This is a genomic window from Acinetobacter sp. ANC 3813 (assembly GCF_002135435.1).
In the GTDB taxonomy this organism is placed as follows: domain Bacteria; phylum Pseudomonadota; class Gammaproteobacteria; order Pseudomonadales; family Moraxellaceae; genus Acinetobacter.
In genome coordinates, this window is the sequence record NZ_NEGK01000001.1 from 1 (window position 1) to 57,671 (window position 57,671).

General features: G+C 38.0%; 47 protein-coding genes, 1 tRNA gene and 2 pseudogenes (1 of these 50 running past the window's edge). 15 read left to right on the forward strand and 35 right to left on the reverse strand.

Translation table 11 applies throughout. From position 1 onward, the window contains the following. Positions 1-423, forward strand: a pseudogene (locus B9T34_RS00005) (hypothetical protein); the annotation flags it as partial. A 785-nt stretch (positions 424-1,208) separates the two neighbouring features. After that, a complete protein-coding gene (locus tag B9T34_RS00015) occupies positions 1,209-1,988 on the forward strand; it encodes a TorF family putative porin (RefSeq protein WP_086211129.1) in 780 nt (259 codons plus the stop codon). A 271-nt stretch (positions 1,989-2,259) separates the two neighbouring features. Here B9T34_RS00015 and B9T34_RS00025 read toward each other — a convergent pair whose 3' ends face one another. The 7 genes from B9T34_RS00025 to B9T34_RS18775 all read right to left on the reverse strand — a co-directional run bounded on the left by B9T34_RS00025 (position 2,260) and on the right by B9T34_RS18775 (position 11,976). Further along, positions 2,260-3,666, reverse strand: coding sequence for a glutamine synthetase family protein (locus B9T34_RS00025; RefSeq protein ID WP_086211130.1), 1,407 nt, complete (start codon positions 3,664-3,666; stop codon positions 2,260-2,262). A gap of 187 nt (positions 3,667-3,853) precedes the next feature. Continuing rightward, positions 3,854-4,567 (reverse strand): response regulator, encoded by a 714-nt coding sequence (locus B9T34_RS00030; protein ID WP_086211131.1) that lies wholly within the window; start codon positions 4,565-4,567, stop codon positions 3,854-3,856. A 27-nt stretch (positions 4,568-4,594) separates the two neighbouring features. Further along, complete coding sequence (locus B9T34_RS00035; RefSeq protein ID WP_086211132.1) at positions 4,595-7,243, reverse strand: sensor histidine kinase; 2,649 nt, start codon at positions 7,241-7,243, stop codon at positions 4,595-4,597. Positions 7,244-7,444: 201 nt separating this feature from the next. Then, positions 7,445-8,047 (reverse strand): potassium-transporting ATPase subunit KdpC, encoded by a 603-nt coding sequence (gene kdpC / locus B9T34_RS00040; RefSeq protein WP_086211133.1) that lies wholly within the window; start codon positions 8,045-8,047, stop codon positions 7,445-7,447. Positions 8,048-8,066: 19 nt separating this feature from the next. After that, positions 8,067-10,109, reverse strand: coding sequence for a potassium-transporting ATPase subunit KdpB (gene kdpB, locus B9T34_RS00045; protein ID WP_086211134.1), 2,043 nt, complete (start codon positions 10,107-10,109; stop codon positions 8,067-8,069). Between the two features lie 11 nt (positions 10,110-10,120). Continuing rightward, positions 10,121-11,845, reverse strand: a complete 1,725-nt coding sequence (gene kdpA, locus B9T34_RS00050; protein ID WP_086211135.1) for a potassium-transporting ATPase subunit KdpA — start codon at positions 11,843-11,845, stop codon at positions 10,121-10,123. Continuing rightward, positions 11,839-11,976, reverse strand: coding sequence for a hypothetical protein (locus B9T34_RS18775; RefSeq protein ID WP_171265084.1), 138 nt, complete (start codon positions 11,974-11,976; stop codon positions 11,839-11,841). Before B9T34_RS18775 ends, kdpA begins: the two co-directional genes overlap by 7 nt. A gap of 182 nt (positions 11,977-12,158) precedes the next feature. Here B9T34_RS18775 and B9T34_RS00055 point away from each other — a divergent pair, with 182 nt between their 5' ends. Then, a complete protein-coding gene (locus B9T34_RS00055; protein WP_086211136.1) occupies positions 12,159-12,956 on the forward strand; it encodes an undecaprenyl-diphosphate phosphatase in 798 nt (265 codons plus the stop codon). 63 nt (positions 12,957-13,019) lie between these two features. On the opposite strand, the pseudogene B9T34_RS00060 reads toward B9T34_RS00055, so the two are convergent. After that, positions 13,020-13,940, reverse strand: a pseudogene (locus tag B9T34_RS00060) (IS5 family transposase). Between the two features lie 241 nt (positions 13,941-14,181). Here B9T34_RS00060 and ribA point away from each other — a divergent pair. Further along, positions 14,182-14,784, forward strand: coding sequence for a GTP cyclohydrolase II (gene ribA, locus B9T34_RS00065; protein ID WP_086211137.1), 603 nt, complete (start codon positions 14,182-14,184; stop codon positions 14,782-14,784). A gap of 125 nt (positions 14,785-14,909) precedes the next feature. On the opposite strand, the gene trpA is transcribed toward ribA, so the two are convergent. Continuing rightward, positions 14,910-15,698 carry a tryptophan synthase subunit alpha gene (trpA, locus tag B9T34_RS00070; RefSeq protein ID WP_086211138.1) on the reverse strand — a complete coding sequence of 263 codons (789 nt, stop codon included), beginning with the start codon at positions 15,696-15,698 and terminating at the stop codon, positions 14,910-14,912. Then, positions 15,695-16,906 (reverse strand): tryptophan synthase subunit beta, encoded by a 1,212-nt coding sequence (gene trpB / locus B9T34_RS00075; RefSeq protein WP_086211139.1) that lies wholly within the window; start codon positions 16,904-16,906, stop codon positions 15,695-15,697. Before trpB ends, trpA begins: the two co-directional genes overlap by 4 nt. A 102-nt stretch (positions 16,907-17,008) precedes the next feature. Between trpB and B9T34_RS00080 the strand changes: the two genes are divergently transcribed. The 4 genes from B9T34_RS00080 (at position 17,009) to B9T34_RS00095 (ending at position 19,761) form a co-directional block, all read left to right on the forward strand. Then, positions 17,009-17,905 carry a LysR substrate-binding domain-containing protein gene (locus B9T34_RS00080; RefSeq protein ID WP_086211140.1) on the forward strand — a complete coding sequence of 299 codons (897 nt, stop codon included), beginning with the start codon at positions 17,009-17,011 and terminating at the stop codon, positions 17,903-17,905. A gap of 103 nt (positions 17,906-18,008) precedes the next feature. Then, entirely contained in the window at positions 18,009-18,587 is a 579-nt protein-coding gene (locus B9T34_RS00085; RefSeq protein WP_171265097.1) for a nuclear transport factor 2 family protein, read from the forward strand. Further along, the gene (locus B9T34_RS00090) at positions 18,557-19,057 is read left to right on the forward strand and encodes a chalcone isomerase family protein (RefSeq protein WP_086211142.1); all 501 of its coding nucleotides are present in this window, start codon (positions 18,557-18,559) and stop codon (positions 19,055-19,057) included. Before B9T34_RS00085 ends, B9T34_RS00090 begins: the two co-directional genes overlap by 31 nt. A gap of 17 nt (positions 19,058-19,074) precedes the next feature. Next, a complete protein-coding gene (locus B9T34_RS00095; protein WP_086211143.1) occupies positions 19,075-19,761 on the forward strand; it encodes a response regulator transcription factor in 687 nt (228 codons plus the stop codon). Positions 19,762-19,766: 5 nt separating this feature from the next. On the opposite strand, the gene B9T34_RS00100 is transcribed toward B9T34_RS00095, so the two are convergent. From B9T34_RS00100 to B9T34_RS00195, 19 genes are all read right to left on the reverse strand, one after another. Then, a complete protein-coding gene (locus B9T34_RS00100) occupies positions 19,767-21,089 on the reverse strand; it encodes a sensor histidine kinase (RefSeq protein ID WP_086211144.1) in 1,323 nt (440 codons plus the stop codon). Positions 21,090-21,134: 45 nt separating this feature from the next. After that, positions 21,135-22,184, reverse strand: coding sequence for an SAM-dependent methyltransferase (locus B9T34_RS00105; protein WP_086211145.1), 1,050 nt, complete (start codon positions 22,182-22,184; stop codon positions 21,135-21,137). A gap of 8 nt (positions 22,185-22,192) precedes the next feature. Continuing rightward, positions 22,193-22,972, reverse strand: a complete 780-nt coding sequence (locus tag B9T34_RS00110) for a DUF1295 domain-containing protein (RefSeq protein ID WP_086211146.1) — start codon at positions 22,970-22,972, stop codon at positions 22,193-22,195. Between the two features lie 26 nt (positions 22,973-22,998). Continuing rightward, entirely contained in the window at positions 22,999-24,195 is a 1,197-nt protein-coding gene (locus tag B9T34_RS00115) for an SAM-dependent methyltransferase (protein ID WP_086211147.1), read from the reverse strand. Next, positions 24,192-24,986 carry a DUF1365 domain-containing protein gene (locus tag B9T34_RS00120; RefSeq protein ID WP_086211148.1) on the reverse strand — a complete coding sequence of 265 codons (795 nt, stop codon included), beginning with the start codon at positions 24,984-24,986 and terminating at the stop codon, positions 24,192-24,194. Before B9T34_RS00120 ends, B9T34_RS00115 begins: the two co-directional genes overlap by 4 nt. A 9-nt stretch (positions 24,987-24,995) precedes the next feature. After that, positions 24,996-26,282 carry an NAD(P)/FAD-dependent oxidoreductase gene (locus tag B9T34_RS00125; RefSeq protein ID WP_086211149.1) on the reverse strand — a complete coding sequence of 429 codons (1,287 nt, stop codon included), beginning with the start codon at positions 26,280-26,282 and terminating at the stop codon, positions 24,996-24,998. Next, complete coding sequence (locus tag B9T34_RS00130) at positions 26,282-27,265, reverse strand: acyl-CoA desaturase (protein ID WP_086211150.1); 984 nt, start codon at positions 27,263-27,265, stop codon at positions 26,282-26,284. The genes B9T34_RS00125 and B9T34_RS00130 overlap by 1 nt, the downstream gene beginning before the upstream one ends. Positions 27,266-27,402: 137 nt before the next feature. Beyond that, on the reverse strand, positions 27,403-27,954 hold the full coding sequence (locus B9T34_RS00135) for a lipocalin family protein (protein WP_086211151.1): 552 nt from the start codon (positions 27,952-27,954) through the stop codon (positions 27,403-27,405). A 444-nt stretch (positions 27,955-28,398) separates the two neighbouring features. Then, positions 28,399-28,638 carry a TIGR03643 family protein gene (locus B9T34_RS00140; RefSeq protein WP_086211626.1) on the reverse strand — a complete coding sequence of 80 codons (240 nt, stop codon included), beginning with the start codon at positions 28,636-28,638 and terminating at the stop codon, positions 28,399-28,401. A 290-nt stretch (positions 28,639-28,928) separates the two neighbouring features. Continuing rightward, positions 28,929-29,642 carry an ABC transporter ATP-binding protein gene (locus B9T34_RS00145; RefSeq protein ID WP_086211152.1) on the reverse strand — a complete coding sequence of 238 codons (714 nt, stop codon included), beginning with the start codon at positions 29,640-29,642 and terminating at the stop codon, positions 28,929-28,931. Continuing rightward, complete coding sequence (locus tag B9T34_RS00150) at positions 29,635-30,858, reverse strand: ABC transporter permease (protein ID WP_086211153.1); 1,224 nt, start codon at positions 30,856-30,858, stop codon at positions 29,635-29,637. Before B9T34_RS00150 ends, B9T34_RS00145 begins: the two co-directional genes overlap by 8 nt. Continuing rightward, the gene (locus B9T34_RS00155) at positions 30,855-32,081 is read right to left on the reverse strand and encodes an efflux RND transporter periplasmic adaptor subunit (protein ID WP_086211627.1); all 1,227 of its coding nucleotides are present in this window, start codon (positions 32,079-32,081) and stop codon (positions 30,855-30,857) included. Before B9T34_RS00155 ends, B9T34_RS00150 begins: the two co-directional genes overlap by 4 nt. Positions 32,082-32,933: 852 nt before the next feature. Beyond that, a complete protein-coding gene (locus tag B9T34_RS00160) occupies positions 32,934-35,030 on the reverse strand; it encodes a DUF3987 domain-containing protein (protein WP_228147377.1) in 2,097 nt (698 codons plus the stop codon). Then, positions 35,027-35,233 carry a helix-turn-helix transcriptional regulator gene (locus B9T34_RS00165; RefSeq protein ID WP_086211154.1) on the reverse strand — a complete coding sequence of 69 codons (207 nt, stop codon included), beginning with the start codon at positions 35,231-35,233 and terminating at the stop codon, positions 35,027-35,029. The genes B9T34_RS00160 and B9T34_RS00165 overlap by 4 nt, the downstream gene beginning before the upstream one ends. Before the next feature lie 212 nt (positions 35,234-35,445). Further along, positions 35,446-36,360, reverse strand: coding sequence for a hypothetical protein (locus B9T34_RS00170; protein WP_086211155.1), 915 nt, complete (start codon positions 36,358-36,360; stop codon positions 35,446-35,448). Between the two features lie 754 nt (positions 36,361-37,114). Next, positions 37,115-37,672, reverse strand: a complete 558-nt coding sequence (locus tag B9T34_RS00180; protein WP_086211157.1) for a hypothetical protein — start codon at positions 37,670-37,672, stop codon at positions 37,115-37,117. A gap of 65 nt (positions 37,673-37,737) precedes the next feature. Then, the gene (locus B9T34_RS00185; RefSeq protein ID WP_086211158.1) at positions 37,738-38,235 is read right to left on the reverse strand and encodes a hypothetical protein; all 498 of its coding nucleotides are present in this window, start codon (positions 38,233-38,235) and stop codon (positions 37,738-37,740) included. An 11-nt stretch (positions 38,236-38,246) separates the two neighbouring features. Continuing rightward, positions 38,247-38,900 carry a hypothetical protein gene (locus B9T34_RS00190; RefSeq protein WP_086211159.1) on the reverse strand — a complete coding sequence of 218 codons (654 nt, stop codon included), beginning with the start codon at positions 38,898-38,900 and terminating at the stop codon, positions 38,247-38,249. Positions 38,901-39,018: 118 nt separating this feature from the next. After that, positions 39,019-39,741, reverse strand: coding sequence for a hypothetical protein (locus B9T34_RS00195; RefSeq protein WP_086211160.1), 723 nt, complete (start codon positions 39,739-39,741; stop codon positions 39,019-39,021). Positions 39,742-39,867: 126 nt separating this feature from the next. Between B9T34_RS00195 and B9T34_RS00200 the strand changes: the two genes are divergently transcribed. Next, complete coding sequence (locus B9T34_RS00200; RefSeq protein WP_086211161.1) at positions 39,868-40,194, forward strand: helix-turn-helix domain-containing protein; 327 nt, start codon at positions 39,868-39,870, stop codon at positions 40,192-40,194. Between the two features lie 45 nt (positions 40,195-40,239). On the opposite strand, the gene B9T34_RS00205 is transcribed toward B9T34_RS00200, so the two are convergent. The 4 genes from B9T34_RS00205 to B9T34_RS00220 form a co-directional block, all read right to left on the reverse strand. Further along, positions 40,240-41,238 carry a hypothetical protein gene (locus tag B9T34_RS00205; protein WP_086211162.1) on the reverse strand — a complete coding sequence of 333 codons (999 nt, stop codon included), beginning with the start codon at positions 41,236-41,238 and terminating at the stop codon, positions 40,240-40,242. Between the two features lie 1,969 nt (positions 41,239-43,207). After that, on the reverse strand, positions 43,208-46,954 hold the full coding sequence (locus B9T34_RS00210; RefSeq protein ID WP_086211163.1) for a hypothetical protein: 3,747 nt from the start codon (positions 46,952-46,954) through the stop codon (positions 43,208-43,210). 149 nt (positions 46,955-47,103) lie between these two features. Next, on the reverse strand, positions 47,104-48,321 hold the full coding sequence (locus tag B9T34_RS00215; protein WP_086211628.1) for a tyrosine-type recombinase/integrase: 1,218 nt from the start codon (positions 48,319-48,321) through the stop codon (positions 47,104-47,106). A 193-nt stretch (positions 48,322-48,514) separates the two neighbouring features. Further along, a tRNA-Ile gene (locus B9T34_RS00220) sits at positions 48,515-48,591 on the reverse strand. Between the two features lie 785 nt (positions 48,592-49,376). Here B9T34_RS00220 and B9T34_RS00225 point away from each other — a divergent pair. Further along, on the forward strand, positions 49,377-49,946 hold the full coding sequence (locus tag B9T34_RS00225) for a 1-acyl-sn-glycerol-3-phosphate acyltransferase (protein WP_086211164.1): 570 nt from the start codon (positions 49,377-49,379) through the stop codon (positions 49,944-49,946). 105 nt (positions 49,947-50,051) lie between these two features. After that, the gene (locus B9T34_RS00230) at positions 50,052-50,801 is read left to right on the forward strand and encodes a YebC/PmpR family DNA-binding transcriptional regulator (protein WP_086211165.1); all 750 of its coding nucleotides are present in this window, start codon (positions 50,052-50,054) and stop codon (positions 50,799-50,801) included. Between the two features lie 148 nt (positions 50,802-50,949). Here the strand turns inward: B9T34_RS00230 and B9T34_RS00235 are convergent, their stop codons facing one another. Beyond that, positions 50,950-51,420, reverse strand: coding sequence for an Lrp/AsnC family transcriptional regulator (locus tag B9T34_RS00235; protein WP_086211166.1), 471 nt, complete (start codon positions 51,418-51,420; stop codon positions 50,950-50,952). 535 nt (positions 51,421-51,955) lie between these two features. Here B9T34_RS00235 and B9T34_RS00240 point away from each other — a divergent pair. After that, on the forward strand, positions 51,956-53,278 hold the full coding sequence (locus B9T34_RS00240; RefSeq protein WP_086211167.1) for a hypothetical protein: 1,323 nt from the start codon (positions 51,956-51,958) through the stop codon (positions 53,276-53,278). Positions 53,279-53,336: 58 nt separating this feature from the next. Here B9T34_RS00240 and B9T34_RS00245 read toward each other — a convergent pair whose 3' ends face one another. Further along, a complete protein-coding gene (locus B9T34_RS00245; protein WP_086211168.1) occupies positions 53,337-54,101 on the reverse strand; it encodes a glutathione S-transferase family protein in 765 nt (254 codons plus the stop codon). Positions 54,102-54,465: 364 nt separating this feature from the next. Between B9T34_RS00245 and B9T34_RS00250 the strand changes: the two genes are divergently transcribed. The 3 genes in view from B9T34_RS00250 to B9T34_RS00260 are tightly spaced (at most 10 nt apart) and all read left to right on the forward strand, a layout consistent with a single transcriptional unit that may run on beyond the window. After that, entirely contained in the window at positions 54,466-55,668 is a 1,203-nt protein-coding gene (locus B9T34_RS00250) for an SfnB family sulfur acquisition oxidoreductase (protein ID WP_086211169.1), read from the forward strand. 10 nt (positions 55,669-55,678) lie between these two features. Next, positions 55,679-56,911 carry an SfnB family sulfur acquisition oxidoreductase gene (locus tag B9T34_RS00255; RefSeq protein ID WP_086211170.1) on the forward strand — a complete coding sequence of 411 codons (1,233 nt, stop codon included), beginning with the start codon at positions 55,679-55,681 and terminating at the stop codon, positions 56,909-56,911. Beyond that, positions 56,911-57,671: the 5' portion of an LLM class flavin-dependent oxidoreductase gene (locus B9T34_RS00260; RefSeq protein WP_086211171.1), read on the forward strand. Its footprint extends 658 nt past the window's final position; only the first 761 of its 1,419 coding nucleotides appear in the window; the start codon lies at positions 56,911-56,913; the stop codon falls past the right edge of the window. Before B9T34_RS00255 ends, B9T34_RS00260 begins: the two co-directional genes overlap by 1 nt.

A 57,671-nucleotide genomic window follows, 5' to 3' on the forward strand; every position in this document is an offset into this window, starting at 1 on the left:
GGCATATGTGAAATTGAACGTCAAAAATATCAGCCTACTGCTATCTCAAATGATGTCAGAATCTTCTTAGAGCAATCTTACGATAGTTACAAAAATGTATTAGCCCTTCTTGCTGTCGCTGAGGAAGAGGTGATTCTTTTCAGCCCACCATTACGTCAAGCAACTAAAGCTGCAGGAGTTGATGTTGAAGGCGGCGGTTACTATTTTGTTCATGGTGTATCCAGTGATGAAACAGCAGAGGCCGCAGATGATGATCATCAAGATGATCTTTGGTATGCTCTAGCCCAAGCAATTACGGTTGATGACTATGAAAAACTGAGCAGTTTATGTCTAAAATACTGTGACCTGTGGAATGCTTTTTGGGATACTCAAATTTCAGAGATTGAAATAATGCCCGAATTAAAGGCTGTATGTATTCCATAAAAGAGTTATTTTTCGTCTCATCGATATCTTTCAGAGAATGGAAGATATCGAGAACTAATTTTCTTCACTTAATTAAGCAGATTAATTGCAAACTATTTAGCATCATTTCTAACAATAAACTTTTATAAATTTTAATTACCTACTACAAGCTCTTTATGAATTGACCAGCTTTCAGCTTAGCATTATGATTCACTTGCTGGTCTACATTGCCAGTCGGTTTTAGCAGACCGTTTCCTAAGTGCACTAAAAGATTCCTTCTTTTGGTGTGTGCCCTCGTGCTCCCCTCTGCGGTAGGACGGGAGGGGGACACCTTCGGGTGTGCTGATTCTTAGGTTCAGTCTGCTAACCCCTTTTCGTTCTGCCACCATTATTTAGCAGTAATGCGGTAGGACTTCTTAAATACCTAAGGAGTCAATCATGACTATTTTTTCCAAGCTGCTTTCCAGCCAAGCTATCACGCCATTCAGACATTGAATAGCCACCGATTTTGTAGACACGCTTTAGTTTGATAAAGTGGCTAATTAAATTGCTTGATGAAGATTGACACCATCCCTTGATGGTTAAATCCAGTTGATACAGTAAAAAAATGACGGAATTCCAATACTTTTTTTGATGGCAATAATTTAAAGGCTAGCTGATCATTCAAAGGAATTTTCATTATTTAAAACAAAATATTCATCTTAATTTTTATGTTTTTTTTACGCAAAATTTACGATAATTTTATTATATATCAATAAATTAAAAATTAACATACACCACTTCACTGACTATTTATTCAGAATATTATGAAAAATCTGCACAATATAATTTTTTGCCTCATACCGCTCACTTCAAATTATGCTTTAGCTTCGGGTGATGAAAAACCATCCGATTTAAACTTTTTAGGCAATGTGTCACTGACAAGTGATTACCGCTGGCGCGGCCAAACGCAAACAAAGAATGATCCAGCGTTACAGGGAAATTTTATTTTAAGTCATGCTTCAGGCTTTTATGTTTCGGCATTTGCTTCAAATGTAGATTTTGGTGATGAAGCTCATTTGGAGATGGACCCTCAAATTGGTTATACAGCACCAATTACATTAGGCACAATACACCCTGCAGTCGATCTTGGTATGCTGCGCTACAACTACATTGGCGACAGCGATTTAAATTATAATGAATATTATTTCAAAATGATCTTTAATACTTTGCTGCACCAAAATGACAGTTTTACACCGAGCATAAGCTATACCAATAACTATGGAGGCAAAGCCACGAGTGACACCATGGGTAAAGATATTTCAAACTGGTATTTTAATGTCTTGTATGCAACCCCTATTGCTCAAACAGATTTTGGTGCAAATGCCAGTCTAGGCTATTCTAAAGCAAATCACGAAATTTATGGCTCTGAGCCAGAAGAGCATTTTTTTGATTGGAAAATAGGTGCAACTTATCGCTATACACCGATGGGAATAAATGCAGAACTAGCTGCAATTGGTAGCAATTTAAAGACCAAAGACTTTACAGAAGGAAATAAAAAAGGTGTAAAAACTACAGCTGTATTTACACTAACAAAATCTTTTTAATAATAAAATGCCAATAGTATCAGCAATCCTATTGGCATTTTTATTTTACTTTAATGAATTCAATAAAATCTCTATCTCATCTCGATTAAAACCTCTTTCTTTAAAAATAGAACAAATTATTTTTTTCGTTTTTTGTGTAGAATTCTGATATTTCATTATTAAAATTTCAGAATTAATTTCCTGTAAACTATATTTCAGATATAGTTCTTCATTGAGCTTCTGATTCTTAGCATCATCTGCAAGATTTATAGAGTTATGCATCATTATTCTACTAAATATCCCAATGCTGTTCTATCGGTGTAATTTGGCTATAAATATGCTGATACTCGGCATGTTTAACTGTAAACCATAATTCAATAAATTTTTTACCGATATATTTTTGCAAAACGGGATCACTGTGAAAACGCGCTAAAGCATCTGGCTGATTAGTACTTAATAAGAGCGGTTTAATTTTTATTTGACTAGCTTGTTGTGGAATTTCCAGATTCTGTGTTAAACCATGCAGCGCGCCTATCAATATTATGGCTGCAGTTAAATAGGGATTGCAATCCGCACCTGCAACACGATATTCCAAACGCCGATTTTCACTATCAGAACATGGTATGCGGATGGCTACATTACGGTTATTCACCCCCCAACTTGCTTCTAAAGGTACATGGTTTCCAGCTTTAAAACGGCGAAATGAATTTACATTAGGAGCAAGCACTGCCATTGATGGTGGCAGTAAGGCAATCAGCCCACTGATTGCCTTTAATAATTGCAATGACGGTAAAGAACTATTCTTTGCACTGAAAATATTTTGTTGATCTTGATTTAAAATACTCATGTGAAAGTGCATGCCGCTGCCTGCTTTATGCATATCCGGTTTGGCCAAAAAACTCGCATGCAATCCATATTTTACGGCCACTTGCTTAATGGTGCGTTTTAACATCATGATCTGATCGCATAGCTTAAGAATATCACCGCTATGCTGGATATTAATTTCATATTGCCCGGTAGATGATTCTGAGACTATGCCTGTAATCTGATTCCCTTGCAAAAGAGCAATTCGTTCAATTTCATCCAAAACTTCTTGATATTTATCTTGCGCATTTACATCGAAGCATTGAGTTAAATAAGTCTTATCACCGTTGACTTCTTCATTGCTATCAAATAAATAGAATTCCAATTCTGCTGACATGCAAGGATAAAAGTTTTTATCATGTAGCTCTCTTAAAAATTTTTTTAAAATATTGCGGGGTTCAAGTTGGCAATCCTGATGATGATCATCTTTCATAGTCAGAAATAACTGCGCATTGAACTCTGGATTTAAAACGCAGGGCTGCAGGCTTCCCAATATAGGCTTACATAAATAATCTGGCTCGCCAATTGACTTTCCTATACCAGTTTCTTCTATAACTTCTCCATCCAGACTCATTGCATAAATAGATAGCGGGAAATAAGTGCCTTGCACAACATTTTTTAAACATGCAACATCTATACGCTTGCCACGGACATGACCATTCAGATCGTGCAGGCAAATCTCAACATGACGGGTGTTGGGATAGCGCTGTAGATAATTTTCGATTTCTTCTAAAAACAGTATATCTTCAATATTGCAACATTGCAGAGCAGATGGCATCGCTTCTGGAACAATTACTTCAGCTATATCATGCCCAGCCATGAGTAAATTACTCATCATTTTGTCCTATTAAACTTTGACAAAGATCAAAATAAAACAAGTTTTTTCTAATGTAACGTAAATAAACCGTAAAGAATCTATATTATTTATAAATCATTAAGTTATAAATAAAGCATACTCAAAAAATTAAATCATAAAAATAAAAATAAAAATGATTAATATAAAATATATATTATATTTTATGTTAATAAATATTTAAAAATCTCAAACCAACGCCAGGTTCAGTAATAATATATTTTGGCTGAACAGCATTATCATTTAATTTCACTCTTAATTTAGCGACCAGTATCCTTAAATAATGGGTATCTTCTTGGTGCGTTGGCCCCCATAAATCTCTAAGTATCTGTGGCTGAGTAATCAATTGGCCTTTATTCTGAGCTAATAAATTCAGCAGTTGATATTCTTTTCGTGTCAGGGAAAGCAATTGCTGATTTAAAAATACCTGACGCTTAGAAAAGTCTATCTTTAATACACCATCATTATAAAGCGCTGTATCAACGGCACTGTGCTGATAATGTCTGAGCAGTACACGAATACGTGCCATGAGCTCCTGAATACTAAAAGGCTTGGTCACATAATCATTTGCGCCAGCATCCAAAAGCTTCACTTTTTCTTCTTCATTTGCCCGTACTGACAATACAATAACTGGAGTATGAGACCACATACGCAGCTCATTTAAAACCTCAAAACCGTCCAAATCAGGAAGTCCTAAATCTAAAATGACCAAGTCTGCGCCTTGTAAAGCCAAAAGTTCTAAACCCTTTTGACCATTTTCAGCCAAAAGTGTTTTATAACCTTGTGCTCTAAGTGCAATGTCTAAGAATTTTCGAATCTGGTTTTCATCATCAATAATCAATACATTGGTCATAGAACTGGCTGATTCGTTTTGTTCTAACATTCTCCCCCCTAGTATCCACTAGATGCATTAAGCAATTTGCTGAATAGGAAGCTGTATGCGAATACATGTTCCTTGATTATTCCTGCCCGATGATGCCATGATTTTCCCCATATGCGCACCAACAATCGCTTTAACAATCGTCAAGCCCAAACCTGTACCGTATTGCCCACGGTCACCCCGCTCCATGGTATAGAACATATCAAAAATGCGATCACGTTCGTCTTCTGGAATACCTTGACCTTGATCACTAATAGCTATTTCTATCTCATTTTCAGTAAGTTTAGCGACCTGAATCGAAACGGTTTTATCTTCAGGTGAAAATTTTGCTGCATTTTCCAGTACATTAAAAATAGCCTGTTCAATCAAGGCCCCATGCACAAACAAACTGAGCGTTTCATCTGGTAAATGCACATCAACCAATGACTTAGGCATATAGCGTTTTAAACGGCGGACAGCTGAACCAATCAACTCATCGACACCAACCCAATCTCGTTTCAGGCTAAGCCCTTCATGTCCCAAACGCGTCATATCCAATAGGTTTTGAATATAGCGGTCTAAACGCTCACCCTCTAAATGGATTGCTTCCAGCAGGCTGTCCTGATCATTTTCATCCATAGAGTGGCGGTAAGTACTCAGAGTGTCAGCTGCACCAATCATAGAAGCCAAAGGTGATCGCAAATCATGGGACACTGAAGATAAAAGCGCTGAACGCAATTTTTCCGTTTCAGAATTCACATTGGCTATTTCTAAGGCCTTGGTCAGTTGTGTACGCGAAATCGCTTGCGCAAGATACTCCACCATGATTTCAGCAAGCTGTTTTTGCTCCGTATTTATAATCGTTTGTGCATCTTTTAATTTCAATCCCACCACACCTAAGCAATGTTTGGAAGCCAATAACGGTAAAAACCACCACTCGTTTTCCGTCAGGGTCTGGGTGAAGCGGCCAGATGGCTGATGGTTTTTAAATGTCCAATCAGCTGAAATTTTTTCTTTCTCACTAATGATGTTAGATGACATCTGAGTTGCTGCAGTATCAGGGAAATACAGCCATACGTCAGCATTGAGATTTTTACTCAGACTAAGTTCAGCAATTTCCTGTATTTGCGCTAAATCTAATGCTGTAGACAGCTTCTGCCCCAAATCCTGCATAATACTGTTATAGCTATTCGCCGTTTTGAGAGCATTCACCTGTTCTTTCAAGCGTGATGCCAATCGGCTTGATATTAAAGCTGCGCCCAAAAATGCAACCACAGTGACAACACCCTGATGCGCAGAAATCTCAAATGTAAATTGCGGTGAAATAAAGAAAAAATTATAAGCTAAAAAGAACAATATGGCAGAAAAAGCCGCTGCCAGCATTCGCGTTTTGGATGCCACAAAAACTACAGCTGTGATAAAAATAACAGACAGATCTTCTATGCCAAGATACTTTTCACTCATGCTTGCTAAGCCAAGGCTGATGAACGTGGTTGCAAGTACATACTGCACTTCACTAAGCGACAAGAATGCCCTCTGATTGGACACTAACAGATGTTTTTTCTCTGCAATAATCGGCACTATACTAAGTTCAAAACTTGGCTGACATTGCAGTAATTGCTCTATCAAATTGGGATTTAACCTTAGCGAAATTTTTTGCTTAGCTGCTTGTGCTAAAACTAAGGTTGAAATGCCGCGGTCCATCACATAATTAAATAACGTTTTTGCGTGCTGCTTGCCATGAAGAACTTCGGTCATGCCGCCCATTTGACGTGTTAAGTTTAAAGCCCGCTCTATTTCACGGCTTTGCGAATTTTCTTGTTTATTCATGGTTTGAGTATCGTAAGAAAAGACGACGACCGTCCAACTCGCCATACGATGCTCTGCAATACGGCAGCCTGCTCTTACTAAGGATTCAGAATGCCCATTGCCATCAATCATAATTAAGACATGATTCTTTAATGGGATTTGGGCCAGCCCTTGAATCGCAAAGTTTTCACGGACATCATTATCAACATAATTGGCAACCGTCTGCATCGCCAATTCACGCAAGGCCGTTAAATTAGAGCTGTTGAAAAACCGCTGCAATGCCTGTTCTGCCTGTTCAGGCACATAAACTTTCCCCTGATTTAAACGCTCTAATAACTCATTCACAGGCAAATCAATTAAACGAATATCCCGAATCCTTTCAAACAACCGGTCTGGCACAGTTTCAGTAACACGAACCCCTGTAATTTGATATACAACATCATTCAAACTTTCTAAATGTTGAATGTTCATGGTTGTAAAAACGTCAATACCAGCATCTAATAATTCGTTGATATCTTGCCAGCGTTTTTCATGCCGGCTGCCTGGCATATTGGTATGAGCAAATTCATCAACCAAAACAATACTGGGCTTATGTTCCAAAACAGCATCCAGATTCATTTCCTCCAGATGCTGTCCTTGATATTCAATGTTCTTGCGCGGAATAATCTCTAAACCAGCAATTAAATTTTCAGTTTCTTTACGGCCATGTGTTTCTACATAGCCAATGACAATATTGATGCCCTGCAGCGCCAGTTCATGCGCTCGAACCAGCATGGCAAAGGTTTTCCCTACACCCGGAGCTGCGCCTAAAAAAATAGTTAGACGGCCAGATTGATAACGCTGGGTGTGCTGCAACAAAACATCGGCTTTGTTGGTTCGTAGATCAGTCATAAAAAATCTTCATTATCATTCCATCATCTTATTTAGGATGAGGAATGCTGTTCCTCAAGAGGGAGAGGCCTTTTACAGATTCCCCCTCATCTGAACCTTCTCCTCACGGAGAAGGCACTCTAATAAATATTCAGCATATTTTTATTTATTAAATACTTACATCTATTTCAACTATAAGTAAAATATAATATTTTTATCAAATCACCTCCCTGCAAGGTCCAATGCCAAATTTAATTCAAGCACATTGACACGAGCCTGTCCTAAAATACCAAAGGTTGGATGAACCGTATGTACCTGAACTAATTTTTCAACGGCTTGCTCAGAAATATGCCGTGCATGGGCAACTCGCTTCACTTGAATCATCGCAGATTGCACACTAATCTCAGGGTCTATCCCACTGCCGGAAGCTGTAACCAAATCCGCAGGAATTTTCGTTTTTTCAATCTGTTCCTGTTCTGATATTTTACTCAACCGCTCATCTATAACTTTATGTAGTTCAGGATTGGTTCTTGCCATATTGCTTCCTGCCATCGACATTGGGTCATACTTAGATGCTGATGGGCGCGGATGGAAATATTGAATGTGGGTAAATGGCTGTGCAACTAAGCGTGAACCGATAAGCTGATTTTTTTCAAAAATCAGACTTCCGCTGGCTTTCTCAGGAAATAGTATTTGCCCTAAGCTTGCTGCAGCAGCACTGTACACAAAACCGCATAAGCCTAAAGCAATGATTGTTAATCCTATAGAAGCGCGCAGATGCCCACCGAGGGATGAGTCCGCCAATTGATGATTTTGCATATTCATTTTGTAATCCTCAAAAAATTTATAGTGCTAAGATTGGACTGATCAACAGATCAATCGCTTTAATAGCAACAAACGGCAGCAGCACCCCGCCCACACCATAAATCAGCATATTGCGGCGCAATAATTGGGTTGATGTAGAGGGTTTGAATTTCACTCCGCGCAGTGCAATCGGAATCAGCAAAGGAATAATGATCGCATTAAAAATCAAGGCCGAGAGAATGGCGCTTTCAGAACTGCTTAATTGCATGACATTTAAAACATGCATTTGCGGAATTGCCGCAACAAACAATGCAGGCAAAATTGCGAAATACTTGGATACGTCATTCGCTAAAGAAAATGTGGTTAATGCGCCACGTGTAATCAGCTGCTGTTTGCCAATTTCAACCACAGACAAAAGCTTGGTTGGATCGGAGTCTAAATCCACCATATTGCCTGCTTCTTTCGCCGCTTGTGTTCCTGAGTTCATGGCCAAACCAATATCTGCTTGTGCCAAAGCAGGCGCATCATTGGTTCCGTCACCGACCATCGCCACCAAATGGCCTTTATTTTGTTCTGTTCGGATACAGTTGAGTTTATCTTCTGGCTTGGCTTCAGCAATATAGTCATCCACACCTGCTTCTGCAGCAATCGCCGCTGCTGTGAGCGGATTATCGCCGGTCACCATCACAGTTTTGATGCCCATTTCACGCAATCGTGCAAACTTTTCTTTAATGCCTTGTTTAATGACATCAGACAGTTCGATGACACCCAGCAGATGATGGTCTTTAGCCACCACCAGCGGCGTTGCCCCTTTTGACGCCACCTGCACGACCCGCGCTTTAAGTTCGGCATGATTTTCGATGTTTTGCGAAGTAAATTTAAGAATGGCATCCATAGCGCCTTTGCGCACTTGATGACCATCAGCCAAATTAATTCCTGAAATGCGCGTTGCTGCATTAAAAGCAATAAATTCAGCATGTTCAGGTTCAATAATTTTTTCGCTATGCTCTTTTGCCAAAGCCACGACCGATTTGCCTTCAGGCGTTGGATCTGCCAAAGACGTCAATACAGCAGCTTGACGCAACTCAGACTCAGTCACACCGGCCAAAGGATAAAAAGCTGTCGCTTGACGGTCACCATAGGTAATGGTTCCTGTTTTGTCCAGAAGCAACACGTCCACATCACCTGCCACTTCAACCGCCTTGCCTGATTTAGCAATGACATTGGCTTTCAAGGCTCTGTTCATCCCTGCAATCCCTATGGCAGGCAGCAAACCTCCAATGGTGGTTGGGATTAAACAGACCAATAATGCCACCAATAAAATAGGATTGATTTCAATATTCAGGAAATGTCCAATAAACGGCAGGCTGACCACGACGACAATAAAAGTCACGGTCATCACCGTAAGTAAAATACCTAAGGCAATTTCATTCGGTGTTTTTTGACGGTTTGAGCCTTCGACCAAAGCAATCATTCGGTCGAGAAAGCTATTTCCAGCCTCTGCGGTCACTTGCACGATGATACGGTCGGTTAAGACTTTAGTTCCGCCAATCACCCCAGATTTATCTGTACCCGCTTCACGCAGTACAGGCGCAGATTCACCTGTTACTGCAGCTTCATTGATCGTGGCAAAGCCCTGAATAATTTCACCATCTGCGGGAATCAATTCCCCTGCACGCACTTCAATTAAGTCATGCATCTTCAATTCAGCAGCAGAAATCTGCACACTGTTCAAATCATCTTTAAAGCTGATGCGGCGGGCAGTCAAATTCTGACGTGCTTGGCGCAGTGATGAAGCTTGTCCACGGCCTTTGGCTTCAGCCACCGCTTCTGCATAATTGGCGAATAAAACAGTGACGAATAAAATCAAAGTCACCAATAAGCCAAAAATCATACTGGCTTGACCTAGAATGGTACTGATGAGTGTAATCAGCGTCCCAAGCCAAACGATGGCCATCACCGGATTTTTTATCACATGCTGCGGCAGCAATTTAATAAAGGCATTTTTCCATGCTTCACCTTGGAATAAGGTTGAAGCCATAGTGTTTTGCTGTATTTGAACAGTTTTTTTTGAATGATTCATTGTACTCACCCTTAACCTTGTACCAATAACAGATGATCAGCAATCGGCCCTAAGACGAGGACTGGCATAAATTGCAGTAAAGTCAGCATCACCACAATGGCAATGAGTGTAAGCGCAAAGGTTGGCGTTTCAACTTTTAAACTGCCGCTGCTTTCAGGCGCTTGGCGTTTCGCAGCTAAACGTGTTGCAATCAGCAATGGAATAATCAGTGTCGGAAAACGCCCCAACAATAATGCCAAACCACAGCTTACATTCCACCACACTGTATTGTCTGCAAGCCCCTCAAAACCTGACCCATTATTAGCAAATGCAGACACATATTCGTACAAGACTTGCGAAATGCCGTGGTATTGCGGATTGCTATTACCTGTCAATTCAGGGAAAAATACGGTCATTGCTGTTAAGCCAAGAATGACAATGGGTTGAATCAAAATGACGATTGCTAGCAGTTTTATTTCACCTGCTTCAATTTTCCGACCAAACAATTCCGGGGTACGGCCCGTCATTAATCCTGCAATAAAGACAGCTAAAAACAGGTAGATAATAAATTGCTGCAAACCGCAGCCAATCCCGCCCCAAATGGCATTGATCAGCATATTCGACAATTGCACCATGCCTGTGAGCGGTGCAGATGAATCATGCATCATGTTGACAGAGCCATTATTGACTTGGGTTGTCACCACTGCCCATACTGCCGAGGATGCCTCTCCAAAACGAACTTCCTTGCCTTCCATAGCGGAAAGCATTGTCGAAGTAGATGAAAGGCTTTCTGACCAAATAGCGCTTGTCGCTGAAATGACGGACATCAACAACATTGAACCAAAAACAAAGCACGCAAATTTTGCACGCTTTGTGAAAAAACCCAACATGAAAATCACAGAAACTGGAATCAGTAGAATCGCTAACATTTCTAAAAAATTAGATAATGGCGTTGGATTTTCCAAAGGCACACTGCTATTCGGACCATACCAGCCGCCACCATTACTGCCGAGCTGTTTAATTGCCACCATTGGTGCAACAGGGCCTAGTGGGATTTTTTGTGTTTGTAATTCGCTGGTTTGATCTAAAACTTGCACCTCAGGGCCACCCTGAAATGTAGACGGTACACCTTGGCTAGTGAGCAATAGCGACCACACCATACACAGCGGAATTAAAAACCGAAAGGTTGGACGAATCACATCTGCCCAATAATTTCCGACATTAATTTTCTGAATTTTTTCACTAAAACGGTTATTTTGATCTGCTTCTGATACATCATTTGAATGCTGATAAAACAATGCACGAACGGTTGCCACTACCATAGCCAAACCCATCATGGGGGTAATAATTTGCATGCCCACAATACCCACCATTTGAGACAAATAAGACAGTTGCGCCTGTCCAGAATAATGCTGCTGATTGGTATTGGTTAAAAATGAGATCATGGTATGCAAAGCCAAATCCCACGACATATTCGGCGCATTATTGGGATTCAACGGCAGGCTGGCTTGGGTCATAAATAAGACCCAAGTCACCACACCGAGTAATAAACAACTCAGCACAAAACTTAATGAGTAGGCTTTGACGTTCATGCCGCGTTTAGGATTTGTCCCCAACACTGCATAGATTGGCTTTTCAATCCAATTGAATACAGGATCGATTTTCATTTCACGGTTTTGCATAATCGCTGCAAGATATTTACCCAAGGGATATGCCAAAATAGTGACAATTGTCATCAGTAAAAAAAACTCTAACATGGCATTTCACTCCCCTTCGCCAGAGCTGAAAGTACTTGAGTAATATTGAGATATTGATCATTTTGATTATCTTGTACAGCGCATTTTTGCGGATGCTGTGCTTTTTGAGGCGCTATGAATGTAGCACTCATTTTTTCCATCCTAAACTTTGGGATATTCCACGGCTTAGTATCTAAAAAAAATGCGTAAACTCTCTATATACAACTCAGGACATGGCGTAAAAAAAGCGTAAAAATTTAGCTTCACTCATTTATAAACAATGAAAAATGCCTTAAAAAGAGGACAATTTCTAACTCTTTTACAGCTTTTATTTATGGATAACATTGCACTGCTTAAAGCCTTATTTTTAGGTTTAATTGAAGGCTTAACGGAATTTTTACCCATATCCAGTACTGGTCATTTAATTTTATTTGGCCATTTAATTGATTTTCAATCTGACTCAGGACGTGTTTTTGAAGTAGTCATTCAACTGGGCGCAATCTTGGCAGTTTGCTGGCTTTACCGGCAAAAAATCATTGATCTGATGAGGGGCTTTTTCACAGGAGATGTCCATGCTAAACGTTTTGCTATAAACGTTCTGGTTGCCTTTATCCCTGCTGTGATTATAGGTGTGCTCGCTGTTGACTTTATTAAGCAGGTCTTATTTAGTCCCCTAGTTGTCGCAAGTGCGCTAATCATTGGCGGGCTGATTATTTTTATGGTAGAGGCAAAAGAATTAAAACCTAAAACCATTGAAGCTACTGACGTTAGCTTAAAGCAAGCCATTCTTATTGGATTTGTTCAATGTCTTGCCATGATTCCTGGAACTTCACGCTCAGGTGCAACCATTATTGGCGGAATACTTTCAGGTTTATCTCGCAAAGCTGCAACTGAATTTTCTTTTTTCCTTGCAATGCCTACCATGTTGGGAGCAGCAACTTACGATTTAATTCGTAATGCAGATATCCTCACTTCTGATAATTTTATAAATATTACTGTCGGTTTTGTCGCTGCTTTTATTGCAGCACTTTTGGTGGTTAAAGCCTTAGTTAAATTTGTAGAAAAACATACTTTAAGAGTTTTTGCATGGTATCGATTGGTATTAGGCGTAATCATTTTATTAGTTTTCTAACATGTGAACGGCTTTTTTGCACAAAGATTAAAAAAAATTTAACCTAGCCTATTCTGCTCAAACTTAAGTGAGAAGTTGGATGTGAGGTAGGCCCAATTCGGTAAATTTATTTAAGACCGCTATAAGTGCATGAATCTCATCCACTTGGCTTTGAAAGTTTCTCGCACTGAGTGTATCCCCCAATAATTTGATGCAATGCATCTTGGTTTCAACTAAACTACATCGATGATAACCAGACCACTTTTTCCAAAACACTCTTCCTAAACGTTTGACCGTTTTCAATACTTCATTTCTCTCCTGAGAATGCACTTTTGTATCTTTCCAATATCTCGCATTTTTTCTGGGTGGAATCACGGCATCTGCTTGCCGATCTGCAATGACCTGAAAGCATCGTTTTGTATCATAATATCCATCTGTATAAACTGAATTAATTTTTTCATCCAACGGGATTAGATCAAGTAAATCCCCAAGGACTTGTGAATCACTAACATTATTCGTTGTCAGCTGTACAGCTCGTATTTTTAGGGTTTTAGCATCTATACCTATATGAAGTTTACGCCATTGGCGACGATATTCAGGCTAATGTTTCTTACGTTTCCATTTGCCGTAACCTAAACACTTCAGACCAGTTGAGTCTACGAGTAGATGCAGTCCATCACGATTTTTTTGATAGCTAAACGCAATATTAATATGCTTCTGTCTTCTACAAAGCATTGAATAGCATGGAGCTGTCCAACTTAAACCACAGAGTTGAATAAAGCTTTGACCATCCGTAAATAAAGTCTAAACAGAGATTTGATCATCAAACAGCATTAAATCGCTGTGTCGGAATAGGTTTGATTTCGTCCATGCATACCTTATGGCTGAGCATACAATTGAGTCGTTGCATCAAACCAAATGGATATGTTTCTTATATTTATTAATGCTCGGTTATACGAGGATCAATTGGGTGTGCAATAAATTTTATGGTATAGGCTTTTTTATTCGGAAATTATATTGCTGAAGAAGCCCCTGAAGAATAGGTATGTGCAACAAAGCCGTTATAATATTAGAACGTCAATAAAAAAATTATTCTAAAAATATTTCACATAAAATTCACTATCAAATAAATACACTTTAATTAGAAGTAAGAGGCTGAACTCTATAACTTCAAAAAAAACCATCGATGCTTTTAAGATAGATCAAGTAAATTGTATCCAATATAAATATATAGGTGTATTCTTCAATGGCTATAGAATTTGTTTCCAAATCAAAGTTACCTACTACGTTTGGCGATTTTGAAATTATAGCGTTTCAAGACCAAAGTACTGGTGAAGAACATATCGCTCTTGCCAGAGGCATGGATACTATTTCTAATCAACCTGTACTCGTCAGAATTCATTCAGAATGCTTGACAGGAGATGCTTTTGCTTCACTCAAATGTGATTGTGGTCCTCAATTACACTCAACCATGAAAATAATTAACGATGCAGGTCAAGGTGTCATTTTATACTTACGCCAAGAAGGCCGTGGCATAGGACTAACCAATAAAATTCGAGCCTACGCACTTCAAGACCAAGGACATGATACCCTTGATGCTAATTTATTATTAAACCTGCCAGCGGATGCTCGCAAGTATGATATGTGTACCATTATGCTCGATTATTTAAAAATAAAGAATGTAAAACTCATTACAAACAATCCATTTAAAATCAAATCTTTGACCGATTTAGGAATTAATGTTGTTGAACGTATTCCTTTAAAAGTTGGCTTAAATAGCTTTAACAGAGCTTATCTAGAGACAAAGCACAAACGTATGTCACATCTGTATGATAATAGTGATTTTTAAAAAGCGATCACTTTTAGTAAAAAATCCACATAAAACCCCCCATCTCCCTTACGGGAGAATACCAAGATAAAATATTGTTTTATATTAAATTATGGTTTTAAAGAAGATTTATGTAAGGTGTCTGACTATTCTTTATTTTGTCTAAGTATCTGTGCGAAAACCTTCACTTTTTCTAAAGTCGCATTCATTCCCTTATTAAAAAAAGTATCGACAAGCGCTGAGCCAATGATAATAAGATCTACTTTATTGGCTAGTGATTTAACGTGGCTTTCATTTTTGATCCCAAAGCCAATTGCAACAGGAATATTAAAAATAGGCTTAATTTCAGCAATCTTTTTCTCAAGATTAGGCAGATTGAAGTCTCCCCCTGTTAAACCATTTTCTGCAACATGATATAAAAAACCTGTCGCACGCGTTGAAATTTGCTCTAATCTTTCAACTGGGGTAGTCGGCGCTGTCATTGCAATTAAATGCATATTTTTTTCATTTAATTGCACTTCGAAGTTTTCGCGATATCCATATGGACCATCTAAAATCAATATTCCGTCTATAAGATTTTCTATTTCGGCGACAAGTTTTTCGAAACCATATTGCATAATTGGATTTAAATAAGTCATGAAAATTATCGGTGTCTGGTCATCATGCAACCTTATTGCTTTTACCAACTCAATGGTCTGTTTTACTGTTTGACCTGCACTTAATGCCCTAAGATGTGCTGCCTGAATGATCTCACCATCTGCTACTGGATCTGAAAAAGGAATGCCAACTTCAATAATGTCAGCTCCAGCTTGACCCAATTGGCTTAACAGATGGCAACTTTCTTCAAAATTAGGATCTCCAGCAGTAAAATAACAGACCAGACCGCTTCGATTTTCCAGTTTCAATTGCTCTAATTTTTGATCTAGACGGTTCATGCTGTAGCTCCTGCAAGATATTTTTTTATAGTGTTTAAGTCTTTGTCACCTCTGCCACTTAAATTAACAATAATGATCTGTTCTGACTGCATTTCTTGAGCAAGTTGAATCGCATATGCAATCGCATGGGAACTCTCAAGAGCAGGAATAATGCCTTCCTGTTGGCTTAAAAGCTGAAACGCATTTACAGCTTCTTGGTCGGTTATAGCCGTATATGTTACACGCCCAGTTTCAAACAGAAGGCCATGCTCAGGACCAACACCAGGATAATCTAAGCCAGCTGATATAGAATGCCCTTCTAAAATCTGCCCGTCTAAATCTTGTAGCAAATAGGTTAAAGTGCCATGCAGCACACCGACTTGACCTTTGCAAATAGAGGCGGCATGTTCACCAGTATGTGTTTCTTTTCCCCCAGCCTCAACGGCAAACATTTTGACATTCAGATCTTCTAGAAAAGGATGCATCAACCCTAATGCATTTGATCCACCACCAACGCAAGCAACTAGAGCATCGGGCAGTTTATTTTCTTTGAGAAGTATTTGGTTTCTGGCTTCTAGACCAATAATTTTTTGAAATTCTCTGACCATAGTCGGATATGGATGAGGCCCTGCACCCGTACCCAACAGATAATAGGTTGTATCAACATGACTAATCCAATCACGTAATGCTTCGTTCATCGCATCTTTTAAAGTCCCACGACCTTTTTTAACACTTCTGACTTCAGCACCAAGTAATTTCATACGTTCAACATTCATTTGTTGGCGCTGAATATCTGTTTCTCCCATAAAAATGGTACATTTCATCTTAAACAGTGCGCAAACCGTTGCTGTTGCAACTCCATGTTGTCCAGCACCAGTTTCTGCAATGATTCTGGTTTTCCCCATAAATTTGGCTAATAAGATTTGCCCAACACAATTATTGATCTTATGTGCACCAGTATGGTTCAAATCTTCCCGCTTTAGATATATTCGAGCACCTCCCGCATAAGCTGTTAGGTTTTTTGCATAAAAAAGAGGATTAGGACGACCAACAAAGTCCGTTAAAATATGTTGATATTCAGCCCAAAATTCAGGTTTGTGCCGAACAGTATTAAAGGCTTGCTCTAATTCTTGAAGTGCTGGCATTAAGCTCTCTGGCATGTAACATCCGCCAAATTTACCAAAATATCCCAAGTCATCAGGACCATTACCTGTATAAGGGGTTGTCATCTCATCTCTCTTTTACTATCAAAACTTGTTTGATCTTAAAATATTTTCATTTTTCTGATAATTGATATATTTTGAGCTTATGGTGTTAGAAAATTTTACAACATGAAACGCAGAACATTACCTCCCCTTAATGCTTTAAAAGCCTTTGAGGCAGTCGCTAGAAATAAAAGTTTCAGCTTAGCTTCCGAAGAATTATGTGTAACCCATAGTGCTATTAGCCACCAAATAAAACAGTTAGAAGAATGGCTAGATAAAAAATTGTTTATTCGGCATTCCTCTACCATCTCCCTTACAACGGATGCAGAAGAATTATCTCGAGTTTGTACGCATCTTTTTAATCGTTTAGAACAATGTGTCTTTGAGTTAAGCAATAAAGCGTCAGAGGTAGAAGTCGTAATAGGTGCTTCTCATAGTTTTATGGCAAATTGGCTGATCCCCCGATTAGAAAAAATCGAACTCATCTACCCCAATATCCATATCAAATTAATGACATGTAATGACTTGAAATTGTTAGAAAAAGATAAAGTTGACATCTTTATCAATAGCATAAATGAAAACCATGCACTCCCTAACTTTTTGAATAAATATCTTTTATTTTCCGATCACATGGGACCTGTTTGTAATCGTGAAATAAATCTTCTTCATACACAAAATGATCTTTTAAATTATCCATTACTTCATACCCACTCAAATAAAAGCGCATGGCATACATGGTTTGATCAGTCTAAGATTAACTTTTCCACAAAACCGAATGATCGCTATTTTGATAGTCTCAATTTAATGATAGAGGCTGCTGTGTCTGGGCTAGGAATAGCGATAGCGCCTCAAATTTTAGTAGAAAAAGAAATATTAAATGGAAGGGTCATTGCCCCTTTTGGTTTTATCTATTGTGACTATAATTTTTATGCAATGGTCAGAAAAAATAATGAAAATCTTGATGTCATGAATATCATTGATTGGTTAATGGCTGAAGAAAAAGTCAAAAAATTTAATCTTTGATTTTGAGAATTTTATTCAATTGCTCATCTATAACGTCTATTTCACATTCTATTCACGCTGTGCTGCCTAAAGTATAAAAATAAACTTAATACGGACACTGATGATGAGACTTGTAAAAACACTAATTGCTACAGCCTTATCCTTGCCGCTTCTGTTGTTAGCCGGATGTACGAGTATTCCTAGTTATTCAGCCGATTACGCCCAATCCAGAAAAGGTATTCAGGGGATAGTGCTGGATGAAGCTAAGGCACAAGATATCGGCCTCCGCTTCACCTCAGCCTTTAATACATTAGGCACACCAGAATTTGTGGAAAGAGCAGGATCGCTGTATGCAGACCAGCTATTTATTAATGATACTTTGTCACAATTTTCATCGCGCAGTGACTTAGTTGAGCACTTCAAAGGGATGAATAAACGCGTTAGCAATGTCACAGTAAAGTTATTAAATACGTCTTATTATGATGATTCTGCCTATGTGCATTGGCACATGGCGTATGACTTTAAAATGTTTGGCACCACACGCACCATGGCCTCTTACGGCATTAGTGAAATAAAGATTAATGACAATAATAAAATTATCTTTCAGCAAGACTTCTGGGACCCGGCAAATGGCCTATACCGTACATTGCCTTATGTAGGAGGCGCCTATTCATGGGTACTGCCATTCAAAAAATCACCTTAATTTTTAGCGTGTTGATAACAAGTACTATTAGTCCACTGGCATCTGCCAATAAATTGGTGAAATGCAGTACTGGCGAAATACTCGTCGGACAAAAGCAGGTGGGTACAGCCAGCTATTATGCGGAAAACTGTTCCCAAACATGGCAAGGACAAAGTATGCAAATGGATTTCTCCTATAGTCAGAATATTCCAGAATGGGCGTTTAAGCGTGCAGCAACACATTTTCTAAAAAAGAATATCAATGGCTACAACGACAGTTCGGCTTTGCACCAAATTACGCAGTTATATCGCCCAGTCAAAAAAGGCGATTTATATCGCCTGAGTTATATTCATTCGAGCAAAACATTGATACTTTCATTAAATCAGCAAGTGCTTGGGCGCATTCAAGATGATCATGCTCAGCAATATTTTAATATTTGGCTCGGTAAGGTTCCCTTTAGTGCTAAGTTGAAGCAACAACTGTTAAATTAATTGAAGAAGCCATGGTTATGTCTAAACATTTTGTGCTTATGGTTGAAGATCACTATGAACTAGCTTCTACCTTATGTGAATTTCTAGAAGAGCATGACTTCGTAGTGGATCATGCCCGGAATTTAGATGCTGCACGTCATTTACTTAAGCAGCGACCTTATCATGTGCTGCTGCTGGACATTAATCTGCCGGATGGCTCGGGTTATGAGCTTTGTGATTGGCTGCGCAACCAGCAAGGCATGGATATTCCAGTGCTTATGCTGACTGCACGCGATACTTTGGATGACAAACTCAAAGGCTTTCAATCAGGCACAGATGATTATTTAGTTAAGCCTTTTGACTTTAATGAATTGGTGATGCGCGTCCAGGCCTTGATTAAACGCTCACTCGGCGAAGTATCCAATAGCCAGATCAAAATTCATGATTTGGTTTTAGATCCGGCACGTCAGCATTTAAGCCGTTCCGGTCAAACCATTGAACTGCCCCCGATTCAGTTTAAACTGCTTAAACTTCTGATGCGCAATTCCCCCAAGGTCATGACCAAACAGGAAATCATGATGGAGCTTTGGGGCGATGAAGAGCCAGAAAGTGATGCGCTGCGCAGTCATATTTATAACTTACGCAAAACAGTCGACAAACCGTTCGAACAAAAACTCATTCATACGGTTTCCGGTGTGGGCCTCAAAGTTTCATTGGAACCTTAGCGGACCTAATTCAAATAGACGACCACAATTAAACCTGTAGTCGCACTTAAATTCACATCCTGATGCGTGCTGATATAGTACTGACGGTCAAATAATTCCACACGCCAGCCCAATTGCGTACAGAGTTTTTGCACCAATTGCAGCCCAATGCCATGCCCTTTCACCGGCAGTTGTAACTGACGATTTGACAGCTCTTGCACTTTGGCATCATTGGGTAAATGAATCCCGATACCATTGTCTGCAATGAGCACCTTATTTTTTTGTAAAACCACATCAATTTCGGAGCCTTGAGAATAGTTCAACGCATTACGTAAAATATTACTAAAAACCATTTTGGTCATGGATGGATAGATTTGACGAATTTTCTCATCAGGATCTTTTTGCAAATCAATCTGCATCCCTTTGGCATAGCTGACACTGTTTAAATCTTGCACCAATTCATCTAATAAATCCGATAACATGGTATTTTCTGCGGTTAGGGTATTGGTCGTATTACGTGCGATCGCCAATAAAGTGTCGACCAAAAGCTGCATGTCTTCAATGGTGTTTTGCAAGCGGGTAAAGGATTTATTGTCACCATAACGGGTCTGACAAAGCTGTACGTTACCTTTTAAAATTGTTAAAGGTGTTCTGAGTTCATGACTGACGTCACCAGTAAATTCACGTTCGCGGTTAATAAATTCGCTTAATACCTGATGATATTTTTCCAAGGCTTGCTTGAGATACTCTGCCTCCATATTGGCATCGGTGCTAATATCTTGAAAGGGAGAAGCCTCTTTGTTTTGATGTTCCCAGTCGATATTTTCCAGTGCATTGGCCAAACGGGTAATCGGAGAAAAATAGCGTCGCGCACGACGATTCCACCACCACAATAGGCTATACAGAACAAATAGACTCACCATTAAGGGGGCAAGTCCAAACAGCCAGATCAGTTTATTGACATTACTCTCACCAAAAACCAAAAATACATGCTGTCCATTACGCTCGCCATAGACTGTCATACGCTCTTTACCATCGATAAAATGACGACTTACGCCTTCATGCAGTTGCATATTTTGCAATTTAGCAGGTGTTTGAGTGTCCCAACGATAGCCATACAAGTTTTTGGTGTCAGGAAGATCGGCATTGGGGTCACGTTCTAAACGCTGCCAATAATGAGACATTTCCTGTTCAAGCGCAGTTTTCAGTAAAGTGCCCTTAATGACCCAAGCACTACAACCAATCCCAATAACGATGGACATGGCAATTAGCGCGATCTGCAGCCAATAATAACGATTAAACACTTCACCTAAGGGATGAGCACGTTTGTCTCGAAACAGCTTAAACATCGGTGCATCCCTCAGTTGGTGGTTCATGTAGACTGAATAAAACGATTATATATCTTTCTTTTTAAACAAAAAGTGCCCAACAACCCACTCTTGACCTTTTTCATAGCCAAATAATTCAGCACAAGCCATAAAGAAAATCCGCCACCGTTGCCACCAGGCAGCTGCATCTTTGCCATAGGTTTTTTCAAATACGGGCTGCAGCGTATTCGCACTGCGGTCCATATTTTCAAGCCACGCATTTGCAGTACGCTCATAAGCGGTGCCTGACCATTGCCAATGCTGGATCACTTGTAAATGATCCTGAAAATGCAAGAATGTCGATGCCGCCGGCATTAACCCGCCACTGAAGAAATACTTCGACATCCAGTCAAACTCATTTTTGACTTCGAATGGATAATGCAGGAAGCGATGACAGAAAATATGACACCAGAGCAAGCCATCTGGCTTTAACCAGGTACTGATTTTCTCAAACAGCTTCTGATAGTTACGAACATGCTCGAACATTTCAACAGAAACAACACGGTCAAAAGATTCAGCAGCCAACTCAAGTACATTCACATCACAGGTGATCACGCTAAGATTATCAAATTGTTTTAACTTTGCCTGTTCTTGAATGTATGCGCGTTGTGTAGCTGAGTTAGACACGACAGTAATATTTGCCTTTGGATAGTGTTCTGCCATCCACAGACTCAAAGAGCCCCAGCCACAACCGATTTCAAGAATATCTTGCCCATCTTGTAGTTGAGCCCGCTCACAATAGCTTGCCAAAGCCAATTCTTCAGCTTGATCGAGCGTGGTTTTATTGCTGTTAAATAAACTTGCACTGTATTTTAAGCGCTTACCAAGTACCGCCTGAAAGAATTCGGTCGGCAGCTCGTAATGCTGCTCATTGGCTTTGTCCGTTTCAATCGCAATTTCACTGTGTTGAAGCATCCGCAACACTTCCATATAGCGCTGTGCCGCCAGAGCCGGATCAAAACGCCCTTCTTGCGCTAAACGGTTTTTACTTAAATGACGGATCGCTGCACGAATCGCCGGATCTGGCACTTTGCCGCTTTCAATCAATTTTAGGGTTTGTTGAATCATAAAATCCATGTGTGTACCTACTTTTTGGGTTGCCACGGAATAAACATTGAAGTTCGTCTTTGATAATCTTTGTAGTTGTCGCCACGGTGCGCTAGGGCCTGTTGTTCACTAAATGGGATACCGGTGATGTAGTACAAAAACAGCCACATCAAAATCGGATAAATCCAAAGTCCGTACAGTCCTGCCGCCAAGCCTAAGATTGGATAGGCAAACCAGTGCAGCCATTCAAAAAAATAATTGGGATGGCGTGAATATTTCCATAAACCCCGATCCATCGTTTTGCCTTGATTATGCGGATCAAGCTTAAAACGATAGAGTTGCTGGTCGGCAATCGTCTCACCGATCAGTGCTATTAGCATGACTGTCGCAGCCAGCATAACTGCAGGGACTGTCCATTCACTCCATTGCTGTGCTGGAGTGCTCAGCAATTCCAGCATTGGATAGGAAAAAAGCAGCACTAAACCTGCCTGAAAGATGAAAAATGCCAAAAATCCCAAATCCTGATAATTGCCCATGGCTCGGCGCATATTGGCATAACGGGTATCTTCTTTAGTTTCATTGGCATAACGACGAAGCAGGTGCCAGCTCAATCTTAAAAACCAGATTCCAGTTGCCAGTCCCAGAAATAAGCGGACAAGCATAGGAGCACCTTCGACTACCCAAGCCGCCACAATCACATTCAGGGCAATACTAAAGCTCCAGCTAACGTCGACCAGTCCTGCACGCTTGTTATAGGTGACCAGTATCCAGCTGCACAGCATAATAAAAATATTGACTAAAAATAGATAAAGCAGCATCTCCGTATCCTCTATTGTATTGGCACTCAATAAGCACTGGCTTCAAACAGCAGGTGCACATCACTGATGACACCTTCTCTAAAGCCACCTTCGCAGTAACACAAATAGAAATCCCACATGCGCATAAATTTTTCATCAAAGCCAAGTTGCAATACTTCATCACGCTGTGCCAGAAAACGCTGACGCCAACAGTTCAAAGTTTCTGCATAGCTTTGTCCAATATCATCAAGTTGTTTTAGACGCAGTTTTTGTTCTGATGCCACCTGAGCCATCACACTGATACACGGAATAAAGCTTCCTGGAAAAATAAAACGCTTAATATAATCGATGGTATTTAAGGCTTTTTTATAACGTGCGTCTTCAATCGTGATGGCCTGAATCAGTGCCAAACCATTCGGTTTCAACAACTGACGGCATTTACTAAAATAGGTCGGTAAATACTGTTCGCCCACAGCTTCAATCATTTCAATCGAGACCAGTTTGTCGTATTTGCCTTCCAGCAGGCGATAATCTTTGAGCTGCACATCGACCCGATGCGACAGTCCCGCTGCTGTAACTCGGGCCACAGCTTCTTCATGCTGTGCCTTGGATATGGTAATCGTGGTGACTCTACAGCCATAATGCTGGGCCGCATAAATGGCAAAACCACCCCAGCCACTGCCGATTTCAACCAGATGATCCATCGGCTTAAGCTGCAGTTTCTGACAGATCAACTCTTTTTTATAGTCTGATGCTTGCTCCAGACTCATGCTTGGCTCTTTAAATACGGCACTGGAATACATCATGCTGGAATCGAGGAATAGCTTAAAAAAATCATTGCTCAGGTCATAATGCTCGGCAATATTTTTACGGCTGCCATCAATCGAGTTTTTACGTGATTTATACCAAGTCTTTAAAAAGAACTGACTGGCCTTCACCACAGCATTCTGATTCATCCGGTCCAGCACATCACGGTTGCGCGCCAAAATTTGAATCACCTTGACCAGATCATCACTGCTCCAGTAACCCAAAATAAAACCTTCCGCCGCCCCCAGAACACCATTTCTGAACAGTAAATCCATGAGACGTGCGTCATGTACCTGAATCACAGCATGCAAGTCACTGCTTTCCCCCACAATCCCGTTCCAGACCCCTTTGAAGATCAGCTGACCATGCTGCAATTTCAGTAAATGGCGCAAGACCACAGGTAGTGTACTGATTTCTCCCATTAACAATGTTTTCATGGCAATGTATTTCCTTTATCTTTTTTAGGATTTGGGTAAAACGGAATTTTTTTCTTCCATAAACGAAAGGCGTTCAGGTAGATCCCCATGACCATCTTGAATGGTTCGAAGACCTTAAATACAGCATAACGATGCTGCTGTGAAGGATCTGTGATGCTCTGCAGGCTAAAATTCATGGTTGCATCAAATTGCAGAATATTTTGTTCAAACAACTGCATATGGATCACATTCTGCTGATCGGAAAAGCTGAAGCGCCAGCGGTAATCCAAGGCCATTGGCATAAACGGCGACACATGAAAGGCTTTTTGAAAGTCGAACTGATGTGTTTGATACGGTGCATGCACCACTGCATTTTTCCTGCAATCATGGATATAAACTTTACGTTCATTCCACGGTGTATTGGTAATTTCACTAAGTAAGAACAACGGCTGCTCTGTTGCATCAAAGACCAGATAAAACACCACCGAATTAAAACGAAAACCGAGTGTGCGAGGTAATGCCAAGACCCGAATGGCATCAGCATGTGCTATTCGATAGTTTTCTTGTTTGATCAGCAGACGGGAAATTTTCTGCCGAATCGAACCGCATTCCATGTTCAGAAAATCCCGCTCATCCAGAGTCAGAAAGTTCCAGCGGCTAGAGGACCAGAGCCATGATTTTGGGGTAAAAGTTTCAATTTGATCAGGATCAAACCACAAGTAAGTCAGTCGTGCGCTAAATGCATGCGCTTTGGGCAAATAGCGCCGATGGCGTATCTGTGCAGAAGCAACAGCCAATGGATACATGCGCATATAACTCTCCTAAGCGGCCCGCCCAGTCTGGTTTAGCAATTGATCTACAACCCATGAGGCACTTCGTGCGCCATCTTCATGGAAGCCCCATCCCCAGTAAGCGCCGCAGTAGAAAGTACGATTTTGACCATTCACCTCAGCCCAGCGTCTTTGTGCATCAATGGCTTTGGCATCAAATACCGGATGACGGTAATGTCGTTCTACCCATATTTTTTTAGGATCAATGGCAAAATTTGGATTGAGTGTGGCCAAGATTTGAGTGTTGCAGTTGAGGTTTTGCAGCTTGTTCATCCAGTAACTAAAACCATAGTGAACAGCACTGTTCTGGAACGGCGTTTGCTCAGATGCCTGACTTGGGGTGACGTGCACATGCCAGCTCGCCCACTGATGCATGGATTTTGGCATAATGCTGATATCCGAGTGCAACACCATACGGTTAGCCTGATAACGAAAATGACCTAATACATCCAGCTCTTTTTCGGAAGGGTCTTTAAGTAACTTCAGGCTATCATCGGCATGGCTGGCAAAGACCACACAGTCAAAGCGTTCTGTGCCCTGCTGAGTTTCAATCAAGACCTCATTTGCGGTACGTGATACCTGTTCAACCTCGGCTCTTCGGAAGCTAATGTTCTGGGCCTGTTCCTGAATTGCACGGACATAGCTCGCCGAACCGCCTTTCACAGTTTGCCATAATGGACGGTCCTTGAGTTGCAACATGCGGTGATGCTGAAAAAAACTCACCACAAATTTATACGGAATCTGCCCGGCCTGCTCGACTGGACAAGACCACAGCGCGCCGCACATCGGGTATAGATGCTCCTGACGAAAGGCCTCCGAATAAGCATGTTGATTTAAATATTCATCAATACTGAGAGTTGCATCTATATCTTCAACATTCAGATCTTTATTGGCTGCATAGAACCTGAACAAATCCGACAGCATCGCGCGGAAATCAGATTTGAGGAAGTTTTGTGGCCGACGCAATAAAGAGAATTTTTTGGAAGGATTGTATTGCAGCCCTGTGACCTGATTATTGACAGAAAAACCCATATCACTGCTTTGCGAGGCTATGCCGAGCTCTTTCAGCATTGCACAAAACAATGGGTAGTTATGTTCATTAAAGACAATAAAACCACTATCAACTGCGACTTGCTCCCCATCTATATTGAGCTGATGGGTATCGGTATGCCCACCAAAATAATTGTTCTTTTCAAATACGGTAACCTTATGCACTTTGCCTAGCTTCCACGCGGCATAAAGTCCCGAAATGCCAGAGCCAATAATTGCAATTTTCATTATGATTCCCCAGATTGAATATTTTGAGCGTCTTTCTTTGCAGCTTTTTTCTGTTTTCTGGCTTGCGCAATTTTGCTGACCTCATACACCCGTGCCGGAATCGGTTTCAACCCCCAGACCAGTCCGAACCAAGACATAATTTTTAAAATGTAATAGGTCATATCAATTTGCCACCAATAAAACCCTTGGCGGGTACTGCCGGCATAATAGTGATGGTTGTTGTGCCAACCTTCACCTAAAGTAATCAAAGACAAAAATAAATTATTGCGGCTTTGATCGTCTGTATTGAAGTCACGGCTGCCATAGTGATGGGCCAGTGAATTAATACATAAGGTCGCATGCGTCAGTAAAACGGTGGATATCACAAACCCCCATACCAGCAGCTGTAAACCCGACGTGTCCAATTGAGGATAGCTCAGGGCGAGCCACTCTCCCAGTGCATAAATGCCGCTCGCAGTGAGCAGCACCACAATCAGACTAAAACGGTCCAGCCAGATCAATTCACGGTATTTGAGCCAATCTTTAATCACTTCTTTACGGGTAGCAAAGTTATATTCATTCAAAAACCAGCCCACATGACTGTACCAAAACCCATGTGTGGAGGAGTGCGGGTCTTGAATAGTGTCGGTATAACGGTGATGGTATCGGTGATGCGCTGCCCACCACAATGGACCACGCTGTGCACTCATAGTGCCAAGTAATACAAAAATAAATTGCACCACACGTGAAGTCTGAAAGGTCTTATGAGACAAATAGCGGTGAAAAAATGCAGTAATTGAAAACATGCGAATCAGATAAAAGATCAGCATAAAACCAATTGCAAACCAAGATACCCCGACCCAAAACACGGCAAAGCAAGCGAGATGCAGCAGAATAAAGGGCAAGATGCGAAGCCACTGGATTTGAGTATTTTCAGCCGTCGTCGCTTCTGCCTGCGCAGGCATGGACCAGCTATCAACCCATCGCATCAGACTTTTCAGCATAGACTTATCCTAATTGCAAAATATTCTATTTTCTTTCAAAGATTTTAATCGTATTAATATCAATTTTATGTGAAGCAGCATAAAAAAAGCCGAACTGTGAAAGGAGATATTGGCAGTTCGGCAAAGGGCTTTTAAGATTAATGCGGCATTTTGACTAGCTTACTGACGTCGTAGCCATACTGCTGTGCCGTTTGCAGATAAGATTGATAAGTCGCATCCTCGATCTGAGGCTCACGGGACAAGATCCATAAGTATTTATCGCTTGGCCCACCCACCAGTGCAACCTTATAGTCAGGGTCGATGCGTAATACCCAATAATGACCTTTAGTAAAAGGTAACCACCTTAAGCCTTTAGGCAAAAAGCTCACCTTAAGTTTGCTATTGCCTTCATTCTGCGGATAGGCAACACCTTCGGAACTGATCATTTCACCGTTTGCAGTACGACAGCTATTTAATACACCCATCGTTTTATCAGTGTTTACACTGTATTGGGCTGTAATATCTGAAACGCACTTACGTTGAAAATACATCGGTAAATGCGCTATTTCATACCACTTACCTGCGTACTGTTGAATATCGATTTTCTCTACTGCTTGGGGTGCAGTTGTTTCCGCCTGAGCAGTGACAGATAAGCTTAAGCTGATGATCGCCAGTGCCGTACCCGCAATTGACTTTAATAGGGTATTCATTTTCAAGCCTTATTTGATTTTGTAGCAAAGATAACCTAGGGAGATGTGAACAAAGCGTGAAGATAAAATGATTTGTTTCAGTAGTGTTGCTTTTGGAAGCTTTAGACTGACTTATAGTTTTAAGCCATTCTTTGAATCATCTGCGACTGCTATCCCATGCATCTCTACTAGATCCTGACATAGGCATACTGCCTTCAGGCAATAGCATAAACTTAAAGACAAGAGCACTTGCTCTCTATATCCAATAACTTCTCAGGCGGGTTAGCACATTATAATCGATGAAAAAACAGCATCTCCCTATAAAGAATAGACATTAACAGCATGCGCATATTTAGCTGGTGCAAAAAATGGCACCGCTGCTGGAAGGAAGTGAGATAATATTTTTAATGATTTAAACGTGAGTCTAAACAGTGTTTAAAATCAATAAATTAAAAACCGTTTATACTACCTTAAACAATAGGCTCGAATGACATCTGAGGAACGTAGATGCAAATGCTTGGTTTTACGGCCAGCAACCCGTTCACGCCACAATTTAAAACTCGATGGTTTCATATTTTTCCGCATCAAGCAGATCACTGCCGTTTCATTTAAACCATATTCACGCTGGATGGCTTCAAAAGGTGTTCTATCTTCCCAGGCCATTTCGATAATTCTTGATAAGTCTTGTTCAGAAAATTGATGCACGTCACTCTCATCTTTAATCAAAAAATAGTCAAAGCTGATTTTATTAGCTTTAAGCTGCAATAAATTTCATCAACTCACTTATAGAGTTTGAATCGATTTTGATTCGCTGAAAATCATAAAAATATGGGCATGAATTTTTTGTGATTATTTCTAATATTTACTCATGATAAGAAATTAAATAAGCTGATTTTATGACTTTAGCTCTGGGAGTATCTCAAGCATTCACTACAGCTGAAAGTATAGGCTTTGAACGACTTCCGCCTGAAGCGCAATCCACATGCGCACTCATTTCATTTCATTTCGTGTTTAGAATCACTCTGAATTTTTCCATCCAACAGATTAATGGTCCGGTCACATGTTGCCGATAATCTTGGATCATGCGTGACCAACAACACGGCACAGTCATGTTCACGATGTACTTTACGAAATAATTCAAACATTTCCGCAGCAGTTTGAGTATCCAGATTGCCTGTCGGTTCATCAGCCAATAATAGTGCAGGCTGAGTAATGAGTGCACGTGCAATTGCCACCCGCTGCTGCTGTCCACCTGAAAGTTCATTTGGTTTACGATCAGCAAATTTTTCCAAACCTACTGCGGCCAATAATTCATGGGCATATTGCAGCGCAGATTGATCTGGCTTGCCTTGCTTCAGCATTAATGGCATGAGCACATTATTTAAGGCAGTGAAGGCCTGTATAAGATGATGAAACTGAAATACAAAACCAATACTGTGTCCACGTAATGCGGTCCGATCAGTATCATTCATACGGCTGGTCGCCTGACCCAACAAGTACAACTCGCCGCTGCTTGGCTGATCTAATAATCCAAGAATATTCAATAAAGTGCTTTTGCCTGAACCTGAAGGACCAATTAATGCGGCAAAGTCGTTACGTTGAATACACAGATCAATCCCATGTAAAACCTCCACTTCATTGGGTTGCCCAACGTTGTAAGACTTTCGCAATGCTTCTAAACGCAGTACCTCATGAGTTGGATCAGACATGACGAATTGCCTCCACAGGATCAAGTGCTGCTGCTCGACGGGATGGCACTGCAGCAGCTAATACACCCGTGAGTGTCGCCAATAATAATGCGGATAAGATCAGCTGGATTGAAATTGAAATATAAAACAAACCGGGACCAAATTGATTAAATCCCCATATCAGACCATAGCTGACCACACTGCCCAGCAACGAACCAAGCAAACCGAAAATTGCCCCCTGAAATAAGAAAACTCTTAAAATTTGCGCTTGAGTCGCCCCTGTCGCACGTAAAATACCGATTTCCCGAGTCCTTTGCACTACACTCACCGACATCACACTGGCAATACCAAAGGCGACCGAAATCCCCACAAAAACAATAATCATGTTAGTCGATAGGCTCTGAGCAGTAATTGCACTCATTAATTGCGCGTTAGTTTCAATCCAGCTTTCCGCTTTCAATCCAGTCAGCCGTCCAACTTGAGCAGCAATCTGATCCGCCTCAAAAATATTCTTTATCGTCAGATCAATCACAGTCACACCGCCAGGCAAATTAAGTAAAGATTGAGCCTGTTTCAAATCCAGATAAACATAGCGGGCATCCAATTCACGAACGCCCAGTTCAAAAATTCCTGAAACATTTACCACTGCATTTTTCTGCTGCCCAGTGTCTAGCCTTAATTTGCTCCCAACTTGCACCCCTAAGTCTTTGGCCATTTGACGCCCGATTAAGACATTATCCGCACTGACCTTCAATTCACCACTCACCATATATTGCTTTAACGGAATAATCTTTTGATATCGCTCAAGATTGATACCAACCAATGCGACAGATTGAATAGCGTCTCCGCGCTGTACAAATGCTGGACCAGAAACTACAGGAGAAACAGCCGTCAAGACAGGCAACTGATCGAGAGTTTCAGTAATCTTCTGCCAATTATTAATGGAACGTAAGCGCTGCGCACGCTTATCTTCTTGTAACAATTGAAGTGTTCCCGCTGCTGGCGGCACAATATGATTCACCTCATCTGGTGAGATCAAACGAATATGGGCTTGCGTTCCTAAAGTCCGTTCTACAATATTCGATTGCAAACCCTGAATTAAGGCGCTAATGAATACAATAACCGCTACCCCAACCGCGACACCAATGGTAATCATCATCGACTGCGTGCGGCCTTCTCGCAAAAAGCTGATTGCGATCGTCCACTCTGTCCAAAGTCGCCCAAAAAAGTTTTTCAATCGAATTTCACCGGCAATTCATTTTTGCTATTTGTCTGATCCGCCTGATTCTGCACTATAGCTTTAGTTTGCTCTAAACGAACACGGGTTCCATTTTTAAGCACTGATTCGGCATCCGCTAAAACTTGATCACCCTCTTTTAATCCAGCAACAACTTCCGACATAACCAAACCACGCAAACCCAGTGTGATGGAGTGGCGTTGAATTTTGCCACCTCTTACTAGAATAACTTTAGCCTTATTTCCACTTATATTACTTAAAGCATCATTCGGAATCAGCAAAGTCCGCTCGCGCTTATTGGTTTCAACATTTACAGATACTGTCATGTCCTGAAGCAAATAATCAGGTATTGGATCAACTGTTAATCGGACGTCAACTGTGCCACGTTGAGCATCAACATTTGGAGCAATAAAATTAATATGAGCTGGAAAAGGTAGATTCGGGTAGGCATCCGCTATTACTGTCGCTTTTTGCTGCAAAGCCAGCAGCGGTAAATTACGTTCATCAAATGGCACTCGGATTTCAGTAGCTCCATCCAGTGCAATCGTAAAGAGGATCTGACTGGGTTGCACCAAATCTCCAGGCTCGACATTACGTGTTAAAACAATACCAGATACTTCTGCACGAATTTGGGTCTTGGCGAGTTGGGCCTGTAATGCAGCCAGTTTTTCTCGCAACTTGATCTCTTCAACTTTACCTGGGGCAAGAGCTGCAACCTGCAATCGAGCTGTTTCTACATTATTACGGGCAAGTATTTCAGCCTCTATCGATTTCTCCCTTTCCTCTGCTGATAATATTCCTAATTCAGTGTTCCTTCTCCGTGCCGCTTCCCGTTGAGCTTGCTCCAACTGCACTTTGGCATTCGCCAAATCGACTTCGGCTTGCGGACGTTTAGTCGTTGCAAGTTCCTTTAATTCAGTTTCTGCCTGCCGCACCTGCGCTGAAATTTCATCCGATTTCAGTACTAAAAGGACATCCCCTGGTGAAACCCGATCCCCTTCTTGAACAAATCTTTTAAGGACAACCCCTGTAATTTCGCTACCAATCTGAGTTCTGGATACTGTCGCTACGCTTCCTGAAGCAACTACTGTCTGTACCAATCGGCTAGATTCAACTTCATAACCAGCTAATAATGGTCCTTGCCACCAGCGATATGCAGCAAAACTGGCGACTAAAATCAATATTACAATTATAATCAGAGACTTATATCGGGCAACAAACAAATCCATTCTCCATACCAGATTCAAGGAAAGTTTTGAATCACAACACTAATCTTTAGTTGAATATATATGAAAATTTAGTTACAACACATCAAATTAAAAAACACACAATTTTTAAAAAAATTAATTTCTATATATTGTGATAACTTTGCTATTACTAAACAGCAAATTAATGATTTAAATTTATATTTTTTAATAATTTAGCTAAATTATAATAGCTTAAGGTTTTAACATACCTGCTTTAAATAACGTAATACACAGCCATATTTAATAAAGTAGTTGTGGTAGTAGAAATTGAACTCATCCAAAATCGCTAATGAAATCTGTTTATTAAAAAAATTCTCAGTATTTAATAGGTTAATTTTAATTAGCAATTGCTTACATGGAATCCAGAAACAAAAAACCACCTAGGATTAGTACACCTAAGTGGTTGTTTTATATGGTGGGCCCAGACGTTACCATACTTTAATCTAAGCTATTGTTTTAAAAACAATTACTTTAACTAAATAAAAAAAGATACAAACTTGGATACATGGGTTATTTTTGTTACTTTTTGTGTTTATTTTATTTTCTTGAAGTTAAGAGTTGAACCGATTCAGCACTAAGTGAACATCATCATTCAATAAATAATATTCTGGATGTTAGCGATTGTTCTAAACAGACTAAATGACTAAATTAGCTTCTAATCATTGCTGTATAAGGCTTTGTATTTAGCTAGTCACCTGCCAAATGCTGCCTAAATGACTAAGTGAAATAGCTATTTAGCGATCCTTTTAGTCACTTAGTCATCTAGTACAATACTAATTTCCATCTTGAAAGCCCTTAATAGCAAGGATTTCAAGCTAATTTAGTCACTTAGTCACTTTCCCCTAATAAAAGTGGATTTAAAACGACTAGGCGCTTCTTATTAAGCATTTCAACTTTTAAATAATTCGAGTCCTCTAATTGCTGAATAATCATTTCTAAAAGATTCTTATTTTTCTGCATCGGTCTAGGGCATGAAGTCTGCATATAAGAGTAAGTAAGTCTGTCAGTTTTTTGCTGCACACATTTACCTATAAGCCATTTAATAAGCCTTTCAGCTTCACTTTCTGCTTTAATTTCAATATCTGCATACATTGACCATTCATTTAATGAATATTTAATAACCTCACAAGCACCTTTTAATATTTTCGCATCAATACACTGCAAGCCCTCAAAATAAGCGAATACAGTAGCTAGGCGGCGTGCTAATTGACTAGCACGACTGGCAAATGCTTGTAGAAATTCATAACGCTGGCCTTTGGCTTGCAACTCCTCAAAGATATTATAGAAGGCTGCATCAATTTCTCTTGCTGCATCATCCATAGATAGAACGTAGCGACCATTGTGTAATTCATATTCAGGCTTAATCTGAGGGCAGTCATCAAGCAAATACTCACACCGTGTCCAGTAGGCGATAAGCCTGTGGTCGGTACTTACATTCTTATTTCTATAAACTGCGTCCTGTAGGCGTGTACCTGCTAAATTTTCAGGAATGGTTAAGATAAATCTTGGCAAAAATCCCTGACCTCTTAACAATGGGTCTTTTAGCGCATCTGCTAGGACTTCATGTTGCCCTTGTAAGTTAAAGGACAGTCGAGTGTCATAAGCTCGGCCGCTTCCGTTCATGTTTGACTTAGACCGTGTACGCTCCACAAAACCCTCATCAAATAGCTTTGCATAGCCTCCTAGTGCTTGATTACGTGTATCAGCTTTCATGCTATGGCCACCAAAAAACTGACCTGCTTCATCACTTGCAATGGATGCATTATTCAAAATACCGTCAATATATAAACCTGCAATAGATTCAAGAGTTATATCGCTATAAAGGGTACTTGGATCATTGGGTGGTGGATTTTCAGCACAATATGCTTCACGTTCCTTTTTAGGCAGTCCAGCCTGTGCGCTTTTCCATTGTTCAAGCTCACAGCGATATGCTTCATAATGTTTACGCTCATGTTTAATGATTGCCTGATCTGCCAAATTTCTGCTTGTACTCTTGCGGCTTCCACTTTGGCCCTCAGTCAGCAAAAATAAACTGCATGGCTCACCTTGAGGGCTAAAAGGATGCGGTGCATTCACTTTAGCCTGAGCGATATGTGACATCGTAGCAATTACACATTGAGAGGTCATGGCAATGGGGGCTTGAACATGTTCAGAAATAGCTATAACTGCCTCCTTTGCTAATGGCGGCAATGCATCAACAGGATAAACAGCATTTGCTGATGATTCTGCGTGTACAAGCGGTGTCAGTTTCCCCCATTGATTTGTGGAGATTTGAATAAATTTTTCAGGGCTAATTGCTTGCTTTAGCGCGTTAATTTTTTCTAAGAAAAATTGCTTTATTTGTTTGGCTTGAAGTGACTTAAAACTCTCATCCAATTTCACAAATAAGTCCTGATTTTGCTTTGGTTCATTAAAACCAGCCATAGCTCTAAATGTTGTTTCAGGCATACCACTATTTATAATCTGATATGCTGAATCAATATCTTCATTAAATACAACTCCCTCACTAGATCTTGCAATTTTTAAAAATAAGCCTATATCGTCTGTGCCCAACACATATGGTATGTATGCTTTATTTATATTACTTGCAAATACTCCTTTTTCACCTATCACAAAATATACTTTCTTCGAGTCGATCAACTGATATGGTGATTGGTCGGTATCGTATTTTTTAATAGTTCCACTTATCGTATAACCGACAACTTCAGAAAAATTATGAGGGTTTACATGGGGAATTGCATAGCATTCTTCACAGTTATAGTCTGTGTATTCTGGATGAATATAGCTCTCAGTCTTAACTTTAAAATTACGCTCATCAATACAGCCTTGAATCAATTCATTGAGTGAGTGAAATTCTGTTTTATGACCTGTCACTGGATCGGTGCTTATTGCAAATGGAGCGCTAAAAGTGATTTCTACGTTCATTTTTCACCCTCCAAATCTGAATTCGAAGGATTTAAATTTAAAACCCAATTTTTTATTTCATTTTCACGATAAAAAATACGAGCTTGTTTTTTATCTCCGAATTTGATCGGTTTTGGAAAAGTAGGGTCTCTTTGTTGCAGGTTATATATCGTATTTCTACTTGTTTTTAAAATACGGCAAACATCTTTAATTTTGATCAGCATTCTATCTCTCCTCATTTGTCATAAGAACATCATGAGAGATGCTGATAAGTTGATGAATTTCATACATAAGTAAATCCTGCTTGCTATATGGAGATTCACATAATTGAGCAAAACAGGACACTAAACACTGTTAGTGATACGATTAAAATTTCAAGCCTAGATAATCTTGACAAATACTAACTTATATGATTTTAAAATATTTTAAGTGTAGCCTAGATATGAAAATCATTATCTCGAATAATTTCCATAGCTATAATATTATGATCTCGGTCATGAATGTATTTTTTCTTATATTGTGTAATTGATGTACTGATGCTGCCATCATATATAACTTTTTTTATTTGACTTTCATTCATCTGCTTATTATATATTATTGATACTAATTCAGAGATAAAGTTATAGGAAATTCGATTATTAGTTAAAGAATTGAACATATTATCTAAATCTCGAATAAACTTATTTTCTTTCTTATTTTTTTCATTTTCTTTAAGCTCTTTTTGACTTATCATTGGATAAGAAAGATCTTGAATATATTTAGAAAAAATATATTCAAGATCTGAAATATTTTCTATAGATTTATTATTTAAAGTTATATTTTCACAAATTTTCATTTGATCTTCATTTTTTATGAGCCTTGCCCTTAATCCTAAAAATAAATTTGAAGTTAACAATTCAATTTGATTTTTATACCAAATTCTGAAATCATAGGTATCTTCTGTACTATTAATAAAGTTGATGTATTTTTTATATATTTCTTGAATTTTTTTATCTTGATTTTTTTCTTGGTTTTTAATAGTGAATATATAATAGTCTGTGGATTTATCAAATGCCGTAATTATTAATACCAACTCCATTATTCCAAAGTTATTTTCTTTAAAATACTCTAATATCTTATTGTTTTTCAATATATTCTTTAATATTTTCAGGTTTTCATTATTTTCTAACAACTTTATAGAATAGTAAAAATCAAAAGCAAAAAATAATATTTCCTCGTTTTTAAAATAATTATCAAAGAAAAAGTTATCTGCTTGTTTTAATAACTTCAATTCATACTCTTCAGCACTTCCACATTGATCAAAATCAACATCGTCTAATTTAAATAATTCTGCAATTTCTTCACTATTCATAATAAACCTATAATCAATATTAATTTAAGAGATTTTAAAAATATTTAATAATTTAATGAATCAAACAATAAAAAAAGTAGTTACTGATATAAAAAAAGGTATAGCAACACTCACCATAAATTTCATTGCTTTTGCATTGAAGTCGACTAAGTACTTCTGTGAATATTTTTTATATTTCAATGTGAAATACACACTTGATATGAAACAAGCTATTAGTAAGCTTACCATCAGGGCCATGCGGTAATAGTCAATTGATAAAGTAGAACCTAGAGTAAATTTCTGAAATTGGTAATAATTACTACCTATCAGAAATGTAAAACATAGCAATCCCAAACCTATTGAACGGTATTCCGTGGCTTTGTTCTTATCTTGATATAAAAACTTGGTAATGAGCATGCTTGAAGTAAGAAAAAGAGGAATCAAAATAACAGTAAAACTGACGAGTAAATTTCTAAAGAACCAAGATTTAATGTCTGTATCAGTTCTAAATTCATAAATATTCAAAAATGGAAAAAAGACCACTGGAAAGAAGTATATATAGGATATTTTTAATGAATCAATATTTTCAATTTTAATCATGAGTGATCACGGTTTTTATCGTAGAGGCTAAGGAAGAAGTCACATCTTGAAAAAAAGTGAGCTGTGCAACATTTTCTATAATTATTAATTTTAATTGTGCATAAAACAACGTCAATGTGTATATGGAAATAAGGCAACATACTTAATGTAGAGTATGTTGCCAATAAATTTTTATCTAAAATGCTGACTGCTGTTGCTGAGCTTTTTGTTGAAATTGGCGCTTGTTTTCAACTTCAATTTCATTATTCATTTTTGAGTAGTTCGTTTTATCTTTGAACTGTAAAAAAGTTGTAGTATCAGGCCAGCCACGGTATGCCGTTATGCTCATTCCATTTTTGAAATTCCACGTATAACTTGCATCCCCAAGATTTGGGTTGCCTGACCTTTGACTTGGTTGTCCATACTTTGATGAAACTAAATTTGCAACTTCAAGAATTTTTCCTGAGTCCATAAACACTGGAAATTTGTATTCTGCAAATGCAAATTTCCCATTAGATGTATAACCAAAGTTTAATTCTGAAGCGCCTTGTAATACACCATTAGAATTGTATTTATCTATCCAGTAATTGTTATCTTCACGAACTGCTTTTACATCAGTATTTTGTAAAACCGAGCGAATTTGATCGCGTGTTGCCCCTTTTAACTCTATATTAAATAATTGTGGTGCAGCCATTACAGATGAAGAAGCTACTGTTACACACAATATTAAAGCCGTATTAATAATATGATGCATAAAAAAATATCCTAGATTGTATTAATATTCATTTGAAATAAAAGATTGAATTGAGTTTTTAAAATTTAATTTATTTTTCTAGAAAATAATTTCCCATCTTCAACGGTAAGATTAAACTTAGTTAAACGACTAGGGCAACAATGCCCATCATCCTCAAAATAATCATATTGATGAACATTAATATGACCTTTACTATCTTTTTGAATACTGGCTGTTATGGCAAAAAACTTTGAATCTAAATAAGTAATTTTTTGACCCTTCTGTCCAAGAAAAACAGCAATTTCTGTACTCATCGTTGTTGGATGACAATTCGTTTTTTCACAAAAATTAAGTACTGTAATTTTGTCTTTAATTCCATCGTGATTAATATCAGCAGTGATAATTTCTTTAGATTTTAGAGAAAATCTAAAATAGTCTGAATCTGTAGCATATTTTTTGCTGTCTAAATTCAATTTTTTTATAGATGTTTGTACACGGTTGTTGATCTGTTGCTGAAGAGTTGTTGCTTCTGCTCTAGTAGCAAAAAGTATAGAGAAAGCAGTGAGTAGTATTAACTTTTTCACAAATGTATTCCTTAAAAATTAGCCGCTTCTGACTGATTTTTTTTCTGTTGGCTTTCTTGATTTATTTGAGATCTTTGCTGTTCAAATTCTTGAGTAACATATTCAATATTTACTTTAAAGCCCCCCATATGTGGAGCACTAACTTTAATCATTTCATTGTTTGGAGTAAGAAAAACAGTTTCTTGATCCCCTACAAAAGGTGCTTTTTCACGAATAATTTTATAACTATTTTTCTGCACATAACTTACAATTTTTTTGTATGTCTCTTTTGACATATGATTATTTTCACTTACTGTCATCCAAACAGAAACTAACTTTTGATTTTTATCAAAACCAAACTGAGTAAATAGTAGACCATCTATATCAAAACCAGTACCATCATTTTCTAAAACTGGCCCTCCAGCATAAGACTCACCGTTTATTTTATAATTATTTAATCGCTTCTTTACGGAATCAACTGTTGAATCTCTTAACTTAAAGCCTAAAACAGGTGTACCTTTTAAAGTAGGGTCATCTTCTGGCGTTATTTTTTCAGGTGATTTCTGAGCGACAACCTCTTCTTTGCCTTGAATTTTAGTTTTCTCTTGAGAATTATTATCTTTGGAACAGCTAGTTAATAAAAAAAATGAAGTAATGATTAATAATATTGATACTTTTTTAAGCATAATTAAAAAATCTCTTATAAATATTAAAATGTTAGAGCACTAAACTAAAAATCTGCAAAAGATTATTAATTTTAGGAGAAAAAGGCAATGACATATCTACACATAGTTAAGTTTATTCCTATTTATATGTACGAATTAAGGAATCTTCTAAGTAGCGATTTGAGAAGTTATTTTCAAACCAACGCAGTGCATCTTGAGTAAAATAAATATTGGTGTATATACGACTATCCACACCAATCGCTGAAATTGTTTGCCATGAGCGAGTCATAATCGCTATAGGGCTACCATCCTTATCAAACTCTACAAATGCAGGATCAACATCATAACGATTCACAGCACCATTAAACTCTGTAATGGATTGCACTAATCCACGATTTAAATCACTATTAATGTTCTTTTTATACATGCGAACCTGATGGCCTTTAGCTAGAGCTTGTTCAATAAACATTTTTGAAGCTAAATCTTTTTCTGAAATATAAATACCATTGTTAATTTTTTGATTCGCTTCATTGAAATTTGCTTCGTGATTTATATATTTTTCTAAATAAATTGAACCCATTGTCCGTTTTTCTAATTTGAATTTATCATTCATCAGTGATTGATTTAAGATAATCACATTATTATTTGAACGACTTAAAAGAACTAAAAACTTATTTCGTATATCTTTATTTAACATTTCATCCCATACGCGTTGGGTTCCTTTGCTGACCCATCCATCATATGCACTCACTCCTTTTGATATCGCACCTGTCGTACTATCTGCTGCGGTCTGAATTTGTTGACAACCGACTAAATTAATTACAAAAAAACCACCTACTAAAAATAAAAAATTCTTCTTCATCTTACCCTCTGATTCTTAGTGAAAATTCACAACTAATAATTAAGTGGTCAAAATACTAAGGAATCCTTAGTAATTAATCAATTAAAAACTAAGAGAATCTTAGTTTTAATTAATTATCAAATACCTATGGTACGCAATAATTCCAATGTGTTTTCAATGCGTCTAAAAATTGCCCGTAAGGCGAAGAAACTTTCTCAGGAACGTTTAGGAATACTCGCAGGTATTGATGAAGCCTCGGCTAGTGCACGAATGAATCAGTATGAAACTGGAAAATATGCACCTGATCTACTTATGGTGAAAAAAATAGCTGAAGTTTTAGAAGTACCAGTCGCTTATTTTTATACAGAAAATAATTTAATGGCTGAAATTATTATGCAGCTCCAATTCTTGACTGAAGTGCAACATAAAGAAGTATTGGATTACATTCATCAAACAACTCAAAAACATCAATAAAATTGATATATTTTACTGGTATTAATAAGAATATTTGATATTATTTTATAGACCCTGTACTTCAATGTATTCACTGATCAACTGCCAATTTTCCGTTGTTGAAATCTCTCGTGGAAGTTCGACTTCAAAGGATTCATAAAAATATCTACGCATACAATATTCAGTATAAGAATTTGCATAGGTTTCATACCGTACGATGATTGTTAAGTCCATCATCGGCATTTGTGCCTGATCCCATCGTTGTCTTTTCCGACTGAAAAAAAATAGTTTCCCGAAGGTATATAAACGTCCTGCCTGTTGTCGATTACCTCTGAATACAGCATACACTTTGAAATAACGCTGCCATGCAAGAAGGTCATTGAGCGCTTTGGTTTGATCTTTCTGTGAAATCACTCGATTGAGAATTTGAGTTAATTCTCTTTTTTGTTTTTCTATTTCAGTTTTCTTAAATCGCCACGTCCATGAAAAATTCCTATTACTTTTACGATAAAACTTAGTTTGATGTTCAGCATATTTTTTATGACTCAACCGTACTAATTCAGCCTCATATTTTCCAAAATCCAGACTTAAATAGGGTTTATTGAATATGAAATTGAATTGTTCATTGTCTTTATAGTAATGACGGATAAAAGTTAATTCTTGCCCGACTGTGATTTTATCCCAGATGACAGGTTCAAGTTCAGCAATTTTATCTTTTGATGTATGTGCTGAACTGGTTGTTGAAGTCACTTTGCCTATTGTTTCTTTGCTGTGACGATGACTATTAGGGGTTTTAATCAACAAGATAAATAACCACGCATCTTTATAAAGAATGTCTTGAGCAATGAGATCAGCGACAGGTAATCCTTGTTTTAATCGATATGTTCTTTGCCGACTGGTTAAATTTAATGCGTATCGCTCGGTTAATTTATGAATAATTTTTTCAATATCAATTTTACCTAACTCGGCTTGCACTATAAATTTGCAATAAAAATATGATCCTCTTGTGACCTTATCTTGAATTTTTTGTGCAGTGTATTTTGTGTGGGGGCTGTAATCAATCATTCTATGTCATCCAACTATACACTTTTGATGTCAATCAACAATCCATTTAAATCCAAATTTCTTCATTCATTTTTGAATTGTTCATCAACAATAATTTTCTCTACATTTCCCATTTTGCTGAGTGCGTCAGCAATCAGCATTAATCAAATTGCGCTAGCACTGTCACCTCACGTTGTAAGGTGACAATAAAGTAGTTCCTAGTGCGCATTACGGGACTTAATCAGTAAATTTTATACTTGTTTAAATAATATATCAATAATATTGATATATTAAATTTACTTTGTTAATATAAATGAATATCAATCGAATTGTGGATTGACCATCCATTCCAACTTTCTTTTTTTTGAAGTTGTTTGAATGGCTGACCACCATTCAAAAACTTTGATACATATTGCCCTAAGTACACGAACTAACCATTTTTGTATTGCCGATGTAGCGGACTGCTGGGGAAACCTCGCTCGGTACGTTGCAACGGGGGCTAGAGGATTGCAATATCCTCTTTCTATCCGTTCATTCACTTTTAAGAGTTCCGAAAACCTAAAAAGTGGTTGGGCGACAAGGAAACGGGAGCCTATAAACGATTTATCGTGAAATGGTCATTTGGTTAGTAATAGCCAGATTAGGTGTGAAACTATGAAAGTAGCGGATCATTGAAACCCTGTTCAAAGTGATACAGTCAGGAGCAGCATAGGATGTGCGATAGTCTCCGTTAATAGCTGAGTGTGTATGCTTGATCGAAGCAAGGGTCAACGACTTGCGAAAAGTATGCTCATTTCCAATCACGATGGCTGCTGAGAGTGCCGTGAGGTACTAGGACTTCGAGGCTAACGCTGGAGAAGTCGGCACCATTGGGCGCAAGCTGAATGGGTCGCTGGATAGCTTAAACGTGTAACGGCATTAATCGATAGATGCTGATTGGAGTGTAAGAGTTTTACCCTTTATAAAGTTGTGTATACATCATATCCCGATAAAACCAAGGAACTACGGTCGGGGGAAACAGGAAGCATGTATACAGGCGAGAGGATAAACGGTCTGCACATTAAGACATTTTGAAATAACTTGGGAAGCACTGAATAAAAAGGCTTAAATTGGTTAAAAGTCTGCTGTATTTTTTCAGTGTGGGAGCGATGGTGAGTAGCGCATATAAAACGTTTTAACTTGATGTTTGTTTATTCCAGTTAAATTGTGGAAATTGTACTTCTCCAACTGAAAAATTTGATTTTGATTCATTTTTTAATGATGAGTTATTTAGAAGATTTTCAGTAGGATGAGTAAATGAGATAGCTAGCTTAAAGCGAATCCTAAAACATTTCGATTTTTTTTCAGTCGGGATGCTCATTGCGAAAACTTGAGTCGGCACATGCGTGAGCATGTTGGACAATATGTAAAAAAGAAAGGTTAATGGAACACTGGTCATGTTTCTCAGTTTGGGATTGGTCTCTCTGGCTAGGCCAAGATTGATACAGTGTAAGTATTCTGAAGTTTGGTCACTGATGAAAACATACTTATACGGGTTTGCCTGAGACATAATTCAGGATAATGCTACACCAGCATGAAAAAATCGTGGCTTGTCCTTCCAGATTAGACAAGCATAAAGCTATTGCCTAGCAGTAGAAATATGAAATGGAATATGGCCTAAGTCGGCATGAAAAAATTGAACCGCCAGAACAGGCGTAATTATCTGCTCAACAAAGAGCATTAAGAAATGAAATTAGGCTCGATCCCTTAGGGACGAGCCTTGTCTTTTTTATGTACTGCATTATCTAACAAAATTTAATTAAAATATGAGTGATGACGACCGAGTTGATATAGGTTTATTAATACATAGATAATAGGCTGAAAGAATAAAAATGTAGTAGAGATAAAAACATGACTAATTTAAAGACTAAAAAATATAACTATGCTTAATCTATTAAATTACAACTAGTTTTTAAGGGCTAAATAAATATTAATATGTAGCATTTTTAAACTACAACATCTTATTTAACCATTCTTCAAGATGATCTACTTGAACAAATGAAAGATCGACTTGATAAGGTGGGCATCTAAACCACCAATAAGTATTTTTTGAAACATACAAATTAATAATTCTTAAATCCACTAAATTATTGGGTGTAGGCCATTGCATAGAAGATCTTATCTTATTATGTTCTGATAACAAAAACTCATGCCTTCTTTTAACTTTAGATATTTGTGATTTATCACTTTGATCTTTTCCAAAGACCCTCTGTCTTAGGCGACTCATATCTTTTAAGCAATATGCTGGTTGGTTGTATTTACATTCAACCATAATCCAACAATTAGACTCTGGCAAAAAAGCTAATACATCATAATCCCCAATATCGGGATATTTATCTTGCTTAAATTTTTTCTTTAGGTCTATTCCTTGCCCAACATAATGAGTATATCTACTCAAAATATCGAAAGCTTTTTGTTCTAGTTGCTTTTCTAAAACAGTTTTTGAATCATCTACTAACTTATTAACTGTAGGAAAGTTAAAGTCAGCAGGTAAATATCCATCTGTTATATGATTTGTCCAAATACCTAATGAACGATAAGTACAAGCAGGAGACCATATAATTTCATCATTTAAGGATATTAAAGGCTTAATATTCAACCTATTAGTTCTCTTACTATGATCACCAACAGGTACATCAAACTGAACTGTTTCAATACCTTCTAAAATGTTAATTTTACTACTATCTAGGATTAGAAATTTAATAATTTTTTCTAATTCATCTATATTTATCGAAGGATTGCAAATAAATTCAGTAAGAACAGAAATTAATTCATTAAAATTGGATTTATAAAAACCTTGTATTTCAATTCCTTTCACATTTGACCACGTAGATAAACAGTGTAGTACTACGAACAAATTTCTAAAACCAAACTTCAAATCTGAGTAGAAAGCTAAATCAATCAATTTATATTTATCATTAGGAATAATAGATTTCAATTCATCTTCACTATTAATACCAATTCCAAGCTTATAAGAACTTAATTCTTTATTATACTCATCTTTTATTTTTAGACTCTCATCTGACATTATAATTTCAGGAATAAAACTAAAATCAATTTCAATTCCTTCAACTCCTAAATCATAGTGTAATCCATCACTTGAATGATACATGTTAAGTAGCCAATTAATACAACCTAATATCGTCTGATATTCCTCATATTCAATTTTTAATGAACTATTACTACTTAACATTAGAGTGCATTCTATTAAATATCTATAAAGTTGAGATGTCCTTATGAAGTCGGAGTTCATGTTAGCAAGTTTTTCAGACCTATCATAGCTAACTTCATGTTTTAAACTCATTTCTTGTTTAAAGTCATCTAAATAACTAGCTGAATTCAAAATGGAATATTCATACAATGATGTTTCAATTATAGAATCAACACTATATTTTTTTATATAATCATGTATATATTCTCTAAATTCACCTGAAGCATTATTAATGATTTCTTTAGCAGTATTTACATCTTTATATAAGCCAGCCTCTATGCCATTTGATTTAAATATCTTTGCTAATTCCTGTCTACCTTTTTTATAATATATTTCTTTAATTGGATTTACCACTTTATCGATAACATCGAATTTTGGAGAAATATGACCCATTGTCATTCTCAATTGCCATTCGTTCGTCTCTAGTAATGTATAAAACAAAGCATCAATATTTTTAATCTCATTAATTTCATTAAATATTTTTAAAAATTCGATACAAATTTCAGTTTGAAATCCTGCATTTTTACTATTTTTAAAATAAAAAAAACAATAATTCAAATTCAAAAATACATTTATTTTTTTAATTTTATCTCCATTATTAATAATTTCATAATTCGTAATTAATTTATCAAAATCTGATGGTTTAAATTCACCTTCAATATTTAATATATCTATTCCTATTAACAAGTTAATTACAACCCCCTTAGGTAAGTTTACGTTGTATAAATAACTTTTTCGTCTAGAAAATGCATCTGCTGCCGCATGAGAGAATAACTCTAAAACTCTAGGAGTTAATTCGGTTTTATAACTATCAATTATTTTGAAATCAAATAAAAAATGTATACTTACATTATTAACACATGTACTCCAAGACATCATTTCATGATTGTTTGTAACTAAATGATAGTTTTCATCATATGAACTTTCTACATACCATTGATGTTCATCATCAGGAAGCATCAATGGTAAATCTCCATATTTTTCAATTATTTTTTCGTACCTAAAAGATGGTGAAGCATGAGTATCAATCATAATCATTGAAAATACTGTTGCACCATCTTCAAGTAGTCCATGACTATGTTTAAAAGAAGCAAAACCATCTAAATTAAAACCAACAAAAACTGTTTTCTTTTGAATCGTTTTGTAATAATCAACAAATTCGTCTAACTCATCATCCGACTCCATGGAGTCAATAATCGATATAAATTCATTAATCGATGAAAACTCAACATTATTTTCCTTTATTACTGGTACTAAATGATTTCTTGTAGTTAATTCTGGTAGGATTACTAAAATTCTTATTTTATCAAATATCAATCTCCCCCCATCGACATCTCTTGGTTGTAAACCATTTTGTGAATATGCTTTTTGCATCCCCCAATTAGGATCTGACATAATATTTTTAATTTTTTTTATGATTGACGGTAAATTATCTAGATTATTAGAATCTAGTGGGAGAATGAAATAGGTACGATTTCTACTTTGAAACACACCACTAAACATAATATTTAAAATATTTTTTAACGTTCTTATTCTAAAACTACCACATAATAATTTTTTTAAATTTTTCTTTAAAAACACTGATACACTCATGGTTTTATTATTTAAAGAAATATAGTTTTTATCATTATAATACTCAACCAAAACGACTATCTGATTTCTAAGAGAAAATGGATATATCTTATTCTCATATTCAAAATAGCAATATGGATTCACTTCTGCATTCATGTATCGTGAATAAAAATCAAATCCTCCATTGATATTTTCACCATTGATTACATTTAATGATTTGTTATTATTTTCTATATTAATATTATTAAGCCACAATAACATTTTATTTCTAAAGTTTTCATCTGGTACACATAAGTCTTGGTCTCTATCAATCACATCATGATTTTGATCTACAAATAAAATTAAATCATTCTGAAATTTTAGTAAATTTTTAAAATCCTCTACAGCTTGATTATCATTAGCATAAAATAGGGTGAAAGCATCAAAATAACTATACGTATCAGTCAAACAAGATCCATATAGAATTTGATAGACTATTCCATGATATTGATACTTTACAGTTCCCCAATCTGCAATAGGGTAAAAATCTTCAACCATTGGGTTATGTGGAGTCTCACGGTAAATCACTTTTAAAACATTGCTAAAATCTTCATAACTTTGAATTCTCTTTTCGCCAAATTTTTGTAATTTTATTGAAAAATAGATATCAAATAATAAGCTGAACTTCACATAATGATTTATATTTTCTAAATATGTTTCTGCAATAAGTAGTGTTTTGAATAAATCTAATGGATGAAACTTTTCGAAGATATCTACTATTTTTTTTACATAATCTGGAACTTCTTTTTCTTTATAAATTGGTTTCTTGTTTTTAGGTTTTTTTTCTTCCTTTACCCCTCCTAAAGATATCAATTTCTCATTCATTTGTTGAAATGCGTTGAATTTAGATTGAGAAATCTTTTTATTTTTTTTCATGGTTTTTATCCACACTTAAATATTGTATTAAGTATAGGAAAAATAAAAACTTATTGTAAGTATTTTGCCAAAAAATATAAAACATAAACAATATAAATTATTTAGTAAAAAAATCCGTCATTAGAATAAACCTTTTTTAATATTTTCATTCAATCTAGATTAATTTCATTAGTAATCTGTTCAAGATAGTTTGCCCACCACTGCATCACTCTAACTCGTTCATCCAAATGTGTAGCTTTGTCATAAACAGCTTTTACACCACGCTTTTTATGTGCTAAACAAGCTTCTATAACTTGTTCTTTATCACTGAATTGATTGTTTAAAGCTGTGCTGGCAATATGCCTAAAACCATGTGGGCTTTGTCGACCTCGATAGCCTAGATTTTTTAAAGCATTATTTAATGTTGCTTCACTTATTGGCTGTGTAAGACTATCTCTACTTGGAAACAAGTAATCCGATATTGTTCTAATTTCTTTTAACCTAAAGAACAAATAGACTGCCTGTTGAGGTAATGGTACAACTTGAGAAATACCACACTTCATTGTTTCGGCAGGTTTTATCCAAATTCTTTTCTCAAAGTCAAAATCTTGCCATTTTGCATAACGCAATTCTTGTGGTCTAGGGAAAAGAATAACGAGTAACTCCAAAGCAATTGCTGTATGTGGATTTCTATAGCTTCGAATAGATTGAATTAAATTGGGTAATTCTTGAAGACTGACATGCTTCATATTCCCCTTACTACCTTTATCAAGATACTTCAAAATTCCATCCAAAGGGTTTGACTCTATTTGTCCATGGAACTTTGCAAGATCATAAGCATTTCGACAATGTGAGACTAGTTTCTCTACCCGATTGTAAATACTTTCATTTCTGAGCATATCCTGAAAAAAAGATAACCATTGTTGTGGCAATATTTTGGTGAAATCCAAATCACCAAAAACAGAGAGGATTCGTTTTTCAATAGATTGAGTTTCTTTCTTTATCGTTATTTCAGCCCAAGTCGTTTTCTTTGTATCAAGCCAGTCATACATCAAACTTTTTAAATTAAGTTGTTGCTCCTCAACTCTTTGCAGCTCAATTTCTTTTTTTGTTAAAACTTTTTCTTTTTGCTGTAACTTGAGAAAAATAGTTGAAGCTTCAAGTTTAGCTTGTACAAGCGATAACTGAGGATAAGCCCCAATACTATGCCATTTCCATTTCCCTATCTCATCCTTAAAGCGTACTTGCCAAGACTTTTTTCCTTTTGGTGATACACGAAAATAAAGCCCAGCATCACATGAAATACGATACTCCTTATCCTCAGATTCAAGATTATATAAATGCGTGTCTTTTATTTGTTTGATGCCATTTAGGGCAGTTCTTTTCATAGCTAAACGACTTGTATCCGAGTAATGTAGAAAGAGTACGGATACAAGATTGGATACACAATAGGGCCAAATAAAGCTGTGCATAGCCAAACATAGCTGTGCAAAAAGGATAAATAAAAAACCCATGAATCTTTATAATTCATGGGTTTATATATCAAATCATTGCAAAGCTGTGCATATGATTACAAAAAACTGGTGGGCCCAGACAGACTTGAACTGTCGACCAACGGATTATGAGTCCGCTGCTCTAACCAACTGAGCTATAGGCCCTATACGCTGAAACTGTTATATATCAACAAGTTCAGGCGAAAAGAATACTATCGGAGATTATTTCAAAACACAAGCATTTTTCATACTGCTTGCACACTAAGGCAACAATTTAAAATTAATTTATTCAAACTGCCTCATGCCCATCCTGAATTGAAATTCGATTTAAGTCGAATTAAAGCACTTTTTTTATGCTTGCCTTGAAGCTATGCATTACAATTCTTGTGAAAAGAGCTATTCATGTTATAGCTTTAATATATTACTTAAAACATATAAATAAAGGTTTAAATATTTAGAACTAAAATTTATGAACCAATATTCATTTCAGTAAAACTAATACGTCCGTATTTATTTCAATCAAATTGCTCAATTTTCTTTGATTCAGTATGAAATTCAACCAAAGACCACACTATTATCAGCGTAAAAAGGAATGAAGCAAACAGAAATGCAGTCAAATAAGTCATTATTTCCAGTCTCCGCAGATAATTGAATAAAAGAATAGTCTAGGCCGTACAATTTGACCTACGACAAAAGTCTAATAAGATTTTTTACCCATGAATAGCCTTTAAATACTTTTTTTAATATAAATTCTGTCTTATTTAATATATTTTATATATCATTAAATTTTAATTAATCGATAAAACATCTAAGTTAAAAGCCTTTTAAATTTTGCGCATCATTGCAATACATGTGTATTTTATTTGTCAACTAATATGACTTTTCTATTGACTGAATAAGAAAACAAGCAGACATTAGCGCAATTATTTTTGCTGAACTGCTGCCGTTGTATGTTAAAAAAATTTATTGGTGAAACGTCATTTAAATTGGCTGGTTGGACGTATGACGTACAGCCTGATGTATTGGAAAACAAGCAAGTCATCGTCGGCTTTGAGCACACCTCAATGATGGATGCAGTTTTATCGCTTGCCCTTTTTCAAATTTATGACATAAAAATTCATACTTTAATTAAAAGAGAATTATTTAAAGGCCCATTAAAGCCTATTTTGAATGCTATAGGCGGGATTCCAGTAGACCGTAAATCCAATAAAGATATTGTTTCGCAAATGGTTGAACTTTTTGAAAGCAACGAAAAATTCAATTTAGTGATTGCGCCAGAAGCGACTCGTGCAGAACGCGGCGAAGCGCGCAAACCTATACGTACAGGTTTTTGGCATATTGCCAAAGCTGCTGGCGTACCTATTGTTTTAATGTATGCAAATTCAAAAACAAAACAGGGCGGGATTTTCGGCAAGATTTATCCGACCGACCTAGATCAAGATCTTGCATTGATGAAAAAACTGTATAAAGAAAATGTCGGTTTAGATATTGTCATTCCAGAACCTAAAAATCCTGCATGATTGTCTAAAAACTCGGAACTAAGCCCTTTCTCACAAAAAAGGGCTTATGGTAGAATTTGCACAATTTGATAGGCATAAGGCCAATCTACAAGGAGCATATTTCGCATGGCGGGTCATTCCAAGTGGGCTAATACTAAGCATCGTAAAGCAAAACAAGATGCGAGCCGCGCTAAAGTATTCACAAAATTCATTCGTGAAATCGTTACAGCTGCCCGTTTAGGCGGCGGTGATGTTGCGTCTAACCCACGTCTACGTGCTGTCGTTGAGAAAGCATTAGTCGCGAATATGACACGTGACACCATCAATCGTGCAGTTCAGCGCGGTGTGGGCGGTGAAGATAATGCTGACCTCAAAGAAGTAACCTACGAAGGTTATGGCGTTGGCGGTGTTGCAGTTATCATTGAAACAATGACTGACAACTTGAACCGTACAGTTCCTGATGTTCGCCACTGCTTTTCTAAAACTGACGGTAATCTAGGCACAGCTGGTTCAGTTGCCTATATGTTTACTAAACGCGGTGAAATTACTTTTGAAGATGTTTCTTTAGAAGATAAAATCATGGATATCGCTTTAGAAGCTGGCGCTGAAGACATTGAAGTCGATGAAGAAGAAATTCTTGTTATCACTACACCTGAAACTTTTGGTTTGGTGCAAGATGCTTTGACTGCTGCTGGTTTAAAATCTGATAACGCAGAAGTAGTCATGAACCCTTCAACAAAAGCGCTTATTTCAGATGTTGATCAAGCGAAAAAAATCATAAAAATGATTGATATGTTTGAAGATCTAGACGATGTTCAAAACGTTTATACCAACGTTGAATTCACAGAAGAAGTTTTAGCTCAGCTTGACGAATAAAAGTTCTTAAATAAAAAAACGCGCTATTAAGCGCGTTTTTTTATTCCAGCAATTCACATGGCCATTTATTCAAGCAATTGCCTATCTTCTAAATCTTGTCTTCTGCTCTAGCGCTTTAAAATTTTTAATAGCATTTAAGTAGCGCTGATTAAGCTTTGCTCAGCAAGCCTGTGCAATTGAAAACTTTATATTCTTTAATCACGAAGCTTGAATGCAGTGCAACGACATGATCAATCTTTCCAATTTGCTTAAGCAAAACATCACTATAGTTTTCCATATCTTTTGCAACGACTTCGACAATAAAATCGGCAGACTGCCCTGTCACTAAAAAAGCATTAATAACTTCGGGAATGCTTTCCAGCTCTTCTAAAAATTTAGCAAAGGTATCTGTGTCATGTTTACTGAGTGAAACTTGAAGCAGCACATGCAGGCTAAAACCCAATTTCTGGTAATTCAATTCACGTTTTAAACTAGAAATAGCTCCAACATCAATTAAATGTTTAATACGGCGGTGTACCGAACTCACAGACAAATTAATGCGTTCTGATAATTCATTCAGATTTAAATCTTCTTGGGTCAGTATTTCCAAGATTTGCTTATCAAAACGATCTAATTCCATTTTATCCCTCAAATGACGCCACACCCGCCTTTATTTATGCCGTGTATGCGCACAATACAGATGATCGGCCATTTTGAATTTTTCAAATGAAGATGACCGATCCAAATTTTTTCTTAAAAAATATCTACAAGATTGCAAATTATTTTCATGTTCCATTTATATATAAAAAAATTATGCATGTTTTGCAAATATTTACGAATATTTTTCTAAAGCATCGCACTATTTTCTTATGCTGATGTGTAACGACTCCTCGAATTTTTTTTTGACATACAAGCAACCCCTTTTAACAAGTTCAGCTCTGAGCATTTCAGATCAGCGTACATTTTTCAGCCTTTTATCTGCAAAGCAAATAATCCGATGAATAATTATTATTTAAAAAACATAATCTTGAAAAACACCTTTTAAATAAAAAGTGACGCTTATCACATTTAATACAACTGAACGCTTTAGCCAATATTTTACATCTGTATAAAAATACTTTAAAAAAGTTCAGTTTTATAAAAATCATAAATCTAAAACAATAAGGAATACATAAATGGCGATTAAATCCATTAGCTCGCTTACAGCAAAACTCAATGCAGTCCTTAACCCTGCGCTCCAGCTTGCAATACCAGTAGTCCCTCTCAATCTAAGCAGTGCAATTTCAAGCCTGATTAGCAGTGTGACTCTTCCCAAAAACAGCACGATTAATTTAAGCGGGCTCAGCACTTCCCTGCCTAAAATTATGGATATGCTCAGCAGTTTAAGCGCTCAGTCTAATGCTGGCGGTACTGCAACAGCTCTTAATAGCATAATGCAAACACTGCAGCCTTTGCTTCAGTCGTTGAATAGCAGCACCAGCTCTGCACAAAAAGCAGACTTGCTGCAATCACTGCCAACTGTTGTAAACAGCATGCAAACACTCGTCAGCAGCTTTACTGCACAAAAAGATATACCAATTAATATATCTTCTGCATTAACAGCGATTAAGCCACTATTAAGCATATTGAGCAGTGCAGACAGCAATTCAGATGTCACTAAGCTTATTTCAACTTTAAATCAGGTGCTGGAAATTGCCCAGCCAATGATTCAAAACATCAGTTCAGGCCATGCAGATTTAGGCACGCTTGCACAAAGTGCAGCTCAAGCGCTCATGCCGCTGTTAACTTCAATTAATACCGGCAATTCTAATATTGATATGGCTAAACTACAGCTGGCGCTTCCAGCTGTTGTTGGCAGCATCACTACCTTAGTCACCGCACTTACTCAGGCCAACCAAGGCAATATCCCAGAAACAATTTCAGCGGTCATTAAAGGTATTAATCCGCTGCTAAAAGTGCTGGAAAACAGCGGCAGTTTAGACAGCTCTCAGGCCGATACTGTCCACAAAGTCTATGATGTTTTAAATAGCGTGAAGACTATTTTGGACTTTGTAAATGAACCATCATTGCTCACGCTCTCCAGCGATTTAAACCACGTGATTGATTCACTTAAACCTGTGATTGCCATGATGGATCAAAAAGGTGATTTAAGCGCGCTGCTCGATCATATTGAAATTCCAGATCTAAGCGGATTGCTGGCAGATGCACATAAGCCTGAACTCATTTCAGACAGTATTCAAAATGCACTGCAAAGTATTTCAAACCCAAGCACGCAAGAACTGCCAAACATCAGTGAGCTTTTGCAAAACTTAAATATCAATACTGGCGCAATCAGTTTGAGCCAAATCAATCATCAAGCTGTTGCAGATACATCTACAGCAGTATCCACAACCTCAGGCACTGATACAGCTACAGGCGCATCCACAACACAAAATATAAACACCCTGCCTGCAGCTGCAATGCATTTGGATCTAGACCAATCTTTACTCTATGTCTAAGTTTTAGCATGACCTAATTATAAAAAAACGCACTAAAGTGCGTTTTTTTATTCAGTCTTTAAACACCGCGCCAATCTACGCGCGAATTACGCTCAGTTTGATAAATGCGCAGTACATACTGCCCCAAAGGCAGATCCATTAAATAGGACTTATAAGCTTTAAAGTCCTCAGATAAATGATCCGAATGTTCTTTTTCCCACGGTGTACCCGTAATTTCAAGAATCGGCGCAAGCATAGAGCACACAGCAATATCGGCCAAGCCTAAACGGTCACCCACTAAATAGCGGCAGCCCTGCTCAATAAGCCGTTTATTGAGGTCTTCGATAATGGCCTGCATTTCCGCTTTAGATTGTTCTACTTTTTCAGTATCCAGCTGATAGCCTTTAGACACCAATGCACGAATAAGCGGTTTGGAATATTTTTCAAATTGGCGTAAATAGCCTTTCTCGCCAATTAAAATATCCAGTGACTCTTCACTTTCTTTCAATACATGCGACAGCGCCCAACGACGCACATGTCGGCCTAACTCAACTGATTGCGCATTGATTTCCAATGCTTGCTCGCGTAAATCATGATCGGCGCGTAACAGCGCGTGTTCTGGATATTGTTCATCTAGATAGAGCGCAATTTGAGTCGAATCCGCAACCCATTGTTCACCGTCACGTAAAATTGGCAACTTATTCTGCCCTGTTTTAAGCTGCGCAAAAGCCCTATGTACGCCAGGAATCAAATTATGAGCGGTATATTCCAGTTCTTTGTGGTCTAACAGCCAGCGCGCCTTCTCACAAAAATGTGACAATGGAAACTGGTATAAGGTACGCATAAATGCTCCGAGTTTATTTTTGTACTCTACTCAGCGCAGCCAAGTATTTTAGTTGGATACTTTAGACACACCTTTTTAGAAAAACAATGAACTTTTTACCTAAAATTCAATATTCATCGACATTTTTGACAAGCGTTTTATATCTATTTAGCGCTTGAATATCATATTTAGAGATATATGCGGCAGTAAATTTTAATATAATTTTATGAATACCTTTGTTTTTCATTAATTTAACTTATTAGAAAAAAATCAATATTAAGCAATTATTCTCTAAAAGATTTTTTTTGATATTTAAATCTCAATCCAGCATTTAATTATTTTGGCTTTGCACGTTAGCGTTTTGACATCAAGTACAGGTGTCACTATGTCTCGTCTATCCTCTGAAAACATTCATATTATTGAAAATGATCAAGATGCTATTACTGCCGCTTACCATGTGGCGGACTTTGCGCTGGAAGGCCGCAATGAGCGTGATCAAAACCGGCAGCTTCCTTTTGCTGAAATTGATTTATTCAGCCAAAAAGGTTTAGGCGGCATGCGCATTCCAAAACAATACGGCGGCGCATTTATTTCCAATCAAACGCTTGCGCGAGTTTTCCGCATTTTAAATCAGGCAGATTCGAGTTTTGGGCAAATACCGCAAAATCAGATTGCGCTGCTGAATATGATTAACATCATGGGGTCCGAGGCGCAAAAAAACTTTATTTTTAACGAAATATTAAAAGGTAAACGCCTTGCCAATGGTGGCCCTGAACGCAATACCAAAGATACCAAAACCTTAAACACCACCCTTCAAATCATAGATGGCCAGTATTTTATCGATGGGGAAAAATTTTACTCGACTGGCAGCAGTTTCGCGCATTGGCTTGCTATTAAAGCCATTCACCCAGAAGGCCATGTTGTACTCACTATCATTGACAGCCAATCTGCAGGTGTAGAAGTGATTGATAACTGGGATGGCTTTGGGCAGCGTACCACCTCCAGCGGCACAGTCAAACTGAATCACGTTCAGGTTGATCCTTTCCTGATTTTTGATGAGCGTAAATTAGCCGAGCAGCCAAGCTACCGCGGCGCTTATTCACAGCTGTTGCAAGTCGCTATTGATGTGGGCATTGCCGAAGCGGCTTTTGCAGATACAGTCTCTGCAGTTAAAAAAGCCCGCCCGATCGCCGATGCACACGTCGAAAAAGCCAGTGAAGAACACTACACCCTGCAGGAAGTCGGAAAATCTGCCGTACTGCTGGATGCCGCTATTTTACTGCTGGATGATGCAGCTGAATATCTAGATGAACTCGATCAGCTAGATGCTGTTACAGAAGAACAAGCAGCCAAAGCATCTATTTTAGTCGCAGAAGCGAAAATCTATGCCAATGATGCCGCGCTGCAGATTTCAGAAAAACTCTTAGAACTTGGCGGCAGCCGTTCGAGCCTCTGCATCCATAACTTTGACCAGCACTGGCGCAATGCACGTGTGCATACCTTGCATGATCCTGTGCGCTGGAAACTTCATGCGCTAGGCGACTATTACCTAAATCATAAACTGCCTGCACGTCACGCTTGGATTTAAGGAGAACACCATGACCTCATTTCAAAATATTGTGCCTTTTCAATCCAGTTCTACGGCAGGCAGCGCTCAGGCGCATATTATTCAGTCTGATGCTGAAGCACTAGAAATCGCGCAGCATCTGGCAGAACAATTCAAACAAACTGCGGTAACACGCGATGCTCAGCGTATTTTGCCGTTTGAGGAAATTGAAGCCTATAGCCAGTCAGGCTTATGGGCCATTACCCTGCCAAAAGCATATGGCGGTGCAGAAGTTTCCAGCTATACCGTCGCACAAGTCATTGCTTTAATCAGCGGTGCTGATGGCTCTATTGGACAAATTCCGCAGAATCATTTTTATGCCTTGGAGGTGCTTCGCAATACCGCTACTGAGCAGCAGAAACAAAAACTGTATGCAGAAGTCCTGCAAGGCGCCCGTTTTGGCAATGCCTTAGCCGAGTTTAAAACCAAAAGTGCATCTCAAAAGCAAACATCAATTACAAAAACAGCCGATGGGTTTGTCGTGAATGGTGAAAAATTCTACTGCACAGGCAGCCTGTTTGCGCACCGCATTCCAACATTGGTCAAAGACGCTGAAGGGCGTGAGTTTCTCGCATTTATTTCCCGCGACAGCCAAGGTTTAGAACTGATAGATGACTGGTCTGGCTTTGGACAGCGCACCACAGGCAGCGGTACGGTCAAATTCAATCATGTTGCTGTAGCTGCAGAAGATGTCATTCCATTTGATACAGCATTTTCTGAACCAACTCTGGTCGGCCCTTTTGCTCAAATTATGCATGCAGCGATTGAAACGGGTATTGCTCGAGCAGCTTTTGAAGAAACCCTTGTACGGGTCCGTCAAGCGCGTCCTTGGATTGATTCTGGCGTAGATCATGCCACAGATGATCCGCTCACCAAATTTGAATTAGGCCGCATCATTGCCGATGTGCGTGCCAGTGAGGTTTTACTGAAACAAGCAGGCCTCTCGATTGACGATGCCCGCCCGAATCCTACTGCAGAGAATATTGCCAAAGCCTCTTTAGATGTAGCCAAAGTCCGCGCGCATAGCACTGAAACTGCATTAAAAGCATCTTCCAAACTCATTGAATTGGCAGGCAGCCGCGGCAGCCAGCGCGCAGACGGTTTAGACCGCTACTGGCGCAATGCCCGCGTACATACTCTGCATGATGCATCACGCTGGAAATACTATTTCATTGCCAATTATCTTTTGAACGGTGTATTGCCGCCGCGCAGAGGGACATTGTAATGACAAACTTAAACAATACGACGCTGCATCAACCCAAGCAAATTATTTTAAATGCCTTTGATATGAACTGCGCAGGCCATATCAATCATGGGCTATGGACGCATCCACGTGATGAATCACACCGTTTTAATGAGCTGAGCTATTGGACAGACCTAGCCAAAACCTTAGAACAAGGACTTTTTGATGGATTATTTATAGCCGATATTACGGGTGTATATGATGTCTATCAGGGCAATATCGACCTGACTTTAAAAGAGTCGATTCAGTTGCCAAGCCATGACCCCAGCACACTGGTCTCTGCGATGGCGGCCGTCACCCAAAATCTTGGATTTGGTGTCACGGTAAATTTAAGCTATGAATCGCCCTATCAATTTGCACGGCGCTTTGCCAGCTTGGATCACCTGACTCAAGGCCGCATCGGCTGGAATATCGTGACTGGATATTTAGATAGCGCAGAGCGCTTAATTGGGCAAAAAGGCTTAAAAGATCATGATCTTCGCTATGAGCAGGCAGTGGAGTTTTTAGAACTTTGCTATAAATTTTGGGAAGGCTCTTGGGAAGATGATGCTGTACTTAAAGACAAAGCGCAGCGTATTTTTTCTGATCCAGCCAAAGTGCATGCCATTGAGCATCAAGGGCATTTTTACCAAAGTCAGGGGGTGTTTCAGGTTTCACCATCCATCCAGCGCACACCCGTTCTATATCAGGCAGGCGCCTCGCCTCGCGGTTTAGACTTTGCCACACAGCATGCTGAAGGCAT

What these genes read in the sequence shown, in the direction of transcription:
- B9T34_RS00015 (WP_086211129.1), top strand. Translation starts at nt 1,209, where the DNA reads ATGAAAAATCTGCACAATATAATTTTTTGCCTCATACCGCTCACTTCA.
- B9T34_RS00025 (WP_086211130.1), bottom strand. Translation starts at nt 3,666, where the DNA reads ATGAGTAATTTACTCATGGCTGGGCATGATATAGCTGAAGTAATTGTT.
- B9T34_RS00030 (WP_086211131.1), bottom strand. Translation starts at nt 4,567, where the DNA reads ATGTTAGAACAAAACGAATCAGCCAGTTCTATGACCAATGTATTGATT.
- B9T34_RS00035 (WP_086211132.1), bottom strand. Translation starts at nt 7,243, where the DNA reads ATGACTGATCTACGAACCAACAAAGCCGATGTTTTGTTGCAGCACACC.
- kdpC (WP_086211133.1), bottom strand. Translation starts at nt 8,047, where the DNA reads ATGAATATGCAAAATCATCAATTGGCGGACTCATCCCTCGGTGGGCAT.
- kdpB (WP_086211134.1), bottom strand. Translation starts at nt 10,109, where the DNA reads ATGAATCATTCAAAAAAAACTGTTCAAATACAGCAAAACACTATGGCT.
- kdpA (WP_086211135.1), bottom strand. Translation starts at nt 11,845, where the DNA reads ATGTTAGAGTTTTTTTTACTGATGACAATTGTCACTATTTTGGCATAT.
- B9T34_RS18775 (WP_171265084.1), bottom strand. Translation starts at nt 11,976, where the DNA reads ATGAGTGCTACATTCATAGCGCCTCAAAAAGCACAGCATCCGCAAAAA.
- B9T34_RS00055 (WP_086211136.1), top strand. Translation starts at nt 12,159, where the DNA reads ATGGATAACATTGCACTGCTTAAAGCCTTATTTTTAGGTTTAATTGAA.
- ribA (WP_086211137.1), top strand. Translation starts at nt 14,182, where the DNA reads ATGGCTATAGAATTTGTTTCCAAATCAAAGTTACCTACTACGTTTGGC.
- trpA (WP_086211138.1), bottom strand. Translation starts at nt 15,698, where the DNA reads ATGAACCGTCTAGATCAAAAATTAGAGCAATTGAAACTGGAAAATCGA.
- trpB (WP_086211139.1), bottom strand. Translation starts at nt 16,906, where the DNA reads ATGACAACCCCTTATACAGGTAATGGTCCTGATGACTTGGGATATTTT.
- B9T34_RS00080 (WP_086211140.1), top strand. Translation starts at nt 17,009, where the DNA reads ATGAAACGCAGAACATTACCTCCCCTTAATGCTTTAAAAGCCTTTGAG.
- B9T34_RS00085 (WP_171265097.1), top strand. Translation starts at nt 18,009, where the DNA reads ATGAGACTTGTAAAAACACTAATTGCTACAGCCTTATCCTTGCCGCTT.
- B9T34_RS00090 (WP_086211142.1), top strand. Translation starts at nt 18,557, where the DNA reads ATGGGTACTGCCATTCAAAAAATCACCTTAATTTTTAGCGTGTTGATA.
- B9T34_RS00095 (WP_086211143.1), top strand. Translation starts at nt 19,075, where the DNA reads ATGTCTAAACATTTTGTGCTTATGGTTGAAGATCACTATGAACTAGCT.
- B9T34_RS00100 (WP_086211144.1), bottom strand. Translation starts at nt 21,089, where the DNA reads ATGTTTAAGCTGTTTCGAGACAAACGTGCTCATCCCTTAGGTGAAGTG.
- B9T34_RS00105 (WP_086211145.1), bottom strand. Translation starts at nt 22,184, where the DNA reads ATGGATTTTATGATTCAACAAACCCTAAAATTGATTGAAAGCGGCAAA.
- B9T34_RS00110 (WP_086211146.1), bottom strand. Translation starts at nt 22,972, where the DNA reads ATGCTGCTTTATCTATTTTTAGTCAATATTTTTATTATGCTGTGCAGC.
- B9T34_RS00115 (WP_086211147.1), bottom strand. Translation starts at nt 24,195, where the DNA reads ATGAAAACATTGTTAATGGGAGAAATCAGTACACTACCTGTGGTCTTG.
- B9T34_RS00120 (WP_086211148.1), bottom strand. Translation starts at nt 24,986, where the DNA reads ATGCGCATGTATCCATTGGCTGTTGCTTCTGCACAGATACGCCATCGG.
- B9T34_RS00125 (WP_086211149.1), bottom strand. Translation starts at nt 26,282, where the DNA reads ATGAAAATTGCAATTATTGGCTCTGGCATTTCGGGACTTTATGCCGCG.
- B9T34_RS00130 (WP_086211150.1), bottom strand. Translation starts at nt 27,265, where the DNA reads ATGCTGAAAAGTCTGATGCGATGGGTTGATAGCTGGTCCATGCCTGCG.
- B9T34_RS00135 (WP_086211151.1), bottom strand. Translation starts at nt 27,954, where the DNA reads ATGAATACCCTATTAAAGTCAATTGCGGGTACGGCACTGGCGATCATC.
- B9T34_RS00145 (WP_086211152.1), bottom strand. Translation starts at nt 29,642, where the DNA reads ATGTCTGATCCAACTCATGAGGTACTGCGTTTAGAAGCATTGCGAAAG.
- B9T34_RS00160 (WP_228147377.1), bottom strand. Translation starts at nt 35,030, where the DNA reads ATGAACGTAGAAATCACTTTTAGCGCTCCATTTGCAATAAGCACCGAT.
- B9T34_RS00165 (WP_086211154.1), bottom strand. Translation starts at nt 35,233, where the DNA reads ATGCTGATCAAAATTAAAGATGTTTGCCGTATTTTAAAAACAAGTAGA.
- B9T34_RS00170 (WP_086211155.1), bottom strand. Translation starts at nt 36,360, where the DNA reads ATGAATAGTGAAGAAATTGCAGAATTATTTAAATTAGACGATGTTGAT.
- B9T34_RS00180 (WP_086211157.1), bottom strand. Translation starts at nt 37,672, where the DNA reads ATGCATCATATTATTAATACGGCTTTAATATTGTGTGTAACAGTAGCT.
- B9T34_RS00190 (WP_086211159.1), bottom strand. Translation starts at nt 38,900, where the DNA reads ATGCTTAAAAAAGTATCAATATTATTAATCATTACTTCATTTTTTTTA.
- B9T34_RS00195 (WP_086211160.1), bottom strand. Translation starts at nt 39,741, where the DNA reads ATGAAGAAGAATTTTTTATTTTTAGTAGGTGGTTTTTTTGTAATTAAT.
- B9T34_RS00200 (WP_086211161.1), top strand. Translation starts at nt 39,868, where the DNA reads ATGGTACGCAATAATTCCAATGTGTTTTCAATGCGTCTAAAAATTGCC.
- B9T34_RS00205 (WP_086211162.1), bottom strand. Translation starts at nt 41,238, where the DNA reads ATGATTGATTACAGCCCCCACACAAAATACACTGCACAAAAAATTCAA.
- B9T34_RS00210 (WP_086211163.1), bottom strand. Translation starts at nt 46,954, where the DNA reads ATGAAAAAAAATAAAAAGATTTCTCAATCTAAATTCAACGCATTTCAA.
- B9T34_RS00215 (WP_086211628.1), bottom strand. Translation starts at nt 48,321, where the DNA reads ATGAAAAGAACTGCCCTAAATGGCATCAAACAAATAAAAGACACGCAT.
- B9T34_RS00225 (WP_086211164.1), top strand. Translation starts at nt 49,377, where the DNA reads ATGTTAAAAAAATTTATTGGTGAAACGTCATTTAAATTGGCTGGTTGG.
- B9T34_RS00230 (WP_086211165.1), top strand. Translation starts at nt 50,052, where the DNA reads ATGGCGGGTCATTCCAAGTGGGCTAATACTAAGCATCGTAAAGCAAAA.
- B9T34_RS00235 (WP_086211166.1), bottom strand. Translation starts at nt 51,420, where the DNA reads ATGGAATTAGATCGTTTTGATAAGCAAATCTTGGAAATACTGACCCAA.
- B9T34_RS00240 (WP_086211167.1), top strand. Translation starts at nt 51,956, where the DNA reads ATGGCGATTAAATCCATTAGCTCGCTTACAGCAAAACTCAATGCAGTC.
- B9T34_RS00245 (WP_086211168.1), bottom strand. Translation starts at nt 54,101, where the DNA reads ATGCGTACCTTATACCAGTTTCCATTGTCACATTTTTGTGAGAAGGCG.
- B9T34_RS00250 (WP_086211169.1), top strand. Translation starts at nt 54,466, where the DNA reads ATGTCTCGTCTATCCTCTGAAAACATTCATATTATTGAAAATGATCAA.
- B9T34_RS00255 (WP_086211170.1), top strand. Translation starts at nt 55,679, where the DNA reads ATGACCTCATTTCAAAATATTGTGCCTTTTCAATCCAGTTCTACGGCA.